Annotated in this window: 59 protein-coding genes (2 of these 59 running past the window's edge); 24 read left to right on the top strand and 35 right to left on the bottom strand. The window is 48.6% G+C overall.

Annotated features, from left to right (window positions below; translation table 11 throughout):
* Positions 1-652 carry the 3' portion of a T9SS type A sorting domain-containing protein gene (locus tag GJR95_RS24190; protein ID WP_162388309.1) on the top strand. It extends 1430 nt beyond the left edge of the window, so only the last 652 of its 2082 coding nucleotides appear in the window; the start codon falls outside the window, past its left edge; its stop codon occupies positions 650-652.
* A gap of 138 nt (positions 653-790) precedes the next feature.
* Here GJR95_RS24190 and GJR95_RS24185 read toward each other — a convergent pair whose 3' ends face one another.
* The 4 genes from GJR95_RS24185 to GJR95_RS24170 form a co-directional block, all read right to left on the bottom strand.
* On the bottom strand, positions 791-1027 hold the full coding sequence (locus GJR95_RS24185) for a hypothetical protein (protein ID WP_162388308.1): 237 nt from the start codon (positions 1025-1027) through the stop codon (positions 791-793).
* Positions 1028-1715: 688 nt separating this feature from the next.
* Complete coding sequence (locus GJR95_RS24180; protein WP_162388307.1) at positions 1716-2198, bottom strand: hypothetical protein; 483 nt, start codon at positions 2196-2198, stop codon at positions 1716-1718.
* Positions 2199-2269: 71 nt separating this feature from the next.
* Positions 2270-3646: a site-specific integrase gene (locus GJR95_RS24175; protein WP_162388306.1), complete on the bottom strand. Its 1377-nt coding sequence runs from the start codon at positions 3644-3646 to the stop codon at positions 2270-2272.
* Positions 3647-3675: 29 nt separating this feature from the next.
* On the bottom strand, positions 3676-3930 hold the full coding sequence (locus tag GJR95_RS24170) for a hypothetical protein (protein ID WP_162388305.1): 255 nt from the start codon (positions 3928-3930) through the stop codon (positions 3676-3678).
* 263 nt (positions 3931-4193) lie between these two features.
* Between GJR95_RS24170 and GJR95_RS24165 the strand changes: the two genes are divergently transcribed.
* The 4 genes from GJR95_RS24165 (at position 4194) to GJR95_RS24150 (ending at position 10507) form a co-directional block, all read left to right on the top strand.
* On the top strand, positions 4194-4952 hold the full coding sequence (locus GJR95_RS24165; RefSeq protein WP_162388304.1) for a helix-turn-helix domain-containing protein: 759 nt from the start codon (positions 4194-4196) through the stop codon (positions 4950-4952).
* A 3-nt stretch (positions 4953-4955) separates the two neighbouring features.
* Positions 4956-5180 (top strand): hypothetical protein, encoded by a 225-nt coding sequence (locus GJR95_RS24160; RefSeq protein ID WP_162388303.1) that lies wholly within the window; start codon positions 4956-4958, stop codon positions 5178-5180.
* 1123 nt (positions 5181-6303) lie between these two features.
* Positions 6304-7593, top strand: a complete 1290-nt coding sequence (locus GJR95_RS24155) for a hypothetical protein (protein WP_162388302.1) — start codon at positions 6304-6306, stop codon at positions 7591-7593.
* A 373-nt stretch (positions 7594-7966) separates the two neighbouring features.
* Positions 7967-10507 (top strand): patatin-like phospholipase family protein, encoded by a 2541-nt coding sequence (locus GJR95_RS24150; protein WP_162388301.1) that lies wholly within the window; start codon positions 7967-7969, stop codon positions 10505-10507.
* Between the two features lie 5 nt (positions 10508-10512).
* Here GJR95_RS24150 and GJR95_RS24145 read toward each other — a convergent pair whose 3' ends face one another.
* Both GJR95_RS24145 and GJR95_RS24140 read right to left on the bottom strand, forming a co-directional pair.
* Positions 10513-11775: a Y-family DNA polymerase gene (locus GJR95_RS24145; RefSeq protein WP_232540850.1), complete on the bottom strand. Its 1263-nt coding sequence runs from the start codon at positions 11773-11775 to the stop codon at positions 10513-10515.
* Between the two features lies 1 nt (position 11776).
* Positions 11777-12289, bottom strand: a complete 513-nt coding sequence (locus GJR95_RS24140) for a LexA family protein (RefSeq protein WP_162388300.1) — start codon at positions 12287-12289, stop codon at positions 11777-11779.
* A gap of 106 nt (positions 12290-12395) precedes the next feature.
* On the opposite strand from GJR95_RS24140, the gene GJR95_RS24135 reads away from it, so the two are divergent.
* Complete coding sequence (locus GJR95_RS24135; RefSeq protein ID WP_162388299.1) at positions 12396-12728, top strand: hypothetical protein; 333 nt, start codon at positions 12396-12398, stop codon at positions 12726-12728.
* A 337-nt stretch (positions 12729-13065) separates the two neighbouring features.
* A complete protein-coding gene (locus tag GJR95_RS24130; protein WP_162388298.1) occupies positions 13066-16146 on the top strand; it encodes a P-loop NTPase in 3081 nt (1026 codons plus the stop codon).
* A 172-nt stretch (positions 16147-16318) separates the two neighbouring features.
* Here the strand turns inward: GJR95_RS24130 and GJR95_RS24125 are convergent, their stop codons facing one another.
* The 20 genes from GJR95_RS24125 to GJR95_RS24030 all read right to left on the bottom strand — a co-directional run bounded on the left by GJR95_RS24125 (position 16319) and on the right by GJR95_RS24030 (position 26041).
* Positions 16319-16768, bottom strand: coding sequence for a hypothetical protein (locus GJR95_RS24125; RefSeq protein ID WP_162388297.1), 450 nt, complete (start codon positions 16766-16768; stop codon positions 16319-16321).
* A 6-nt stretch (positions 16769-16774) separates the two neighbouring features.
* On the bottom strand, positions 16775-17146 hold the full coding sequence (locus GJR95_RS24120; protein WP_162388296.1) for a hypothetical protein: 372 nt from the start codon (positions 17144-17146) through the stop codon (positions 16775-16777).
* Positions 17130-17621, bottom strand: coding sequence for a hypothetical protein (locus GJR95_RS24115; protein WP_162388295.1), 492 nt, complete (start codon positions 17619-17621; stop codon positions 17130-17132). Before GJR95_RS24115 ends, GJR95_RS24120 begins: the two co-directional genes overlap by 17 nt.
* A complete protein-coding gene (locus tag GJR95_RS24110) occupies positions 17618-17827 on the bottom strand; it encodes a hypothetical protein (protein ID WP_162388294.1) in 210 nt (69 codons plus the stop codon). Before GJR95_RS24110 ends, GJR95_RS24115 begins: the two co-directional genes overlap by 4 nt.
* Positions 17828-17898: 71 nt before the next feature.
* The gene (locus GJR95_RS24105; RefSeq protein ID WP_198424738.1) at positions 17899-18186 is read right to left on the bottom strand and encodes a hypothetical protein; all 288 of its coding nucleotides are present in this window, start codon (positions 18184-18186) and stop codon (positions 17899-17901) included.
* 2 nt (positions 18187-18188) lie between these two features.
* The gene (locus GJR95_RS24100) at positions 18189-18641 is read right to left on the bottom strand and encodes a DUF3127 domain-containing protein (RefSeq protein ID WP_162388293.1); all 453 of its coding nucleotides are present in this window, start codon (positions 18639-18641) and stop codon (positions 18189-18191) included.
* 25 nt (positions 18642-18666) lie between these two features.
* Positions 18667-18951, bottom strand: a complete 285-nt coding sequence (locus GJR95_RS24095) for a hypothetical protein (protein ID WP_162388292.1) — start codon at positions 18949-18951, stop codon at positions 18667-18669.
* The gene (locus GJR95_RS24090; RefSeq protein WP_162388291.1) at positions 18948-19166 is read right to left on the bottom strand and encodes a hypothetical protein; all 219 of its coding nucleotides are present in this window, start codon (positions 19164-19166) and stop codon (positions 18948-18950) included. Before GJR95_RS24090 ends, GJR95_RS24095 begins: the two co-directional genes overlap by 4 nt.
* A complete protein-coding gene (locus tag GJR95_RS24085; protein WP_162388290.1) occupies positions 19159-19410 on the bottom strand; it encodes a hypothetical protein in 252 nt (83 codons plus the stop codon). The genes GJR95_RS24090 and GJR95_RS24085 overlap by 8 nt, the downstream gene beginning before the upstream one ends.
* Positions 19400-20026: a hypothetical protein gene (locus tag GJR95_RS24080; RefSeq protein WP_162388289.1), complete on the bottom strand. Its 627-nt coding sequence runs from the start codon at positions 20024-20026 to the stop codon at positions 19400-19402. The genes GJR95_RS24085 and GJR95_RS24080 overlap by 11 nt, the downstream gene beginning before the upstream one ends.
* Before the next feature lie 23 nt (positions 20027-20049).
* On the bottom strand, positions 20050-20295 hold the full coding sequence (locus GJR95_RS24075; RefSeq protein WP_162388288.1) for a hypothetical protein: 246 nt from the start codon (positions 20293-20295) through the stop codon (positions 20050-20052).
* A gap of 267 nt (positions 20296-20562) precedes the next feature.
* On the bottom strand, positions 20563-23340 hold the full coding sequence (locus tag GJR95_RS24070) for a toprim domain-containing protein (RefSeq protein WP_162388287.1): 2778 nt from the start codon (positions 23338-23340) through the stop codon (positions 20563-20565).
* Between the two features lie 64 nt (positions 23341-23404).
* Entirely contained in the window at positions 23405-23872 is a 468-nt protein-coding gene (locus tag GJR95_RS24065; protein WP_162388286.1) for a CHC2 zinc finger domain-containing protein, read from the bottom strand.
* Positions 23857-24336, bottom strand: coding sequence for a hypothetical protein (locus GJR95_RS24060; protein WP_162388285.1), 480 nt, complete (start codon positions 24334-24336; stop codon positions 23857-23859). Before GJR95_RS24060 ends, GJR95_RS24065 begins: the two co-directional genes overlap by 16 nt.
* On the bottom strand, positions 24333-24575 hold the full coding sequence (locus GJR95_RS24055; protein WP_162388284.1) for a hypothetical protein: 243 nt from the start codon (positions 24573-24575) through the stop codon (positions 24333-24335). The genes GJR95_RS24060 and GJR95_RS24055 overlap by 4 nt, the downstream gene beginning before the upstream one ends.
* On the bottom strand, positions 24572-24718 hold the full coding sequence (locus tag GJR95_RS24050) for a hypothetical protein (RefSeq protein ID WP_162388283.1): 147 nt from the start codon (positions 24716-24718) through the stop codon (positions 24572-24574). The genes GJR95_RS24055 and GJR95_RS24050 overlap by 4 nt, the downstream gene beginning before the upstream one ends.
* On the bottom strand, positions 24703-25155 hold the full coding sequence (locus tag GJR95_RS24045) for a hypothetical protein (RefSeq protein ID WP_162388282.1): 453 nt from the start codon (positions 25153-25155) through the stop codon (positions 24703-24705). Before GJR95_RS24045 ends, GJR95_RS24050 begins: the two co-directional genes overlap by 16 nt.
* Before the next feature lie 30 nt (positions 25156-25185).
* Positions 25186-25407, bottom strand: a complete 222-nt coding sequence (locus tag GJR95_RS24040; protein ID WP_162388281.1) for a hypothetical protein — start codon at positions 25405-25407, stop codon at positions 25186-25188.
* Positions 25385-25702, bottom strand: coding sequence for a hypothetical protein (locus tag GJR95_RS24035; RefSeq protein ID WP_162388280.1), 318 nt, complete (start codon positions 25700-25702; stop codon positions 25385-25387). Before GJR95_RS24035 ends, GJR95_RS24040 begins: the two co-directional genes overlap by 23 nt.
* Before the next feature lie 45 nt (positions 25703-25747).
* Positions 25748-26041 (bottom strand): hypothetical protein, encoded by a 294-nt coding sequence (locus GJR95_RS24030; RefSeq protein WP_162388279.1) that lies wholly within the window; start codon positions 26039-26041, stop codon positions 25748-25750.
* A gap of 187 nt (positions 26042-26228) precedes the next feature.
* On the opposite strand from GJR95_RS24030, the gene GJR95_RS24025 reads away from it, so the two are divergent.
* From GJR95_RS24025 to GJR95_RS23985, 9 genes are all read left to right on the top strand, one after another.
* The gene (locus GJR95_RS24025; RefSeq protein ID WP_162388278.1) at positions 26229-26915 is read left to right on the top strand and encodes a LexA family transcriptional regulator; all 687 of its coding nucleotides are present in this window, start codon (positions 26229-26231) and stop codon (positions 26913-26915) included.
* 61 nt (positions 26916-26976) lie between these two features.
* Positions 26977-27153: a hypothetical protein gene (locus GJR95_RS24020; protein ID WP_162388277.1), complete on the top strand. Its 177-nt coding sequence runs from the start codon at positions 26977-26979 to the stop codon at positions 27151-27153.
* Positions 27154-27160: 7 nt separating this feature from the next.
* Positions 27161-27457: a hypothetical protein gene (locus GJR95_RS24015; RefSeq protein WP_162388276.1), complete on the top strand. Its 297-nt coding sequence runs from the start codon at positions 27161-27163 to the stop codon at positions 27455-27457.
* Positions 27458-27470: 13 nt separating this feature from the next.
* Entirely contained in the window at positions 27471-28133 is a 663-nt protein-coding gene (locus GJR95_RS24010; RefSeq protein ID WP_162388275.1) for a HEPN domain-containing protein, read from the top strand.
* A 744-nt stretch (positions 28134-28877) separates the two neighbouring features.
* Complete coding sequence (locus GJR95_RS24005; RefSeq protein ID WP_162388274.1) at positions 28878-33281, top strand: GEVED domain-containing protein; 4404 nt, start codon at positions 28878-28880, stop codon at positions 33279-33281.
* A gap of 275 nt (positions 33282-33556) precedes the next feature.
* On the top strand, positions 33557-33991 hold the full coding sequence (locus GJR95_RS24000; protein ID WP_162388273.1) for a hypothetical protein: 435 nt from the start codon (positions 33557-33559) through the stop codon (positions 33989-33991).
* A 4-nt stretch (positions 33992-33995) separates the two neighbouring features.
* Positions 33996-35366 carry a hypothetical protein gene (locus tag GJR95_RS23995; RefSeq protein ID WP_162388272.1) on the top strand — a complete coding sequence of 457 codons (1371 nt, stop codon included), beginning with the start codon at positions 33996-33998 and terminating at the stop codon, positions 35364-35366.
* 51 nt (positions 35367-35417) lie between these two features.
* Positions 35418-35888, top strand: coding sequence for a hypothetical protein (locus tag GJR95_RS42875; RefSeq protein ID WP_394369963.1), 471 nt, complete (start codon positions 35418-35420; stop codon positions 35886-35888).
* Positions 35889-36471: 583 nt separating this feature from the next.
* Positions 36472-36822 carry a hypothetical protein gene (locus GJR95_RS23985; RefSeq protein WP_198424736.1) on the top strand — a complete coding sequence of 117 codons (351 nt, stop codon included), beginning with the start codon at positions 36472-36474 and terminating at the stop codon, positions 36820-36822.
* Positions 36823-37074: 252 nt separating this feature from the next.
* Here GJR95_RS23985 and GJR95_RS23980 read toward each other — a convergent pair whose 3' ends face one another.
* From GJR95_RS23980 to GJR95_RS23945, 8 genes are all read right to left on the bottom strand, one after another.
* Entirely contained in the window at positions 37075-38076 is a 1002-nt protein-coding gene (locus GJR95_RS23980) for a substrate-binding domain-containing protein (RefSeq protein WP_162388270.1), read from the bottom strand.
* Entirely contained in the window at positions 38073-39017 is a 945-nt protein-coding gene (locus tag GJR95_RS23975; RefSeq protein ID WP_162388269.1) for an ABC transporter permease, read from the bottom strand. Before GJR95_RS23975 ends, GJR95_RS23980 begins: the two co-directional genes overlap by 4 nt.
* Positions 39018-39019: 2 nt before the next feature.
* Complete coding sequence (locus tag GJR95_RS23970) at positions 39020-40408, bottom strand: glycoside hydrolase family 140 protein (RefSeq protein ID WP_162388268.1); 1389 nt, start codon at positions 40406-40408, stop codon at positions 39020-39022.
* A gap of 23 nt (positions 40409-40431) precedes the next feature.
* On the bottom strand, positions 40432-41265 hold the full coding sequence (locus GJR95_RS23965; RefSeq protein WP_162388267.1) for a phosphogluconate dehydrogenase C-terminal domain-containing protein: 834 nt from the start codon (positions 41263-41265) through the stop codon (positions 40432-40434).
* The gene (locus tag GJR95_RS23960) at positions 41258-42109 is read right to left on the bottom strand and encodes a sugar phosphate isomerase/epimerase family protein (protein WP_162388266.1); all 852 of its coding nucleotides are present in this window, start codon (positions 42107-42109) and stop codon (positions 41258-41260) included. Before GJR95_RS23960 ends, GJR95_RS23965 begins: the two co-directional genes overlap by 8 nt.
* A gap of 3 nt (positions 42110-42112) precedes the next feature.
* Positions 42113-43123 carry a GntR family transcriptional regulator gene (locus GJR95_RS23955; protein WP_162388265.1) on the bottom strand — a complete coding sequence of 337 codons (1011 nt, stop codon included), beginning with the start codon at positions 43121-43123 and terminating at the stop codon, positions 42113-42115.
* Between the two features lie 155 nt (positions 43124-43278).
* Positions 43279-44259 carry a nucleoside hydrolase gene (locus GJR95_RS23950; protein ID WP_162388264.1) on the bottom strand — a complete coding sequence of 327 codons (981 nt, stop codon included), beginning with the start codon at positions 44257-44259 and terminating at the stop codon, positions 43279-43281.
* A gap of 52 nt (positions 44260-44311) precedes the next feature.
* Entirely contained in the window at positions 44312-45676 is a 1365-nt protein-coding gene (locus GJR95_RS23945) for an apiosidase-like domain-containing protein (protein WP_162388263.1), read from the bottom strand.
* Positions 45677-46341: 665 nt separating this feature from the next.
* On the opposite strand from GJR95_RS23945, the gene GJR95_RS23940 reads away from it, so the two are divergent.
* From GJR95_RS23940 to GJR95_RS23930, 3 genes are all read left to right on the top strand, one after another.
* Positions 46342-47799, top strand: coding sequence for a glycoside hydrolase family 140 protein (locus GJR95_RS23940; RefSeq protein WP_162388262.1), 1458 nt, complete (start codon positions 46342-46344; stop codon positions 47797-47799).
* 169 nt (positions 47800-47968) lie between these two features.
* A complete protein-coding gene (locus GJR95_RS23935; RefSeq protein ID WP_162388261.1) occupies positions 47969-48988 on the top strand; it encodes a Gfo/Idh/MocA family protein in 1020 nt (339 codons plus the stop codon).
* The gene (locus GJR95_RS23930) at positions 48985-50460 is read left to right on the top strand and encodes a sugar ABC transporter ATP-binding protein (RefSeq protein WP_162388260.1); all 1476 of its coding nucleotides are present in this window, start codon (positions 48985-48987) and stop codon (positions 50458-50460) included. Before GJR95_RS23935 ends, GJR95_RS23930 begins: the two co-directional genes overlap by 4 nt.
* 158 nt (positions 50461-50618) lie before the next feature.
* On the opposite strand, the gene GJR95_RS23925 is transcribed toward GJR95_RS23930, so the two are convergent.
* The gene (locus GJR95_RS23925; RefSeq protein ID WP_232540849.1) at positions 50619-51374 is read right to left on the bottom strand and encodes a DeoR/GlpR family DNA-binding transcription regulator; all 756 of its coding nucleotides are present in this window, start codon (positions 51372-51374) and stop codon (positions 50619-50621) included.
* Between the two features lie 518 nt (positions 51375-51892).
* On the opposite strand from GJR95_RS23925, the gene GJR95_RS23920 reads away from it, so the two are divergent.
* The 5 genes in view from GJR95_RS23920 to GJR95_RS23900 are tightly spaced (at most 47 nt apart) and all read left to right on the top strand, a layout consistent with a single transcriptional unit that may run on beyond the window.
* Positions 51893-53155: an MFS transporter gene (locus tag GJR95_RS23920; protein WP_162388258.1), complete on the top strand. Its 1263-nt coding sequence runs from the start codon at positions 51893-51895 to the stop codon at positions 53153-53155.
* 47 nt (positions 53156-53202) lie between these two features.
* Positions 53203-54207, top strand: a complete 1005-nt coding sequence (locus GJR95_RS23915; RefSeq protein ID WP_162388257.1) for a 2-hydroxyacid dehydrogenase — start codon at positions 53203-53205, stop codon at positions 54205-54207.
* A gap of 12 nt (positions 54208-54219) precedes the next feature.
* Positions 54220-55665, top strand: coding sequence for an FGGY-family carbohydrate kinase (locus GJR95_RS23910; protein ID WP_162388256.1), 1446 nt, complete (start codon positions 54220-54222; stop codon positions 55663-55665).
* A complete protein-coding gene (locus GJR95_RS23905) occupies positions 55665-57104 on the top strand; it encodes an FGGY-family carbohydrate kinase (RefSeq protein WP_162388255.1) in 1440 nt (479 codons plus the stop codon). The genes GJR95_RS23910 and GJR95_RS23905 overlap by 1 nt, the downstream gene beginning before the upstream one ends.
* Before the next feature lie 10 nt (positions 57105-57114).
* Positions 57115-57671, top strand: the 5' portion of a protein-coding gene (locus GJR95_RS23900; RefSeq protein ID WP_162388254.1) for a histidine phosphatase family protein. Its footprint extends 46 nt past the window's final position; only the first 557 of its 603 coding nucleotides appear in the window; its start codon is at positions 57115-57117; the stop codon falls past the right edge of the window.

Genomic DNA, 57671 nt, shown 5'->3' with positions numbered 1-57671 from the left:
AAACTCCGTAAATGTTGGCACAACCAGCAATACGTTAAGTGTAACGGCAGCAGGGACATACACCGTTGAGGTGACCGATAGCAAAAGCTGCAAAATTACCTCCGCTGGTATTGCTGTCACAAAAATTGATGCTCCCCCGACGCCTACCATTGCGGCCAGTAATTCTGCCCTTAATGCGGGCAGTTCTGTCGTCTTACAAACATCGGTTTCCGCTGATTTTTCCCTGCAATGGTTAGTGAATAATAACCCAATTGCCGGTGCTACACAAGCAACCTATACAGCTTCACAGGGCGGTAGTTATACCGTTCGGGCCATGAATCGTGATAGTTGTTCGGCAACGTCCTTACCCTTTACATTAAATTTGATTACTGCCCTGGAAGAGCAGGATTTTGGAAACGATATCGCGATAACGGTTTCTCCTAATCCAAGCTCCGGCTCATTTGTCATCCGATTAACCAATCAGCGCATCCAGCCCATACCGGTTCAAGTTTTGATTCGTGATATGAGGGGAAGAACGATCGTCCAAAAGCAGCTTAAACTAAATAAATTACAAGAAGAACCGCTTGATTTAAGTCAACAGGCTACCGGATTGTATCTGCTGAGTATCCTAACAGAAACTGGGCTAACTCAATTAAAGCTTGTCAAGCAGTAACCCTGTAGTCAAAATGGATGTTGTTTTCGTCCGCTACTACCCAGACGGGAAGGCATTTGATCGTTACTTATTTGACAAAGCACCCCAAAAATGATTTGAATAAAAGAGAAAAGCCCGGATCAGTTGGTCTGGGCTTTTTTAATTTTGACTGACTACCGACAATGGCGCTAAATAGAACTGTTGTCGGTAGTCGACCATTCGAAGCAGATAAGAAAGCTCCGCCAACGAACCTCGTTTGGGATCAAAGCCACGAAAGTAGAACAGACCAGACTCTTCCATCAGATGGCCTACTACGCTTTTATAGCGATAGCGGTTATTCTCTCCAGGCGATTTAACGAAGCCCAGGTTTAGTAACAGGTCATGCGTTAGTTCCATAGAGTAAAAGTAGTGGAAGTTAGCGTCTTTTCAGGCTGCCAAATTTTGATTAGAGCCTCAAAAAGACTTTCTTTATCTGAATCATATTCTATATGGTGTGGATAGAAGCGGAAAGCCCGGATCAGTAGGTCCGGGCTTTTTTGTCGATCGATTGCAGAGCGGGTAGGATAAATCTGTAGTCTCCATACCCTTACTTTTTACGTGGAATAAAGCCGGCTAGTGCCGCCTGTTAACGGAGGGTAGTGAATAACATCTGTGATCGTACAGGCCATACTTGGTTTACGTGTGGCCTGTACGATATTCATCCAGTCTGTTTAATAGGGCACCATATTCATTTTTTTGAAGACCTGACCAAACAAGATTAACGTCTGGTTCATGCCTATTCGGTATTCGACCTAGCTATCCGAATCGGCCATCTAAAGTCCTAATTACTGCGCGAAAGCAATTCTTATCCCAAATTTATTTGATATAAAATCACTATATAGTTGGTGTATAGTAAATAAATATGACATAAATGGTAAAAATAGTTGCCATAGATCCACTGCTGGCCCTAAGCAAAAGCGATACAAGAACCAGGTGTATCTGTGTTTTACAGCAGTTGGCGAGGCTACTTATTAATTCCCTGCTGGGTAGGGCTTGCAAGCGAATCCATAGAAACCGTTCCAATTCGCCCAATCCAGCCTTCGCGTTATAGAGTGGAAGCAGACGATTCGCAAGTAGCCTTTAGGACTGTCTTACTTAATCGGTAGGCACGAATCCTAAAGAGGAAGGCCAGATGACGCAGGGGGACGAGCTGTTTGGCAAACCGGGGATTCTCGGGCCACAGCGTCAGGGAGTCCAGACCCGGTTTCTCCTTTAAGCGGCCGTAAATAAACCCGTCGATTCGCTGATGACCCTCTTGTTCCAGCAGCGCTACGTAGAGGCCCGTAGGTAAGGTGTCCAGGCTATGGAGGTTCACCACCTCCCCTTCAACGATGGTGTCAGCAGGAATCGTCGGCATCATTTGAGTACCGGAAAAACGAAGCAGGATACAGTCCGTTTGCAGGACTTGATAATTGGCGGTTAGCGGCAGGTCCTTGGCGATTAGCTGACCTGCACCGGCCATCAGATAGCGGTGGTAACCGGTAAAGTCCAGCAACTGGACTTTGGCCGAGGGAGAATTTTCGATCATGGGCTACGGTAGGTAAAAAAAACAAAAGCGGACTTGGGGCGATGGATCGGATCTTGGCTGGCAGCGGCTGATCAGCTGGCCAGGCGCTTCAGCTCGCCGGATGGATAGATCGCCTTAAAGACTTTCAGGACCGGCTCCCGCCGGCGCTTGTAATAGTGCTGCTCGGTCATGGTCGTTCGCGTGTGGCCTAGCATGGTCGCCATTTGATCCAGACCAAAGCCCCGCTCTTCGGCAAACATGGTAAAGGTCTTGCGGGCCAGGTGGGTGTGCAACGTCTCCTGGATGCCGACGATGTTACCAATGATCTTGAGCGCACTATTCATTTTAGTGTTGGAGATGACCGGTAAGAGGACCCCTTTTAACCGGCAAACCCGGTGGTCTTTGTAGCGGTTTAACAGGGCAATCGCTTCGGGAAACAGGGGCACAAAGGACTGAACCCCCGATTTATTCCGATCTTTCAAAATGCAGTCAATCTCATCAATGCGAACAATATGCTCAGCGGCCAGACTTTCCACATCCGTATAGGCCAGGCCCGTGTAACAGCAAAACAAAAACACGTCCCGGACCTGGTTTAAGGTCACTTCCACAAAATCACGACTGGCCAGCTTTTCCAGATCGGCCATGGTGAGCGTTTTGACTTCTTTATGATGGCGGCTAAGCCGAAGGGCGGCCAGTACATTGCGATCCACCCAGCGGTGGGCGTGGGCATAGGTCAGCATCGATTTGAAAAACTGAATAATCTTTACCGCGTAGTTGTGAACATACTTTTTGGTGCCCTTCAGGTAAGCGAACAAATCATACTCGACGGCTGGCGTCAACGCCTCCAGTAGGGCATTCTTACCATAGGTTTCGGTCACGAATTGGGTCAATATGCGGCCGTACTGCTCGTAGCGTTTGCGACTTAGCACGCCCAGCCCGTTGCCTTCCAGCTTGGCTTTGATCCGGTTGTAGTCGGTAATGGCCCCCAGGATGGTCGGGATTTTGGGTTTGGGTTTGTGGAGGCTCAGAACAGGCAGCCCGCTACTGGTTCGACCCATGAGGTAGTATTCTTCGTCCTGGTGAGTGGCCAGACCCAGCGCAATATCCAGAATGAATCGTGGATTCAGGGATTTGCCCATCAGCAACCGCTCGTTAAACACCTTTACGATTTCGTTTTTGAGGGCGGCCAGTCGAGCGGTGTTCACCGGATCCCCGGCAATGACCAGGCTTTGAGTATCGAAATCGGCTTTATTGGCCACCACGATACCGGTCGAGCGGGCCTCGGATCGCATGCCATTGAAGCCAACTCGGATGTAAATGGTTACGGGCCGGGCCGGGTCTCCCGACCGCTGTTTTTCCCCGTACTTTCCTTTTCGGCCATAGCCGGTAATGTGGCAGGTGACTTGGCGAAAGCCAGTGCCCTGTTTGATGAGCCATTCTTTTCGCTGGGCTCGGGTGTGTCTGTCCATAGCTTGCATCCGGTGTAGAAGGTTTATGACTACAATAAATCCTCGGCTTTGACGGGGAAGAACTGATTAAAAAAATGAATGAGGGTTTTGATCTCCCGGGAATCGGGATGTTTCTGACCGCGCAAAAACTGGGCGAAGCGAAGCCGGTTGATGCCCGTTCGCTGATAGAAGCGTCGGCTGGGTTTAAAGCAAAGGGTGGTCTGGGTTTCAAACCGGTCGATCAGCCGTTGCAAAGGAGGAGACAGGGCGGCTTCCAAGGGAGTAGCGGGAGCAGAGCTAAGCATAGTAGGATGGCTAATACGTTGGTTGAGGAACACTACGATTGAATCATTCTGGGGCTAAAAGTACAGAATAAAACACAAATGTGCTTAATTTGCCACAGGTGTAGTGAAATCACCACTGCTCCTATTGATCGTATTCAGTCATCGTAGCGCCTTTACTTTTGACAAGAAACCGAGTTACTTCTGACTAGTAAGCTACCTAGTAGCGTCTCTATCTAAATTTATTAAACGTACTACTGTCTTTGTAATCAGCTTTTTATTCCGCCATGGCTACCCAAACCGACCCCATTTCCCTGCGAATCAAATCGATTCGTCAGCAAAAAGGCATCAGCCAGACCGATCTGGCTCAGCAACTGGGCATCGACCGCTCGCAGTACCACCGGCTGGAGAACCGGGGGGAACAGTTACCCCTGGCCATGCTGGGGCGAATTGCCCAGGCACTGGGTGTTTCCCGGCTGACATTGCTGGACGAATCCACGCCGGGCGAATCCACCGATCAGGACGAGTCGATCAGCCAGCTGACGGCGCGCGCTGAGCAACTCGAAGCCCATCTGGCCGACCAGCAACGGCTCCTGGCTCACCTGGATGCTGCCAACCAGGCACTGGTCCAGCAGGTGGAGCTCTGTCTGGCCCGACTGGCTCGTCGCTATCGGCTGGACCAGCTGGATGTGCCCGGCGTGGATTCGCCCGGCGGTAGTCTGATTGCCGTCCAGCTGGCAGGTCCATCCCTGGAGCAGTTTCCGCATCGAACCCAGCAGCATGTGCTCTTCGATAAGACTTATAGCGGCCGTCAATTGGTGTATCTGGCCTTGCAGGCGAGCATTAGCGAAGCGAGTCTGTTTGAGTTGATTCTTCGGCTCATCGATCTGCAGCTGATTGAACCCACCAAACTCTACGCGCGCGCTTTTCTCTACCTGAACCAAATGACCCAGGTGTATGTCGACTACCTGGATGTGATAATTCAGGCCCGGCGGCAGGAAGAAAACCGGCAATGGGAGACTTTGCGCACCCCTTTTATCTCCTAAGCCATGGCTAAGCTCAGCACGTCTAAAGCGATCGACCGGATTCTCCATGAGGAAGGCTTTTTGCTGATCTGGTTAAAGGCCGGTTACAGCAAAGCATACCGGCGACAGTGTCGCCACCGGCTCCGCCAGGGCCGATTATCGAAGGGGATTCAGGAGAAAATTCTGAGTCAACTAGGCTTTACGCCCCTGGTTGTCGAAACCCGCTGGGATATTCCACGCTACCCCTAAAGGAGATAATTGCACTTACTTTCGGGCACTTCGGTGAAGGGCCGTAAAAAAAGGATATCGACTCCAAAATAGGGTTGTTTGGACAACGAACCAGGCATAAACAGCGGTGCAATTTTATAAAAAAGCCAAAAACGCGATCAGTTGCGTTTTTGGCTTTTTTATTGACTAATCGTTGTATTATCAGCTGAATAGCAGTCAAAGCCGTTCCAAATCTGGAACGAAAATTTTGCCCTTTTTGTCAAACTTTTCAGGCTAATTGATTGACTATCAGTGGCCATTTTCGGGAATTTTGAAAAGCAATATTTTTTCTCGGTTTGCCGACCCCGCCACGCACTACCGGGATAGTGCAATTGCACGATTTAAAAGGCCATGCATATATGATTGCATTTGGTTTCGGACATCGATCTGAATCCCATTTGTCGAGAGCGGATCATCTCCTGTTAATGAGAGAAGAACGTACTCAATCGGTAGGCCAGGACAAACTATCCCCCTTACAGTCAAGCATGCTGTAAGTGCAATTGCCGTTGACGATCAACTTTAAGGCTGAGTTAGCCTAAGTGAGTCCGTTGCTACCGGCTGGTGATTGACAGGCAATACCAGCAATAAATACCGAATAAGTGATGAGTTGTAAATGGCCCCTACGATAGGGCGAGCAGACAAGAAGCGTCTGCGAATATCCCGTTGACTGACGTAAAATTTGCAGTAAATACAGTGCGATCTACTTATAGCTATGTATTTGGTAAGCAGCACCTAAGGCTTAGAAAGCTAGGCTGAAGCAGGGTTTATCGGCGGATGAAAAGTGGTAGAAATACGGGTATTCTTTTTAAAAATGATGAAAAACGCTTAAAAATCTCTAGGCCTAACTAGATATTTACTCATTAGCTAAGATAGTTTAACTGAAGGTGTAGTAAAGGCTCAGTCTATAATTTATGGTGACAAATTAGTGGGGTGTACAACTAACTAAGTAATATCCTGATTTATTGTTAATGGATATTTATTATGTCATTAATACACACTAATATTTTAATTAATATTTAATATCATCGAAAGTTATAATTAGAAATAAATTAATTTATATCGCATCGTTAACATTTAATCTTCAAATAGTTAAATCGGTAACAACATGAAAAACTTAAACATCCGCACGGCGCTCATCCTTTGCATAGGATTGGTCGCTGCACTTTCCTGTAAAGAAGAATTAAAAGTCAATCAGCTGGATACTGCCAGCTCGCTGCCGCCCCCAGGGGCTGATTCTGTAAACTACACGGCGCCTGCTGCGTTTTTGTACAATCAGTTGCGCCTTCACCTGGCTGATTTGGATCCGTACACGCTTTTACCGGAAGCCCAGCGAGCAGCCTGTAAAAGTCTTATGGATAGTATGAAAGCTGCCCCCCAAAAAAGCGTGATAGCCGTCTGGGATAAAGCGCTAACTAACAAGCGTATATCGGCCTCGTTGCATGGAGCCCTAAAGCAATTCTCCCAGGACAGGGCGGAATTTATGGCTAAAGGGGCCGATCAGGCGAGTCTGGATAGCTGGTATCAACAGCGAATTGCGCAGACCTACGCCAATCAATCCCTGACACCGCATGATCGGGAGTTTCTCTTAAAGCACCAGGCGGTTCTGCGGTATGCGGCTAAAGCCTTTTATGAAGCGCGGCTACAGCCGGTGGCAACGGATTCGAAAGCCCGGACTAGTTCGAACTGTACTGAAAGTCAGACTAGTTGCTACAACGAATTTATTGAATTATTCGCGGGAATCGGGGCTTTATTCTCCGAAGGAGCCGGTGGTATCGTTGGCGCCGTTGTGGGAACAGTGGTGGCGATAGCTACCTGTTCCTGCGATTCGCATCCATGTACCTATTCGACCTACATTTCAACGCCGGATGTTTGTTATGATCAATATCATGGCCTCGACTTTACCATTGCCGGCTACGGGAACGGAGCCATCGGTTTCCAGTGGGAGGTATATAGTAGCGATAACATGATACCTGCCAATTTACTGGTTAGCCGAAGCGGAACAACTACCTTTAACATTAGCAATGCCGAGTTGCAGGGTAATACGGCCATCTACGTGCGGGCGCTGACCAATTGCGGAGGAACGCTGTTAACGCCGCCTAAACTGCTGATGATCAATATTCCCTATCTGGGCCAGCCGTCGTTTTATATGACTGGCAATACAAGCCCCTACTGTACGGCCTGGGAAGGGTATAACCTGGTAGGCACTAATATTCAGAATACGGTCTGGCACATTTATACGTACGGACCAAGTTCGGGTACCTTTATCAATCAATATTCCACCAGTGCTATCGTTCAGTGGAATTCAACGCCCGGCTACATCCATCTGGTAGCCGATGCGAGTACGAGCTGTGGTTCCTATAACAATGGACTTTACATTACAACCCACACGTATTAAGTGAGATTAATCGACCAACGGCGATTCAGCAATCCGTTTCATTGATTAAATCTGAGGCCATACGGAATCGATACCGGTTGCCCAAACCTGTAGTCGGTAACCAAAAAGAGTCGGGGCTGGAACGGCTATTTACGCTCTAAACCAGCCAGGTCCCAACCGGGAAGCTCATTCGAAAGAGATGCCTGTTTCCACAGTTGAGGAAAACTATCGCATCAGAATCCATTTTGTCAGCCATCAGACGTGCCCGTTTGATGGCTGATTCATTTATAAAAAGGGTGTTTTCCCCCTACTAATTCACGGATTTAGCCCCGAACTTTTTACTCTCAATGGCAATAGCTTTGGCGATCCCTTACCTTCCTACCTCCCTTGAACAATGGCCCAGTCCGATCCAATTCTGATTCGTCTTTATAAGGCCGGCAGACAACTGGTCAATTACTTGAACCAAAAGCCCTTCTGGCATACCCTGTTTGAGTTTATACAGCTAAGCGTCCGTAAGGTCTGGACTATAATCCGGGTTTTATTTCTCAATCATTACTTCCGGGGCGTGGTTGTTATTCTACGCACTGTTTGGCTCATTGTGCTCATTCTTTTTATCGGCATTGCCTTTCTGACCCTGATGGACCAGGCTCGGGATGTGCTCGAAGCCATGGTCGAGCCCAGCGCCATCTCAACCTGGCGGACGTTCATTGCGTTTCTGGTGACGTTTCTATGCAGCTTGTCCACCTGGTATTTTACCCGGATCGTCTTTGTGCTGAAAAACCAGCAGCGTTACGTTGAAGTCGAACTCGTCGAGCACCTACAATCTGAGCAAACAGGGGTAGGGATTGCAGGCGAGCAGGCGGGCACAGGTAAAGTGCCGGATGGGCGGGGAGGTGGCGAACTTACCGCTGAGCCCATGCCCACCGAGGAAGTAGTCCCGCTGACCCAGAAGACCCATATCATTACGACCACGGAGCGAGGTCGGGCGCAGCAGACGGGTGATGAAGGCCTGGCGATCGACGATACACTCTTTAAGTTAGACGATAACTTACTCAAAGTCTTTACGCGCTGGACTCCCCTAGCGTTGGGTGCCATTCCTATGCTCACGCTGATGCTGGCCCTAAGCGACATAAAAAATAGTGGCATACATATCGCCATCCTGATCGCCTTATTTTTCCCCTACGTGCTCATTGCTTATTTCAGTCAACACTACGTCAGAAAAAGCCCAAATGCGGTCGTCAAGCCAATGGATGAGACGGAGGTTCAAAGCGACGATCGGGACATTCAGGGGCATAGTTTAACCGAGCTACTGCCCATCCACCTGAGCCTGATCGCTGTGGCCTTTCTGTTCTCGCTGACCTGGTTTATTCTGTCGACCTGGTGGGAAAGCAATATGCTGATCAGCCGTTCCATTGGGCCTGTAGCCATTGTCTTTCTGGGCTTAACGGTGCAAGTGTTCGTGGCCAGCGTGTTAATCTACCTGGATTACCTGTTTAATACGCCCCTGACGCTCATGATTATTATTCTAGCCGCTTTTTTGCATAATAATAATCACCAGATTCGAACCCTGGATCACCGGAATTACTACTCCAAGGATCGCTATGATAGCCTGAAAATAGCCGAGCATTTTAGACGCTGGCTTGACTATCGAATCGATACCACCACCGTTAAAGACTCTGTTGCCGGGCCAGATACCCTTTATCCGGTCTATCTGATTGCGGCGGAAGGGGGAGGGGTCCGGGCTGCGCACTGGACCGCATCGGTGCTGGCTAAACTGCAAGCCATGGATCCCCGATTTTTTCGGCATGTGTTTGCCATCAGTGGCGCATCTGGGGGCAGTGTCGGAGCCAGTATGTTTACCGCTCTTTACCGGGATAGTTTAGTTTTCTCCCAGGATCCCTACTATGCGACCCATCAAACTTCGTCGCTTCTAACGCAAACTCAATCCATTCTAAAGAATGACTTTCTATCTCCACTCGTGGCCGCCTTCTTTGCGCCTGACCTGGTGCAAAAATTTTTACCCCTATCGATCAATAGTTTTGACCGGGCGCAGTACCTGGAAGATTCGTTCAGTAGTGCCTACTACCAGAATGTAAACCCAGGCGGGGATGGCCCCATTCATTTTAACTCGCTCGACAGCGCCTTTACGGACTTATGGCGGATTAAAAATACGTATGAATTGCCGGCCTTGTTTCTCAACACAACGCGGGTAGAAACGGGCCAAAAGGGTATTCTGACGCACTTACAGATTGCCAACAATCCCTATTTTACCAACATTATTGACGTGCAGGATACAATTCACCAGCACATTCCCTATAACACGGCGGCTTTCATCAGTGCTCGCTTTCCCCTCGTTACGCCGCCGGCAACCGTTCGGCAGCCCAACGATCCGAGTGAGGACTGGTCGAGCTTTGTCGATGGCGGCTATATCGATAATTCCGCCCTGGAAACCACGATGGCCGTCCTGAGTAGCATCCTAAATGATGGCAACCCGGACGATAAGTCGTGTCCCCCACCCGATGCCGCGTATCGAAAGCTACTGTCTAAAGTAAAATTCCGGGTGATCTTTATTAAAAATTCGGCCCAGAGCGACGAGCGTAACGAGCCCCAAACCCTGAAAGGATTTTATGAGGTGACGGCTCCTGCCAAAGCGTTCTTCAATTCCTGGGATAACAACCTAAGTTCCAAATACTTTATTACCCGGGAGTACTTGAAGGGTAAATCATCCGTCAGTAACCAGGTTCAAGTCGACCCTCAACTGTACATCCTGGAGCTGGACCGAAAGAATGGAACCATTCCCCTAGGGTGGGCTTTATCGCCAGGTGCCAATGCCCGTATTAATGACCAGATTAAGAACCTAGATCAAATTATTGGTCGAAACCGACAAAACAAAGCGTTGCTCAAAGGCTTAGCGATTAAATTCCGAGCGAATTAGGTACGTCAGGATGCTTTTAGGATCTGCTTCCAGTCGGTCGTATAGGCCTGGCTGAGACTGCCCTGCACCTGCGACCAGTCGGGCTGGTAGAGCTGGGAGGCCAGGCGCACTTTATCGCGGCCGTAGCGGTGATTCAGCCGATCGATCGTTTTGCCGATTTGCAGGGCTTTCTCGTCGGGCCAATCGGAGAACACCCCCTGCTGGCGGAAACTCTCGGGCACGATGTCGTTAAGGATAATACCCACCTTCTGGTAGTTGTAGCCCAACTGTAACAAATTCTCCACCACCGGGATGGCGTAGCGCAGAAAATCAGGCAAATGATTGGTGTGGTGGGGGAGCCGGATCGAGCGGGAGGCCGAGTACTGTTTGGCGGGCAGGCCGTTGCCGGGCGTTTTCCGGTTGGGGTTGGTGTGCAGAAATACCGTGACGTGCCGGGCCAGGGATTCCTGGCGACGCAGTTTTTCGCAGCACCGGGCTAGGTAGGTGGTTAGCGCATCGGTGATGTTCTTAAGATCCGGAATGAGCTGACCAAAGCTCATGGCCGTGCAGATCGTCTTTTTGGGCGGAGCGTTGATCTCCAGCAACCGGCAGGGGTAGCCCCGCAGCTCGTAGACCATCCGCACACCATTGACCGTCATGCGATCCCGAACCCAGTCGATATCGCCGACGTCGCGCAGCTGGAGGGCGGTTTCGATGCCGTTTTTTTTGAGCATGGCTGCGTAGCGGCTTCCGACGCCCCAGAGATCTTTTATTTTGAAATCCGAGAGCGCTTCATTAGCTGACTCCAGCGAGTTGATCACGCAGACACCCTCCAGCTCAGGGCGGGTTTTGGCACATTTGTTGGCCACTTTGGCCAGCGTTTTAGTCAGGCCAAAACCCACGCAAATGGGCAGTCGTAGCCACTGGGCGACGGTGTCCCGCATAGCCGAGCCTAGCCCCTGATAAGACGGGTAAATACCCTCGAAGCTGGTATCAATCTGCACAAAAGCCTCATCAATGCTGTAGGGCTCGACGTGATCGGCAAAGTTGGTCAAGAGGCTCATCAACCTCGACGATAAATCGCCGTAGAGCTCGAAATTTGAGGAGCAGATCTGCACCTGGTGCTGCTCAATGAGCTCCCGGATTTGAAAGAGGGGCTGGCCCATTTTGATTCCTACATTCTTAGCCTCCTGGCTCCGGGCAATCACGCAATGATCGTTGTTGCCCAGGGCAATGACGGGTTTTCCGTTCAGGGACGGATTGAAGCTGCGCTCACAGCTTACGTACATATTATTCACGTCGATGAGTCCGTACATAGTCCTGAGCGGTTTTGAGTTGATCACTGTCCCAGCGGGGTGGTTTGGAAACAATGCGTACCACTACACCCAGCACCAGAAACTGATCGGTTTCAGGGTGAATGTAGAGTGGAGTGTAGTGGGCGTTGCTGGGAAAGAGCACCACCAGCTTACCGTAGCGGACAAAGCGTTTGACGGTACAGGCCCCGTTGACCCAGCAGACAATGATCTTGCCCGATTCGACGAGCAGGGCTGCATCCACCACCAGAATGGAGCCCGGATAGATGTAGTCCTCGATCATGCTTTCACCGGCTGCTTCCACAAAATAGGTAGCATCGGGATGCTGCACGCAGAGATCCTGCAAATTGAGCCGCTGGCGCAAAAAATTCTCTGCTGGATTGGGAAAGCCTGCCTGTACGGTCGATAAATAAAACGGGATCGGTACCCGTTCACTGGGGTCAATGGCCCAGATATTACCGGGCGGAATCGGATCAAGGGTGTCTATCATAACGGTTTGGAAAAGCATTTAACCGCTATAATATAGTTTTATTGTATATCGTACAACTATTGAATATAAACCTTTATTTTAGAGACTTCAAACAACAATAAATCTGATGCAATACTACCTCCGTTTTCTATGCTATGATGAGCCTAGCAGGGAAACATACCAGCAAATTCATGAAGATATTCCGATTGAAGAACCGCCTAAATTTAGCTATGGAAAGGCTTTAATGATCGGACCCGATGAGGATGATCCGAAAACGTGGCCCGTTTATGTAGTTGCTCATATTTCCTTTATGGAGGAGATTGTTGATCCGCTTAATGAGAATAAAAAAGCTCTTCTATTTAAATACTTTGTGGCCAGACTGGAGGAATTTTCAAATTTTAGTACTCCTGAAATCATTCTGGAAATTATGGAGGAATCCGAAAAAGAAGAATTGCTATGATTTAATGAAAGCCCGGATCTGCTAAGGCCGGGCTTTTAAGTGTAAGATCGAATTGTAAAATTAGGATACAACTTGAATTCCTAGCCGCCATAATTTTAAAGACCAGGATCCGCCCGTTTATCGACGAGCGGATCCTGCATAGTCGTTGCTCGCAAAATTAGATTAAGGGTGTCGGCAAGCACAAGACTATAGTTAGGTTTATAACTCATCATACTTTATTGCGAGGTATTGTAGCTCCTTGCCAGTAATTTGGCTGGGATATACCAATTTGCTGTGGCCGTGCTTTGCCAGTCTATAGTATAATTATTTATCTTACGATTAATCACGTATTCACACCATGCCAATCGTAGAAACGGCCCTTGCATTTGTAGGCGTCTATTATGCGGATGCTATCATTGGTTTTACCCAGGATAAACTTAAGGGCGCTGCCCAAAAACGACTCGATAAACTTCAATCCGTACTGAGTCAGCGTAGTATTCCGATCAATCATGACATTCAAAAAGCAGTACGTCAGAGTCACCTTGAAGCCGGGTTGCAGGCGGCACGGTGGGGGAGAGCTCAGTGGAAATTCGAACCGGGTAATCAGGAAGAAGCTTATTGGGAAGCTGATGCAGCCTATCGGCTAATTATCGATTACCTGGATGCAGAATTGTATCGTTTCAACGACGATAGCTACATTCCAAATTCGATCGCAGTGAGCGAGGTAATTCATCTAAATTTTAGTCAATCAGCAACCGAAATTCATCGAAATGCCGCTGAATCCATTCGACAGCACGTACTGGATGAACTACTACGGGAGCTGGAGGCCCATTTGCAAAGTCGAAAATACGCGCGCGTTCTCCCGAAAGACTTTCGCCGAGCTGTGCTGGAAGGATGGGTAGATAATGGCAAAAATTTGACAGTTTTTGACGTAATGTGTGACTATTTTCATGAATATGTCAAAACCAATGAACGGCTGCGAACCATCATTCAAATAGAGTGGCTGGCGGATATAAAGACGGATGTTAACCAGCTGACCAATCTGGTGCAGGATCTTAATAATGATTTTATAGAAACCTATGGCAAAATTCCGGCCTATTTTGAAGAGTTTCAGAAAACGATCTTAACAGAAATAAAAACCCTGAAAAATGAGCAGTTAACTAGTCGTACTCAGGAAGGGGTTTGGCAACAACTGACGTCCGCAGATTTTCGACCTATTGAAATCGATTATGTTAAAAAATATTATGAAGGTCATGATCCAGTCTGGCCACTAATAAAAAAATTTACATTTAAACGTGATCGCCAGGACCATATAATTGACCATTTGGAAAGTGAAAGTGCCTGCATTATTACGAGTGCAGGAGGTGAAGGTAAATCGACATTACTCCATCAACTTGGCATTTATTATTTTGAGAAAAACGTTCAGGTTTTTTATAATTTCCACCCTGTCGGCGATGTCGACACTGCAATTGCCGAGAAAGCTAGTCGTCAGGACACCGTATTAATTATAGATCACGCCGAGCAGGTGCTGAACCTGCCTGCACTACTTATTAAGGCTGCCTATAACCGACGCCTTAAAGTGATTCTGGCATCCCGTGAGAATGAATGGTTTCACTATTTAAATCAGGAGAAAAACCGACCCCATAAACTGGATATAATCAAGTATACAGGTAATCAGAAGTTTACGCTTGGAGAACTATCACCAACTGAAATTAATGCCTTATCAAACACGCTTATTAAAAGCAAAATCGGCTTCGGCCTAAGTAAAGCAGACCTGGTACAACTTCTGAACGATAAGAGCAATAAGTTTTTGCTCTCAAAAATGCTGACCATTTCTAAGGGTAAAAATTTAGAGGCTATCTTAACAGATGTAGTGCAGAAGATTTATGGCTGGGACAAGGATCACGGAATTGAAGCTCTGAAAGCATTGGCAATAATCATTATGATTGAGTTACGAGCTCCCAAAAAAGGTGACATACTATACAGTTCAGAATCTTTTCTTAAGGCAAGCCTTAAAGAAATACCCGTCGAAAATTTAGATAAAGTTTACCCAAAAATTAAAGGGTATCTTTTGGAAGAGGCTCCTATCCAGAGTAGCAGTTTAAAAGTGGTAACCCGCAACCCAATTATATCTGAGTTTTTTTACAGAATTCTCTTCGACGCAGAAGATAGTCTGCTGGATGAGACTGACATCGTATTGTCAATCATGCATGCAGCACTAAAGGAAGGAACGAGTTTTGGGCCGCTAAGATCATTTGGGCAATATCTGCTGATTAACCTACCTCAAAACTTTGTAGCTTTTAACCCAGAATTAGCTAGAACACTTTACCGATTTGCTTTTCAAAACAATTTTATTTCCAGCAAATGCATTGATTGGCTGAAGGCAGAGATTAAAGCGGGCAATATTGGGGATTACCACATCGAAAACTCTGCCAAATGGATTTGTAAGGTCGCTGCTCAGAAAACGGCAGACCAACACATCTATTTAACGTGGATAGCCCTAGAACGAGGAGAAGGGAACATTGGGGATTACCATATCGAAAACTCCGTTAAATGGATTTGTAAACTCGCTGCTGAGAAAACTTCCACCGACCAAATCTATGCTGCCTGGATAGCCCTGGAGCGAGGAGCAGGGAACATTGGCGATTACCATATTGAAAACTCCGCCCGATGGATTTGTAAACTCGCTATTAATAAGGCTCTCAGCGACCAAATCTATGCTGCCTGGATAGCCCTAGAACGTGAAGCAGGGAACATTGGCGATTACCATATTGAAAACTCTGCCCGATGGATTTGTAAACTCGCTGCTGAGAAGACTTCCGATGGACAGATTTATCTAGCCTGGATAGCCCTGGAGCGAGGAGCAGGGAACATTGGCGATTACCATATTGAAAACTCCGCCCGATGGATTTGTAAACTCGCTATTAATAAGGCTCCCAGCGACCAAATCTATGCTGCCTGGATAGCCCTAGAACGTGAAGCAGGGAACATTGGCGATTACCATATTGAAAACTCCGCACGATGGATTAGCAAAGTCTATAATGAAAGGTATAAATCAACTAATATAGTGAATCAGTGGATATTAACAGAAGCAGGACAAAGAAATTATGGAGACTACGAAACGGAAAACTCTGTTCGGTGGATTTGTAAAGAAGGATTTGACAAAAAAATAGCCAAAGGTGGGCTAAGCCTTAAGTCACTATCGATTTGGACTCTTGTGGAATATCTGGCTGACAACATTGGTGATATAGATATCCAATACTCAGGCCAATGGCTGCTATTCTATTTTTACGAAAAGGGTAAAGAGGCAGAAGGTTATAAAGATATTTTAAAAAAATACGAGACTTTTGAGCATTTGGAAACTAATGTAAGGCAATATGCAAGAGCGAACGATACTATTGGTGATTTCACAACCTGGCTGAAGCACGTAGGCATCTAGGCTCTATGGATTCAGGCAAACCAGTAAAGCAATTCCATCAGAGCATTAGCATCGAGCAAGTTAAAGAATTCTTGTATCAGTCTGAAGACTCGATACTAGCTAATCTGATAGAGTGAGGGCGCTAGCTAGCCCTCACTCTATCAGATTAGCTAATGGCAGAAAAAAGCAAATTTCAATGCCATTTATCGTTTAGTAATCCGGAATCGAACCAAGGTAGGGTCAGTTGAGGTGGGCGATCATGATCCCGTCCGTATTTGCGGTTGCGCACATGCTGAGGCATATCGTAACCCAAGTGGCAGCGCTGACAGAGCGCTTTTAAATTGTCATCCGAATTGTTGGTAGGATCCCGATCGAGATGCGCCACTGTGAGAATAATCTTCGTTAGCCGCATGTAGCGCAGGGCTCGCCAGATTCGCCATCCGTGTGATTTGATGTGCGTCAGGACCGTGAGTTGCAGCAGCTCACAACCCGTGGCATAGCGATACTGGTCCTTTATCAATCGGTAGACATAGGCGTGGTTTTTGACGCCACACTGCTCGCAGCGGCCCTTTGCCCGAACTTCCCGGATCTGGATGCTGATGGCTTCCCAGTCAGGCGGGTAATCTTCACGTCGCATCGGCATGGCGAACTATAGAAAGCGGGGGGTATAGTAACCAGCACTGTGCGCTGCCTGGAGCTCGTAGCCCAGATCATTTTCGGTTTCTGCCAGCCGGATCGTCGCCGTGGCCCGGATGTTGCGGCCCGCCGGCTTTATGTAGAGCATGGTCTCGTCGTAACGGCCGATCTCAATGGAGGTTTCGCTTTTGCGATGCTCGTGGCAGAACCAGGCCGCTTCACTTTCCAGCTTTTTTTTGAACTCGTCGATCGAGCCAATCGAGTTGGTATCTGCACACCAGCGGGCGGCTACAGTTAGCAGGTGCTGCTCCAGCGCATTCAAGGCCGGACGTTGTCCGGTTTCCAGGGTGAATTGTGGCAGAGTTGGCTTATTCATCCGTTTCATCTTTTAAGCGGTTAAATTCTGTAGTGGTAATCTCGATCATGTCGGGCCGGGGCGTGTAGACGCATTTCTCGTTGATGTCAATCAGACAGTAGCCTTTACGCCAGTGGCAGCCGACACTGCGCACCCAGGCTGTTCCGACGGCCTGGCGTTCAAAGCCGACGATCTGGTTGATGTCGGTCTTCTGAACCACCGGCAGCCGACGGATCCGCTTCAATAGATCCTCAAACTTTCGGAGGGCCTTGGGAAAAAAGAAATGCCGGGCTCCGTGCGAATAGACCCGCTTGTAGTCATTGGGCTTGTCGGGGAATTCAAAGCCCCAGATGCCACCGGCGATCACTTCGCCCGAGGTGACTACGCTTGTACTGCCCACTTCCTGGCAGATCACCTGGGCGGCTTTACGGCACTCGTTCATTTTGTCGTAGAGGGCAAAGAGTTGTTGGCCCGTTGGACTCTGTCGGTCAATTTTGTATTTCACGATTTGTGGAGTTTTCGTTTGAGATAGCGAAGCGTGACCAGTAGAAACGCTCCGGCGTAATGGGCCAGGGAGAGCCGGCTAAAGCGCCGGTTTTTTAAATAATCGTCGAGCATCAACAGGCTCAGAAAGGCCAGTAGCCAGGGGAGCTGGTTGCCGATCAGACTTTGGTTCATGGATTGGAAGAGCAGTGAATGTTCGGGTTTCATGGCGTTTGGGCTATAGAATCCCCTACCCAGGCGGGCTGATGAAAAGCAGAGCCGTGGAGAGGAGAGTGAGATTAAGCGGAGAACTGGTTGAGGAGTCGGCCCAGAAGCCAGGTGAGTGCCAGCAAAAACAGGGTGAGCAGCAGGACGGCCGGCACCAGCCAGTAGGGTAGGGTGATCCACCACCAGGAGCAGTGGATCAGATCGGTGAGCTGGAGAATAACCAGCACCAGAAATAAACTCGACTGGAGCAGGGCTCCCTTTACCAGCGTGGGCCAGCGAAGTTCGACTCCATCGGATTCCACCTCAAAATCATAGCGGTGGATCTCCTCAAGTTGCGAATACAATAGGCGCTTATCCATGACTAGAAAGGTAAATCGTTACCATCATCCTCAGTGCCTGCATACGGAAAACCGGACTGAGCCACTTGGCCCGTCTGAGCATACTGACCCGGGCCAGTCATGGGAGCCGGTGCTGGAGCAGCCGTGGCGCGGGGAGCAACGGAAGCGGCCGACTGCATCTGGAGCACGTTGATCTGCCAGGCATCGAGATTGGTCATGATGGCCTCTTTACCCGTATCCTTGCGCTGGTACTTGCGGCCGTTGATGTTGAATTTGACCTCGATCGTCTGGCCTTTTTTGAGGTTATCGACCAGGTTCACTTTGTCGCCAAAGAGCTGGAATTCGGGCGTATTGGGATAGGCCGGATTGTCGGTGATGTCGAGCCAGAAGCTGCGCACGTTGCGGTTATTCTGACCGATCTGCTTGATGTTACCCGCGCCTAAAAACTTGCCGGTGATTGCTAATTGGTTTGCCATGGGAATATAGTAAGTAGTTAAAAGATTAGTCGATCAGATTGTCCATCTCCAGGGCTGCGATGACAATGAGCCCTTTCCAGAGTTCCCGTTCATCGTCGTCGAGCGCCGTGTCGGCATCGAGCTGATCAACCATCTGGTCGGCGAGCTCCACGGCCGTCATGCCTGGCATCTGATTCAGGATGGTTTGCAGGGTTTCTTTGTAGGAATTGAGCATGGTATCGAATTCCTCACCGTGCTGCTCTTTCATCGTCTGGCGAAACTGGAGCATTTGCTGTTTGTGCTCCTCAAGCGTTTGATCGTCGGGATTCATGGACTGGTTGGTTTTGAGCGTAAAATGATTTCCTTAAGCCGGTTCTGCTTATGCAGTCCAACTTGGATGTCTTCCTGCCAGATGGCTTCATGACGGGCACATTTACCGACTGAACTAATACCCGGCTGCTGGGCAACCTTGTCTCCGCAGTACATGCACTGGGTCAGGGCATCGCGGCTGTCATCGTAGCGATCGGAGTCGAGCATCTCAGCCATGTTGATCCGGTTTAACCGTTTCGACACCCAAAGCCAGTGCGTTGATGACCATCAGGCAGCTGTCAAAATTTTCGGTGCACTGACGAAAACCACCGGGTTTACTGTCACTGATGATGTAGTCCTGATCCACAGTAACCGTGTGGGGCTCGCCTGAAGCCGACTGGAAATACAGGTAATGCTCGGTGAGCGTCGAGGGAAAATCACCGTGGTAGCGGTGCAGCAAGGTCAGCAGTTTAGTTGTCATCGGAATTCGAATCGTTATGAGAAAAAATAGAAACCCCATCGACAGTGATCGAATGCTGCTGGGCAATGCTGGCTTTCACCTGTCCCAGAAATTCATTAAAGCCATTGATGGCCTTTTGCTGGCCGGGCGAATCGGGGGCGTACCGCATGATCGTTTCCCAGTGGTCAGCCAGACGACGGCGGATGTCGGGGTAATTGAGCCCTTTGGCATCGAGGACTTTATCCGTTTGCCGTTGGCAGGTGATCGTCATCTCCAGCCCCAGTAAGGTGATGGGAAAGGTTTCCTTCTCCAGATCAACCCCAGCCCGGTAGACGCAGCCATCATACAGCTGATAGCCAGACAGCAACTCCTGGACCTCCCAGACGCCCATATCATGCAGCACCAGTTTGGGCAGGCAGGCTGATTCTGCTGGAGTGCTGTTCGTGGCTGCGGGCGCTGCGGCCCAGGCTTTGTACTGTTGTTTTAGCTCAGATAGTCGATTGCGAAGACGATCCGCAAGCCGACTGGAAATTTCCCGCGCTCGTGAGTCTTCCACGCAGGCAACGCTGGTACCGAGCTTTTCGACATCGATGGTTAGCTCGTCGAGTTTGTCTTTAAAATCAGGGGATTGGTTCATGGTATAAATCGATTTGTTGGTTGCTAGAGTAAAATGGGGCCTTCAACGCGTTTGAGGGTGCCTTGCCGAATCCAGCTCATCACCTCGTTATAGGGAAAATCCTGGACGCATTCGGAATCGGCATCATAGAGCTCGACCACGGTTGCTTTGGGGGTGCTGGGCATTTTGAAATAGCCGCCCAGGGCCGTGACCACCCAGAGCTTTCCGTTCCCATCCATCCATTTGCTCCAGCGATACAGGAGCGGCTCGTCAGCGGGCTGATTTTCCATTTTTCGCGTTTTTTCACTGTTTTTTATCCTGAAAATGAGGGTCTGTAGTGTACTACATTACTACACTTTGGTAAAATATTGACTATCAGTGTGTTATGTTGATTTTGGTGTAGTATTGGTGTAGTGCGCCAAATACATTACTACAGGACTACACGATTACTACACACTTACTACAGCATTACTACATTTACTTTATTGATTATCAGTCTTTTATCCCTAGATGTAGTATTGTAGTACGTTTGGCGTAGTTTTTCGCGTCAAAACCGGTTAATTCTTCACTTTTCGATGTTCCAGGCTCAATCCATACTTATCAGCCAGTTTTGAGTAGTCCATTTCGCAGCAACCAGGCCTGGGCAGTGTGGCTGCATCAGAACGGCTCTCCCCATCGTTGCGCATGCGAAACTGCTTTTTCATGGCATCCCAGTCCGTCATGTCTTCAAAAGCCGCGATCTCACTTTGCAGCGTATCCTTATCGGCCGGGGCTTTCTGGTAAATGCGCCGGTAGGTCTGGGCGTAGAGCGTATAGAGCTGGGGAAACCAGAGCCGAATCATCATCGCCTGCCCCGTTGCCTTGAAGGCAAAATGGATCTCTTCGTGAATCTGGTACTGATCGTAGAGCTGCTGGACAATCTCGAAGAATTCCGACAGAGCCGTTTTTTCGGACATGATCCGGTATTGACGGCGGATGTTGGTCGCGCCCAGACTGACCAGTTCGCGCAGGATGTCCAGGGTACTCTCCGACTCGGTGATGGCAATCTTTTTGGCGCTGGCCAGCGTAAAGGCTACGGCCATGACCTGGGCCATGTTGGCGTAGAAACGCTCGGGCATCTTATCGGTTTTGAACTCTGCCTGCAAATGCTTGTGAAGCAGATCATACGAAGCTGCGTACTGACTTTCGATGAGCTGCCGGTATTGCAGAAGTTCGACCGTCAGGCAGCCCAGCCCGGCTTCCTGCAATTCCTCGAGTCGGTAAAAGGCCTGCCGCTGCGCATCGGTCTTGTCCTGGCTGGTGATGGGCACAAACACGCAGCGCGAGAAAAAGATGGGGTTTTCCGGCAAGTAATTACTCGTTAGGGCCAGCGCCGAATGAATCTCGATGGCATCGGTCTCCGAGCTGGTATTGTCCCTGGAGCGGTGATAGCCATCGTTGTCATAGGCGGCCTGAAACAACCCCTCACAGGTCAGATCGTTGTGGAACTCATCAAACCAGATCGGTACGTTCGAACCCTGCGACATGAGCTTGACCAGGGCGGCTTCCGTATTTTTGGATTTGAGGTTAACCCCTTCCTGCTTTTTACCGTAAGCCGATGTCAGTACGCGGATCATGCTCGACTTACCGGTGCCGGCACCGCCTTTGAGAAACAGAATCGGCGAGAAGTTTTTGTGGTGCAGCGCTACATCGCGAAACAGGGCCATCAAATTCCAGCAAAACGGAATCAGCGCGTTTTCGTAGCCATGGGCCTGGGCATACAGATCAAAAAACGCATTGACACTGATGGTCGTATCGGTCAGGGTAAACCGGTGCGCCTTGTGCTTTTTCTGGACCGGCATCGAGAGCACCATGGGCTTGTCGTCCTTGACCGTCTCAACCATGCCGAATTCATCTGGAGTGAGCATTTTGCCGTTCACGGCCTGGTTGGCAAAGAAAAACACGCCACTGGGCACGTGATAGCCGTACCGGATGATCTTGATGGCCCGGGCAAACCGGGTCTGGCTGAAGAGAAAGCTTTGCAGCTCGGAGAGCTCACCATCGCTGATTTTAAGCGAATACTGCTTACCGGTGATGATCTTTTTGAGCCGGGAGGCCGAGCAGAAATCCTCGTGGGGCACTTCGATGTAAATCGGATCACCCTCGCGCGGCCGGATCTCCAGGATCCAGGTTAAATTCTCGTCCTCGTCTTCGGTGACGTACTTAATGAAGAGGTGAAAATTATCAGCAACGGTGGCCATGCCTCCTTTACCCGATCGTACCAGCATCGACTGGTCCCTTTTTTTATACCAGACGGCTCCCGCAACAAACTCATCGTCATCTTCACTCTCAGCGGGCGCTGCGGCCGTGGTTTGTTTGCGGATCCGTTCAGCCTGCTGAAGGAGTCCTTTCGCTTCACAGTCAAAGACCGTGGCCAGCTTTTTAGCGTACTTTTTGCGCCAGACCTCGTCGGAAACGCAGGCCAGTAGCCCCACGCTTTTGGTTTCGCCTTCGACCTGAGCCGACAGATCGTCGTGCTGAGTCCACTGCGTAGCCAGCCACAAGAGGCCTTCCTGTGCTTCTTTGGCGATGTGTTTGGTCAGGTTAAATTTGGGCGGCAGATCGGCCTGGCTCATCAGCCAGCGCGACCAGTTGTCGGCATCGGACTTGCTGGTTTTGCCCTCAGACTCAATCGTATCGGGCAGCAAAAATACCTGAACCCGAAGACCCGCTTTTAACAGGGCCTCGCAGTCGCGCAGCAGCGCCTGCTGACCAGCCCCGTTCTCGTCGACATCATAAATCAGGGTCACTACGTCCCCGAGCCGTTTGAGCAGCACGATCTGGGCGTCCGAAAGGGCCGTACCCCCTTTGCCCAGGGCATTGTCGACACCAAACCGGTGCAGGCTGATCACGTCGAAATTACCTTCGGTCAACACGATCGATTTGCTGCGAACAATGGCCCGCAGGGCGTGATCGAGCCCGAAGAGCTGCTCGGATTTCTTGAAAATGGGCGTCTCGCGGGTATTGAGGTATTTGGGATCGCGGCCGTCGAGGCTTCGGCCGGTAAAGCCCGTTACCCGGCGGTACTGATCAACCAGGGGAATCATGAGCCGCTGGTGAAAAAAGTCCCGTTTCTTGGCGCCATCCTCGACGCAGACGCCGGCGGCAACAGCTGGCACAAAGGCTGCTTTATCAATCAGGGGGCTGGTCAGAAAACGCCAGTTGTCGGGCGCATAGCCCAACTGCCACTGCTGGATGATCTCCGTGGTGAGCTCACGGGCATGCAAATACAAACTGACGGGATGGTCGGCCTGGGCCAGGACGGATAGCAAATGCTCATGATACTTTCGGCCCACGGCCTTGTTGATATCATAGAGCTCCAGCAGCTCCTCTTCGCCACCAGGGGGCCGCTGGCTCGGATCAGAGATCGAGGTCATGGAAGCGGGAACGGGTTCGGTTGATGGGTCGTTCATAAATGACGGTTTCGTTGTATCGGTCGGCGACGTAGTGGACGGCTTCCGAAAAGGTAAGACGCTTGAAATCCTGCACGAATCGGAAGAGATCCCCTCCCTTTCCGCAGCCGTAGCACTTGAAGATCTGCTTGCTGGGGCTGACGGAAAAGGAGGGCGATTTCTCGGTATGAAAGGGACAGCACCCCTTGTAATTGCTTCCCGCTTTTTTGATCTCCCAGAGCTCCCCAATAATGAAGACGATATCAGCCTGGGCGCGGAGTTTGTCCAGAAAATACGAATCGATCATGGGGTTGCTTAGGGGTTTTTTGTAGCTTGCAGGTGTGTTCGGATTGGCGTCTGAACCGCTATAGGAAATTTTAATGACTGCCTGGCGTCGCTCGATACCAGGCAGTTTTGTGTTTAGGGCGGTGTCCATGGCACGATGGGCGAGGACAGCTTCTTTTTGATGCGGGTCAGCAGGGTATAGTTGCGGGTGGTCTGCGCCGTTACCTGCTGGCCAACCCAGTGCTCGGGTTGTTTGTCCAGCCGCTCTAGGGTTTCGGCATAGTCGTTTTCCACCCAGAACCGGTACTGGTTGAACTGGTAGAGCTGAAGCTCGGGCAGGCGTACCAGTAGGTCTGTGCAGCAGGGTTTGGGCTCCAGCGCCGGGAGCTGCCCGCTTAGCGTCTCAATCAGGGCCAGACACTCCAGACTGGTGAGCGGAAACTGGTTCTGGGGCTTGAGCTTCCCGCTGATCAGATCCTGCAGCGAGACCGAGAGCAAACCGATGATAAATTCAATCTCGCAGAAGGTTAGCTGCACCCAGCGGCATTCCAGGGGCGAGGCAATGCTGGGCGTTGGCCGCAGCAGTGGGTGAGCAATGCTCGTGCAGGTTTTCATGGCTCAGTGGGGGTCATGCCATCCAGCCCAAAACGGGTGTTTAGCGTGGTTTCCAGTAACTCGTGAATGGGCTGTAAATCGTCTGCCGTCGGCACGACCGGATGCGAGAAGTCGGGATTCTGCTGGTGCCAGCCCAGATACGTAGTCACCTTGCGCTGGGCTTCGAGGAGCTCCTTTCTGGGCAGCCCGGCGAGTGTACCAGCTTGGTAGCGAGCAATGATATCGTCGAGGAGGATCATAACCGGTTGCGTTTGAAGGGAGGTTGACTGGGTTTGCGAAAAGCCATCCGGACCAGGTGAATGGCGGTAAAGCAGAGCAGGCTGGCCAGTGGCCCGTAGACCAGGTAAGCATGGAGTCTAAGAAAAGTCAGTAGCGTTTCCATAGGTGAAAGCGGATATCGGTGGTGTTGCTGCTCAGTACGTGGCGGATGGCCCGGAGCTTGCCGGTGATCTGAGAAAGCGGTATGTCAGCCAGAATGGACTGCTCATGCTCGCCCATCCAGGTGATCTGGGCCAGTAGATACTCCAGCAGCAGGGCGTGCTCGAGCCGGCTCATGACTACATTAGTGGGTTCGCTGGGCAGCAGGTGGCTCAGGGTCACAATGTCAAGTTTGGTAAACCCTTCGGGTCCGGGATGGCTGGCCGAGTCAGGCCCCATCAAGAGCTTAATGAAGCTATGATCGAGCAGGCGCAGTAGCAGCGTAACGTGGTGGAACATGACGCCCTCGAAGGCAATGCTGACCTGCTGAAAGCTGTTTTTGCGCGGAGGCAGGCAGACCACCGCCCGCATGGGGCCGGGAATTAACTGGATGAGATTCATGGAATTGGCGTTTTATAGGCTATAGAAAAATTAAGACGGGGTGGGCGCCGAGCTGTTATCGAGGGTACGTTCGGCCAGCACCAGCTCACGAACCCGCTGCTCCTGGTATTCGATGACGATCGCCCGAAGCAGCTCATCGTCATCGAGTCGTTGCACCAGATGGCCCTGCTGATCGAGCAGGCAGATGCCGACAAGCTGGCTCGCACAGATCTGATCGAGCCAGATTTGCTCAGTGGTGATTGTTGTCGTCATGGCTGGGCGTAAGCGATTGAATGATTAATGGGTACGTACCGTTCGCATCGGGCGCAAATTGAATATTGCCCAGCTGATCTGGACTGGAGTCCAGGGGGCTGGCCGTTAGCCGTTGGTTGATGTAGTAATCATCCAGCTTATCGGCCGGTAGTTTCAGAAAAGCCGCCAGCTCAGCGGGACTGTCGGCGTGGCGGGCCCGAACCAGCACGCTGTCTGGCTTTACTGAACGGGACTGTGTAAACGTTTGGCAGCTGGCGAGCGTGGCCAGCAGAGCGAATAGGGGTAAAGCCTTCATAAAAGATAACGATAGTTATAGTATTACACCGATAGTTATCGGTAGTCAACTCACGAGTTTTTGCCGGGCCAGCCGTTGACGGATCGTCTGCGCCTTACTCTTGAAGTGCAGCACAGCAGCCTCCACGGCTTCGGTAATTTCGGGATCAGCCGATTTGACCAGCCAGGCATTTCGCCAGCGATTGGCCAGTGTCAGCCGGTCGAGGCTGGGATTGATTTCAACTACTTTGACGATAATGGCCTGCTGACCAATGCCCGCCGGCCGATCGTCTTTGGCCTTCTGCATCCGCTCTTTCCAGCTCTGGGAAGCAGAGACCGCCTGTCTACGTTTTCTTTCCATCTGTCACCGATTTGTTAATTCTTGAGTAAGTGGACTTGTAAACAATCTCGATAAGGCATACTTTCGAGTATTGTAAGTGGTACTTATGTAAGAATTTCTTTCTTATGTGGTACGAAGTAAAGTGATACTTTCAAATAAAACAAGTAATACTTTCAAAAAATATTCTACCGTGTCAGAATTGTCGTCTATGATTCAAGCATTGATTGACCGTAAGGGCCTAAATCCTACTGACTTAGCTGCAGAAATGGGTATAAAGCCACAAGCTATATATCAATGGTTGAGCGGAAAAACAGAGCCAGGTAAGAAAAACTTACATCGACTATCAGAAATATTCGGCGTACCAATAGGGGAGCTTATGAAAGGCCAGCTTTCAGGGACGACTAAATCGACAGAACCCTTATACCAGAGTGAGAATGTAAAATCGGTAAAGTCAAAGGAGGATGAGATCTATACGTATGTCCCTTACCTGACGGCCAAAGCGCAAGCGGGTATACCAAACATTGTTTATGAGGATTGCCGGCTAAACTGGATCGAGGAAGAATATGCAGTCATACTGCCTGAAAATCTCAAGAAAAAGCAATCACTTGTCATTGATGTGATGGGCGATAGCATGGAGCCAGAAATTAAAAATGGGGCCAAAGTGATTGCTGTCCATGTGCCCTCTAATGACATTAAATATGAAAGCGGGGCTGTATATGCTGTACTCTATGCGAATCGCTTTGTAGTCAAGCGAATCAAAACTAATACCCTGACTACCTCAGATATTCTGACCCTGCACTCGGATAATGAGCGATTTGGTGAGATTGTTGTCAAGGCTGATGAGATTCAGTGCATGTGGAAGGTAGTCGCTAAGGTTTGGGAGCCAGTTCAGTAGTTTATGTAGAAATCAGACAAATGTCTAGCTTTATAGATCAAATGTCTAAAATCTAATAGCTATGTCAGAAGAAGAAATTCGGATAGTGGTTGCCATTGATTTTGCCGAACAGGAAATGCTCTGGGAAGAACTAGGCAACATGGCTTGGGAGCTGGTTTGGGGCAAGGAAAGGACTGAATTTATAAAAGACGCAAAAGAGGAGTTCATTCTCGTAAAAAAACCTCCGAACCTAGAATAATCTGATTATGAATGATTGGGTGTTTATAATATTAAGAAATTTTACGGTTGATTGTGAGGCACCATTTTCAATAGATGAGCTTCAGTTTAGGCAGAATAATACAGAAGAGCAAATAGACAAAATCACAAAAAATAAGGAAATCTGGTCTGCCTTGGGCTATGTTTTCAAAACAGGACTGATTGATAGACCATATTTTGTTAGGAATGAAAGTTTTACAGATATAGAAGATTTAGTAGAAAAAACAAATAAATATCTTTCTTTCATTGACTATCTGTTTTTTTTGCCTTTGGTTAATAAAGGATAATAGCTCTAATATTATGTATGGTGGGATATACAGTTTTTCTCTACGCCGTGCTACTATTCAAAATTTCTTTCATTCATATAGCAATGCATTAGGCCGCTTTGAAGATACAAGTTATACGCTTAATGATATAAATTATGCAATGCAATTAGGACAGAAAATCAAGGCTTTATCGCCTGAGCCTGTTACTGAAAATTATAAGCTAGAACTTGATTTAAATGAAATTTCTTTTAGCAAAGCACACTACATTAATTATAATCAACTAAGTAGGATAAGACGAGCTCTACAGTTTTTAAATCAAGCTCGAAGTAGCCCTCAGTTATTAGTAAAAATTTCATTTTATGTCCTAGTATTGGAATGCCTCTTTTCTGCGAATGATGCAACCGAAATTAATCATAAAATAAGCGAGCGCGTTGCTATTTATGTAGGCGTTAACGGCGAGGAAAAATATAAACTATTCAAATTTGTTAAAAAGGTATATGGCATACGATCTAAATACGTCCATGGTCAAATGATGGATAAAAAGCTTAGCGAAAATGCAATTTTATCTGAGATATCTAAAGAGTTAGATGAATTAGTTCGTATTGTTTTACTTAAAGTAATATTAGTAGATAGCGCCAATTTTTTATTGAAAGATGAAGCACTAACCGAGTGGTTTAATTCATCGCTTTTTAAATGAGTTCGAGACAGAAAGATAACAATCAAACGGATTATTAACCAATTGTCAAAAAATGGCAGAAAAATGGCAAACTAGATACGCATTCAATGTGAGGTTTTAGCGTACAAAATGGCTCCTATTCATCAGAAACAGGCTTTTTCTGAATAGCGTAAGCCAGTTCGAATCTCTCCGTCTCTATACAATTAAAGTCCTGATAGCCAACGCTATCGGGACTTTTTTTTGTTGCTTTTTTTGATAATGGCAGTGGCAGTTTTGGGTCAATTTGGTGGCAGTAACTTGTTTGAAAAAAGCGAAAGAAAAAGCCGCATCCCGATTAGCTCGCTTATCGGATGCCCATGCCGTGATACAGGAGCTTAAGCCCCTGCTCGACGGTAAACACTTTGTCGGCAGGAAACCCTTTCAAGCCCCATGTGATCGCTAAACTCAAGGTTGATGACGAGCCTGTTATCTCGCCGAGTCTGCCCATTCACCATGCCGTCGATATCTACATTTGCTTTACAGCTAAAGCGCCCGACATAAAATACCCCTATCTAGGTATTGTTTTCGGCTTACCATGGGAGTAAGTTTGCTGGATGTAAATGTACTGATTTTCAGTGATTAGTCGCGCTTTCAAGGAAACGAGGATGTCAGTTCGATTCGCTTGTTCGAAAGACTGACAGAGACGACTTTTGGTCGTCGAAAGTTCGGTTAATACCACGCAAAATCGAGTGCATTTTACTGTCCACACCCATAATTTATTCACCCATGAAAACACTTTTTCTGGCCCTATTTGCGTGTTGTTCCTTCTCCGCATTTTCTCAGCAAACTCGCCTGCCCCAACCCTGTGGCACCTCTATTTCCAGTCAGGAAGTGGAGCGGATCGAAAAACAGTATAAGGCTTTAGCTAACCAATTGCGCGCTGCGCGCGTAACGGCAGGACTGACCTATTTCCCCGTCCGTTTTACCTTTATTGTCAAAAGTGCGCTGGACAAAAATGATAATTTACTGCGCGTTCCCCACCAAAGTCTTGAGATGCTCAATCGCGACTTTATGCCACTGGGTATTCAATTTTACCTGACCTCTGATGCCAGTGTTTCCCAGATTATCAATCCCACCCTGGTCACGTTTAAAGATACGCCGGATAATATGGCGGCCATTCTCGATAAGGTACCTCAGGATGCGATTAATATTTATGTGGCTAATGAAGTCTATGATTCAAAAGGGAAGCATATGGGCGGCTTTGCTTATTTGCCTGTGCCTGGTTCGAAAGCTAATCTCAATGCAATCGTGCTGGGCAGTGATAATCTAAGGTTAGATAGCAATGGAGATTTGGTTCGAAAGGATTTGGTCTCTCACGAAATGGGTCATTACTTCGGCCTCTACCATACGTTCCAGGATAGTGACGACTCAGACAGCAAAAAACACGAATTAGTCAACGGCGCCAATTGTTTGACAACGGGTGATCAGGTCTGCGACACGCCGGCGGATCCCTACGACCGGCTCGACGATAAAAACCTGGAGTATACCAAGAGCTGTAAATATTACGGGACAATCAGGGATGCCAATGGTGATGCCTATAAGCCAATGACCGATAACCTGATGTCATACTTTTTGAGCTGTTCCAGTTACCGCTTTACCCCTGGTCAAAATAGCCGAATGAAAGAAAACGGCTTGCCCGCCCGCTTAATGACAGGGATTTATACGCATTTGCCCGTGGATGACACCCCTGTACTATTGTCATCGGTCGCTTTTGAGGATCCCACGTTTCAGGGGGGAATGCCCGGTTCCGCCAAACTGGTCTGGACCAATGGATCAGCCAAACAGAACGGCTATATTTTTGAACGCTCCGAGCAGCCCGACAGTGGCTTTTTACCCGTTGGCAGTACGGGCGATTTTTACAGCTATAAGCCGGGGCTGAATACAGGGGTGAATACATGGTACGATGTCACCGCTGATAGCCGTAATTCCGGCAAAAAATATTATTATCGAATCAGGGCTGCCAACTCCACCAAATACAGCAATGTGGTGGCCACCCCCAGTCCTTTGCTGATTAAGGTCCGGGAGGGAGGCATAACCAGTAACGTTAATTTTCCGGTTGGGGTATCGCTTTCGATTGAAAACCCCAACCAGGTACAGGTGAAGCCAGTCTATACCAATCGGATTTTTACGACTGATAACACGTTTAACTTGGCGGGTGAGTACAATTCATCAACGACAAAAACCATCTGGAATGATGTGCCTAGAGAGAATACCTCTAGTCTGAAATATACGCAACAAAACGGCCAGTTTACGTATAACTTTTCTGAGACAACCACCCGCGTAGGCGGCTCAATAACCGTTGAAAAAGGAGTATGCTTTCCCTATCATAATACAGTCTCTTACTTCGGTTGCGGCAGTTCCACCAATACCCGAGGCATCAAAAGCATCAAAGTATGGTCGTCGGATAATAAAAAAACGATCCTTGAATCCCAGAACGTTTGCAGTACGGCCGGGACGAATACGAATTATTCGGACATGGCTTTTATTGAAAATACATATGCCCTGGGAAACCGGCTCGTCCGTGGTAAAACGCACACGATCCTCACCGAAGCCATGAGTGTGGGGAGCGGATCGAATAAAGGAACAATCCTTACCTATAAGCTACTGATCTGGATCGATTTCAACCAGGATCGACTATTTACCAGTGATGAACTGGTCGTTAGTTCAGCCAGCACATCAGGGGCCAGTCTAAGCAGCCAACTGAAAATTCCCGTAGGGGCTACCAAAGGCCTGACCCGAATGCGTATTCGCTTAAATTCAGGGACTAACGGTCAGGATCCCTGTATCGATTACGGGGGGGAAACCGAGGATTATCTGGTGAATATCGCCGACTCGGATACACCCGAATCAGCCACTCTGCTGGTGTCGCCGGAAACAAAAAGCGTGAAAGGGGAGGGCGAGACCGGCGTGATCAGCCTGACGGCGAATAATGACTGGACAGCGACCAGCAGCTCGAACTGGATTATACTGGCGCCCCTTAAAGGAAGCGCTGCAGCTAACCAGCCAGTCAGTTATACCATTGATGCCAACACGTTTGGTATTCAACGGATCGGTACGATAACTTTCAGCGCTGGGGGGCTCGTTAAAACGGTCTTAGTCACTCAGGAAAAAAAATTACAGCTCACCCTTTCTTTGTCCGCTGATAGCCGAACAGTGGCTGCCGTGGGCACGACGGGTAGTTTTAATTTAACTACAACCAGTAACTGGGTGATTACCTCCAACGCCAGCTGGCTGCGGGCCTCGCCCGCATCGGGTAGCGCCGGCTCAGATATACCCATCAGTTTCAGTGTCGATGCCAATACGGCATCCACCAGCCGAACGGGTGTGCTCAGCGTCAATGCCGGAGGGCTCATTAAAACATTTACAGTCACTCAGGGCGCTGCTGGTACGACTAAACTTTCCTATTGCACGCCAGATCAGAGTGAGCTCTACAACTGTTCCTCGGATGAGGAAACCATGGGGCTAGCCTCCTTTAAAATCTGGTCGACCGGCAAAGCCAGCGTGCTGCTCGACTCGAAAGGGGTCTGCGGTCAGACCAGCCGGAGCTATTCTGATCTGAGCAGTCAGGCGGCCATCAAGCTTACCCGGGGCAAGAGCTTTCCCTTCCAGGTGGAAGCTATGCTGATTCGGATAGGCGACTATAAGGACTACTATTACAAGAGCCGCATCAATATCTGGGTCGATCTCAACCAGGATGGTGAATTTACAAACGCTGAGCGGCTATATATCTCGAATCTAAAATGGAACGCCACGTTTGAAGACCTGGTAGGCGAGTACCCCGATCCGTACTTTGAGAGTCAGTTCAGCATTCCGGCCACGGCAAAAACGGGTCAGACCCGGCTGCGGATCCGGTTCGGTACTCCGGTTTACAGTGGTGATCAGGAGACGGCTTGTGAGGAACTCAATGGCGAAACCGAAGATTATCTGGTCGACTTGGTCGATGATGGATCGACCGCTACGCTTGTTCTGTCAGCCGATTCCCGGGCTGTATCGGCTCCATCTACGACGGGTAGCTTTAGTTTGACCTCCACCACCAGCTGGTCTATTGCCTCCAGCGCGAGCTGGCTGCGGGTTTCCCCCTCATCGGGTAGTGCCGGCTCGAATCTCGCCATCACTTTCACCATCGATGCCAATACGGCATCCACCAGCCGGACAGGTGTGCTGAGCGTTAATGCCGGGGGACTAATTAAAACATTTACAGTCACTCAGTCCGCGGCTACGACCAAGCTGTCGTATTGCACACCAGCCCAGAGTGAGCTCTACAACTGTTCCTCGGATGAGGAAACCATGGGGCTGGCCTCCTTTAAAATCTGGTCGGCCGGCAAAGCCAGCGTGCTGCTCGACTCGAAAGGGGTCTGCGGTCAGACCAGCCGGAGCTATTCTGATCTGAGCAGTCAGGCGGCCATCAAGCTTACCCGGGGCAAGAGCTTTCCCTTCCAGGTGGAAGCCATGCTGATTCGGATAGGCGACTATAAGGACTACTATTACAAGAGCCGCATCAATATCTGGGTCGATCTCAACCAGGATGGTGAATTTACAAACGCTGAGCGGCTATATATCTCGAATCTAAAATGGAACGCCACGTTTGAAGACCTGGTAGGCGAGTACCCCGATCCGTACTTTGAGAGTCAGTTCAGCATTCCGGCCACGGCAAAAACGGGTCAGACCCGGCTGCGGATCCGGTTCGGTACTCCGGTTTACAGTGGTGATCAGGAGACGGCTTGTGAGGAGCTCAATGGTGAAACCGAAGATTATCTGGTCGATATTTCCGATGCCGGTCAGTCCCGTCTGGCTGCCAATGCCCAAAGCGCCGAATTGATGGGAAGGCTAAAGGCTCGGCAAAGCAATAGCGCAAAAGAGTTGGGTGAATCAACAGCTGCCCTGGCGGTTACGGTGTATCCCAATCCGGCGCTGGATAAAGTAACCGTGCACCTTTCGGGCAACCCGTCAGGGGCGGTCAGGCTGGTCTTGATCGATGCAAGTGGCAGTAGACTCCGAAACTGGTCTTTGCCAGCAGCCGAAGCTACTCAACGTCTGGAGGTGGACCTGGGCCCATTACCCGCTGGGGTGTACCTGCTGGAAGCGCATATAAATGGTCAACAGGTAACCACGCGGATTGTAAAGCAATGATCAGGCGTCTCGATTAGCTTCAGCATTACCAAGTACTATACTTTACCTCAATAATTTGGCAAGCCGATGATGATAAAACTCATTGGTTTTCATCGCTCTGAGTTGCAGGAAATGCTCTTTAATGGAGATGACTGTCAATAACGAATTGACTATAGGGGGATAGGTGGGCGCTTACGTATGACTGAAATAATACCTTTTAATAAAGCCACGTACTAAGTAGTGGTGCTGTAGCTATATTGATAGCGCCAGACTTAACTTTTATCAAAAATCATTATATGGCTTCAGTAAATGAAACGGTGAAAAAGCTATCGGCAACCATACGAAACAAACCGAGTAGCAATAAAAAAAATGTACTCTTTTACGTACTCTCCACGCCATTATCCATCTTCGATTTTCCTGATTTAGGATTAGGGTTTCAATTTATTGATACGGCTAATCATTTAATTGCTCAGGAACCGGACGGATTTGTCTATAGCAACAGTCAGCCAATCGAAGTATCCATTAATGATGATGACACGCTCGATTTTTCAATTAGTATGAAGTGTAATGCAGCCGGTAGCCCTACTTTAAAATGTGGTGCTGACCTGATGGTATTTATGCCAAATGCTTCCAATAAATTCGAACTGCTTAAAAGTATAAATGGATGTGCCGCAACAGTATGTATCTTAGGTACAGACATGAATAATGTAGATATCCCTATCGCCTTTTAAAATTATGCGTAACCTTTTCTTGTTGTTAGTCTTATTATCGCCGAGTGTATTTGGTCAATTTGTTCAGGATGCCAAAGGAACGAGTACAATAAAACTAAACGGTAGTGTATTAAATGTTGATGTGACGGATACCCGGCTGAATTACTGGTATCAGCAAACGAGCTCTGATCAGGGCCGAATTGCAAATAAAAGGCAACTGGCTCAGAATGAGCTGGATAGCTTGCAGAAGTTCCCTCATCCTACGATGCCACAACAGGGCGCTATTATTTTACTACAGGAAGAGGTCGATGCGTTACAAAGCAGAGCAGATAAAAAGAGTAGCAAATCCATTAGAGGTAACTTGATTGGATTCAGAATCTTTGCGGAGAATGGTACGGGAATTACAACCCTATTCAGCTCCGGGCAAGTGGTTCCCAAAAGTGGCCTTGACTTTACGATAGGAAGATTTTACAGCGTAGAGTTTGGCCGTGGGAAAGTCTACAGGAAGCGTCTTAAAAAGCTAGGCGAACAGCTATTAACTGTTGATGCGAGTCAAAAAGATCTTGAATCCAGGGGAACAAGGGATCCCGACTATTTTGAAAAATTGGATCGGCTTAATCTGGAGGAGTCTCAGATCAAACGGGAGATTTATATAAACCGCTACAAGGTATCCAGGTTAAATAAAACGGCTTTTCAGGTAACACCTTATCTGAATTTTGAATCGAGTGTATCCAGTGTATTGACTACCCCTTCGGTCGATTCGGTTAAAAAGGTATCAGAGCTAAAAAAGACCATTCCGATTTCATTTATTGGAACGATTGGTGCCCAAACCACCATTGGCAAATCAATGCTGGCCGGACTATCCTTAGGCTACTCAAGATCCGACAATATAGACGATCTGAGTGAAAAAGAATTTAAACAGACGAACACGACTACAATTCCTGGTGGCCAGATTGCTTATTCCGATACGAAAAAAGCCTACGTGGGAGACTACCGGGAAAATTTCTCTAGAATTATTAACGGGGATTTGTTATGGCGTTTGAATGGCACAGTCAAGAATGATTCACTGATTTTTTTCCTGAATCCGTATGTGCGCTACAAAGAGCCTTATGGTACCCGTGTTTATCCACTGGCGGAGACTACTGTCTCCACAACAAACATAGGGGTTAGCTTATACGTTTTTAAGAGTAAAGGCATATTTGTCGGTGGATTTTATACTGAGCTGCAGGATGTGAATAACAATAAATATAGTCGGGCTCTGTCAATCGCAGAGCGTACAACGCCACAAAAGGAAGCCCCGCCCTTCGTTAAAGTGACAGATCGCTTGCAAATCGGAATTTTTGCAAAGATCAGTTTTCGACGACTCGGTACTTTTAGCAATGGATTCAGTCAATAGAAATGCGTAAACAGCCGCAAACGCCAACTCATTGTCGATACCCAGGGCCGGTTGTGGGTAGCCTGTGTTCATGCTGCCAATCAAGCTGATGGTGCAGCGGCTATCAATCTGATTGGAGGCTTGCAGTGGCGGGCCGGTGAGCGTTTGGAAAAAGTATTTGGCGATCAGGCCGCTCGCCGGTCCGATTACAACGGTAATTTTGCCCGATCACTGGCCAATTGGAGTATCGTTTTTGAGAAGGTTTCCCGGCCTGAGTCAGGCCGAGGTTTTGTGCCGATTGCAAAGCGTTGGGTCGTTGAACGAAGCATTGCGTGGACGAATTTTTTCCGTCGAATCGTCAAAGATTACGAATATACCACGGTCCGCCGTTGCGGTATCTTCTTCGGTAAGCTGGCTTTAATTAGCCAATATTCAGGTCATGCTACAGCGAATCGAACTAGCCAACCAAACCTAATTCCCCAACATGTTCTAAGGATTAGCGAAAATAGGGTTTTACTATTTACTGTTCATGATAAGAACTAAACCGATAATTATGCTAGATGGTGATGCCTCTGGAGGTAAGATATTTATAAACAGTTGTTCTTGATTTATTTAACCAGCGATTACTTTTACTCTATATCCTTCGTTATGCAGCGTTTCTACCACTCGTGCTGACTTTTGAGCTTCCTCACTTAGAGCCTGTATAAAAGTGCTTGAGCATGCGGTTAATATTTGACAAATACACAAACGATTCGTGGGAGTTGACCCCACATTCATAGTCCTTGCTCAGTCGTCGCGACCATCGGAGCGCCGAAGCGATTCATCCAAGCAAACGTTCGTACGACCTTCCTACCATGCAACTCTACATAAAAAGGAAAGGTCGATTTATCCGAAGTGAAGCCTTCTGGCAGAAATAACCAGTAAAAACTGCTTTTTGCGTCAGCCCTGGATTTGAAAGCCATAATCAGAGGACGAGTTCCCCGAAGATAAGTTTCCCACCTGGCCCCTTCACCCTGAAAAAAGGCCATAGTACCCACGGCTGCCTTAACCTGGTTGTCGTCAGGACGTAGGCCATGCGTCGAATCCAGGCTCATCACTATAACTGATTCGAAGTGCCGTTTCAGAAGTGGATTTTTCTCCTTCTCAGCTAACGTCCGTAAGTAAGCGACTAACCCCTCGCTGGTTGGCTGCCGATAAAAATGAAGCCGATATAACGATTGCTTACAGTCCATCAGGGAAATATGTACACTATGACTATCAACACAATCCGCAACGAAAAACGATTACGCTACTTATCGATGGCGTGTCAAAACAATACACGCTTCGCCAACTTCTACCAGTAGGTAAACGCTTAAATCGCCTAACGATTGATGGTAAAACGAGTCCTTTGACGCAGGAAACCGTACGAAATAATCAATACGTTGTGGTGAAGAACATCCCCGGCGGGAAGCATGCCATTGTGCTTAGCTATAAATAAATAACCTCGTATCCGTGGCTAATTGTAGCGCCAGTAATTTTCTCGCTTATAATCTGAATAGCTAGTAGACTCATAGGCAGTTGGCTTAGGTAGCCGTGTGCTACGGATTGAGTTTGACGCTGAATCAAGATTGACCCGTTATGAAATCACCCGATTGTACGGTCACCATTGAGTGCCAAGGGTAAGTCATCTTACTAAAAGTTCCGGTTCGGTAGCTATATCCGTATCGTTCATAGTAGCCTGAACTCGTTGTTATTTTGTAATGAACTCATTTACATTTTCTTTCGTGATTCGTAATAACCCTGTATTGATCGAATTAGGCACATTAATGATACCCGCCCGCCTATCGTTGCCTGAAAGTTTGTTTGTCTGATGAACCATGTCGTACAGAAACTGTGCGCCATACCATGTAAAGAGTTCGCGCTTCTGACCCGCCAGCATGTGAATGACGCCTTCGCGAACAAGTTGCAGATGTTCAGGCTCCCAATCGACCGTCGTGATTTTTACTTTGCCTGCCCTGCCCGATTCTTTCACGGCCAGCCCGATTCCAGGGCCAGAATTGGAATCGAAACCGCACAAACCTGCTAGGTCGGGGTGGGCTGATAGTAGGTCAGACGTAATCCGGGCTGCTTCCTCTACGTTCGCTTTGTCGTCGAATTTGCCAACGACTTCGATGCCTGGATACGCCTTAAATACGTCAAGAAGCCCTCGAAAACCAGCTTCCATATTGGTTAAACCTAAAATGCCCATGTAGGCAATTTTACCTTTACCACCTAATAGACGGACCATTTCTTTCCCCTGCATCTGGCCAATTTCATACCAATCGGTGCCCAGAAATGCGTGTCGTTTTGAGCTGGGTATGTCGGAATCGTAGACAACTGTCGGAATACCAGCCGCTACGGCTTTATTAATTACTGGTCCGATGGCGGGATCAGTACCGTTGATAAGTAATCCGGTTGGGCGCGTTCCGATAACTTCTTCGATGATATTAATCTGCGATGGAACGTCCCATTCGGCAGGGCCGAGTATGGATGTTTTAACACCTTTTTCGCGCCCCCAACGTAAAAAAGCTGCCTGATCGTGATGCACGTACATGGGCATGGATACGGCAGTGGTCACCATCACATATTCTTCTTCAGTTTCAGATGTAGCCGAATCTGTAATCGAATTAAGCGTTGTACTAGTTGTGCTTTGACGAGGGGGAAGCTCGCAGGATGAAAGGGCTAGCAGGCTAAGGATCAGTAGTTTTTTCATGCGAAGGAGCTCCGTTTTTGAAGAGCTTTGTCGGACCAGACGGCTGCAATCAGGATAAGCCCCAAAATAATTTCCTGCCAGTAACCCGATACGCGCGCCAACACCATTACGTTACTGATCAAGCCCATAAATACAGTTCCAAGTAGGGCACCGATAATTTTACCATGCCCTCCTGACAAACTTGCTCCGCCCAGGATTACGGCCGTGATAACCCGTAACTCTAGTCCCCGACCTGCAGTAGGTAATGCCGTTCCTAGTCGGGAGGCAAGTAAAATACCCGCAACACCAGCTAGTAACGCGGTTAGTACATAACCCCACAATTTCATGTTCCGAACGCGAATACCTGATAAATCGGCGGCCCGTTCGTTGCCGCCAATGTAATAATACCGTCGAAAAAAAATGGTTCGATTCATCAGAAAAGCGAACGTAGCTACAATCAACAGCATGTACCAAACCGGCATCTGAATCCCCAGTAACCGCGACTGACTGATGGCATTAAACCAGTAAGGTAAATTCTGAATTCCTGCCCCACTAACCAGCAAGGCTACTCCGCGCACAATGCCCATGGTAGCTAATGTCTGAATCATCGGATTAATGCCTTGATAAGCAATTAGATAGCCATTTGCCAGGCCAACTAAACAAGCGGATGCAAGTGCTGCAATTATGGCCAGTGGCATGGGCATTCCGAGCGTAATCATGGTATAAGCAGCCACCCCACCCGAAAATGCGACCACCGAGCCAACGGATAAGTCAAATACGCCTGAAACCAACAACAGCATCATGCCAACCGCCACAATTGTGTCGATACTTAGGTTCAGGAGTAGTTGGCTCCAGTTACCAAAGGTGGGAAAGGTTTGGGGAAACGTAATAGTAGCCCCAATACCAACCAGTAAAATGGTCAGTGTCAGAGAATACGTTCGTTCCTGCAAGAGTAATCGCATAACTACAGGGCAGCGTAATTTTTTGAGGCATCATCCAGTACCAGTACCCAGTCGTGGCCGTACCCTTTCGAGGGGGGCGTAAATTGTTGCGGTTGCTGGTTAGCATAAGTACCCGCCGATTGTGTTTTGCCCGTACGCGGGTCGAACCAGGTAGCCGTGACCGTTTTTCCCGTGATCTTACCCGGATTGACCGTAAACGGTTTTCCTGTAGCCGAGTAAATAAAGGCGAAATCGTTCCCTCGTGTAGCCTGTACTCGTTCGGCAGCCGCCAGATTGGTTTCAACAACCAGCGATTGGTCGGGAACGCGGTCGAGCAGGGGACGGGCAGTTAGCAATTTCCGAACGTGGCGCATCTGATTGGCTCCAGGCAAGTCAAGAGCTTCGGACCAGTAGATATGAGGACCATTTACGGCAGGCCGTTTTGAGCTATACATTTGCCAGATGTCGTGACAACCATAGGTGTGTCCGTGAGCTCCGGCAAACAAATCCAGATAAGCAAATACTCGCACGTCATATGCATTCGAAGTGCCTAAATCTTTGACGTTGAAACAGACCGGATGGTCTTCATAAATCGGCTCTGCATCCATGGTCGGCCTGATCGGCGTGGTATTGTAGGATACCGTAATGTGGTCATAGGCAGGTGTAAAGCGGCAATGCCCATTCTGGTGCATAGTAAAGTCGAACCAGGGTTCGTTGTTAAACCACTTTGACGAACCACCATCCATGCCATTCGGTTGCGGATGGTACGAAATCAAGGCTTTATCGGCCCCGCCAACAGCTTCCTGAATCCCTTCGGCCATCGCCCGCCAGACGGCTACGTCCTGTGAACCTTCGCGAGGATTTCGGTCGCCACCCAGCACCCAGACAATGTTCTCGCGGTTTTTGTAGCGGTCGCCGACGTAGCGGCCATAAACGCGGGCATTCGTCGGATTGAATATTTCAGGACCCTGACCCCAGGTACTTTTAAAAAGCTTATCACCCCAGGTGGGTAGAAACGCTATTACAATACCGTATTGAGCCGCCTTGTCGACAATGTAATCGACGTGTTTAAAATAGGCTTCATTGGGTTTGGTCGGGTCGTTGCCTACTAATGGCGTTTCACCGTAAGAATTAGGCTCTTTTAATCCATCGAACTCCGCCAGTGCCACCGCCTGAACAACCGTAAAGCCCTGCTCTGCCCGTTTTTTGAGGTACTGATCAGCCTCTTCACGATTCAGTCGATGAAATAATTCCCAGGCTGTATCACCCAGCCAAAAGAACGGAGTTCCGTTCTGGTGAACCAGATACCGTTTATTTTCAGATACTTTCAGACGACCATGCGTAAACGGTTGTTGAGCCATCGCTAAGCTCTGCCAGAGAAGGAACAACCCAAGAATTTGATTTTTTTTCATAAAGGTTCAGGAAAGGCAGTGTTCTATCTTGCTGTAATATCTTTCACCTGTTCCCGGATGTCATCCATCTCAAAAATACGTTGCCATCCTTCCTGAAAGAGAATGGGTTTAGCCCGTTTTGAGATCTTGTAAGCGGCATCGGAGAACGTACCGTTGACTTCCTTAAACAGAACTGCTATCTGAATACGAAGATGACCCAGCACAAAATCGCGGGCTGCTGCTTCGGGTACTCCCAAGGTTACAATTCGGTCGAAACCTTCTTTCACCACTTCCATGCAGGTCTGAGCCAGCGTTTCGACCATGGCCGGTTCCAGAATGGCCATTTGCTCCAAGGTAATACGGTGCGTTTTAGCGATGGGTTGATACATATCCTGCGCCACTTTGGCGCCCAACTGATAATGACCTTCGGTACCTGACATCAGGGCTACTACAATGGATTGCTTGGCCGAAATGCCGCCGTAAAAATCCCGAAAAGCCGCTTCGGTTGGTTCCCAGTTGAAGACAGACGGATGGCAAGGGTGCGCAATGACGTAGCCAAGATCGTCGCGGTGGGCGATAACGCCGTCTAATGGAGCCGCCGGATCGAGTGTGAGCACCAGTGCTCCTGATTTCATCTGCGGAATGATCTGATCAGAGAGTTTGCCAATCGCAACATCGGGCAGGGCCAGAATCACAACGTCGGCGTCAGAAACGGCGACCGCTTCTTCACTGATCGACACGCCCCGCTGCCGCAGATTTTCGATGCCTTGTGGCGCTATTTCCAGGTAAGAAACCTCGTAATCAGGTAGTTTTAGGAAGTTGTCGGTCAGGCGGCACCCCATTTTACCACCGGCGCCTACTAAAGCAATTTTAGTCATAAAAATTGGAGTTAATAACCTCGTTGATTGGCTTGAATAAGTGTGTGCTTTTTAAATAGTTGATGCTTTCTAATGCCCAGTTTTCTTCTTTACAGATGCTCTTGTCCAGCGTTGATTCAGGTACAACCCATTGTTCCAGAATGGCAGTCTGACAGCGCTTGTAAGGAACCACTTGCTCAACCAGCCAGGGAATGTTCAGCATACCCTGACCAGCAATCCGACCGTCTATCTGAAAGCCCATTAGATGCGGAAGCCGTTGAATACCAAAATCTTTCAGATGAAGATTTACTGTATAAGGTGCCAGCGTACGAACAACTTCGGCAAGTCCTTCGCCCGCACCCATCGAATTGACTGAGTCAAGACAAATCCCTACCTGCGGATGGTCAACCTGCTCCATGATCGTCGCAAATTCGCTGACCAGCAACCGGTCGTGATTTTCGAGTCCCAACGTAATACCAGTTTTGATCAGGTCGGGTAATGCGTTTTTCAACAGGCTTACGACTGCTTCGATGGCTGGTTTATAAACCGACGTATCGATGACGAAGCGTAACAGCCGACTATTGAGTTGGCTGGAAAGGTGAATGTAGTGGTCGAGGTGCTGTTCGGTGAGTCCACGAGCGCCAATCTCCAGTTGAATCTCCTGTTGGACAGCCTGTTGACGGAGAGCTTCCAGTCGGTCAGCCGGCAATTCGTGCAATGCCCAGTTATCGCCAAATTGTACCAGATTTAAGCCGAATTGGGTAGTTCGATTCAGCAACTCGATTTCGTCGAGTGGATGTGGAGGTCTATTATCTGATGACCCAATTGCCCAACCGTAGGTATATGTACTAATCCCTAACTGCATAGTTTACAGTGAATTCCTCAATGTTAGCCCGCCCTGATTTGCAATTTTTTCACGCCGACGCGTAGCCAGCAGCTGCCCCGCTGTTTGACCCATCAGCGCGAAGTCGGTAGAAATGACACTAATGCCACCCGCCAGAATTTCCTTCATGGGCGTATCATCGTAAGAAAGTAGACCTACCTGCTGACCGAGTGGTAAATCAAGGCGAGCGATTTCTTTCAGAAAATCGACCAGATCGCGATCCGCAAAGAGTAGAAATGCTTCCCCAGGCTCAATTAATTTACCAGAATAGGTATTGACTATACGCGTCGGAAAATTGAATTCCTCGCCGAATCGTTCAAACCCAGCCAGCAAACTGGCTGGCACATACTGAAATCGATCTTTCGACAGGACCAGCGTGATGCGTTGATAGTGTTTCAGCCGTTCGAATGCCGATGAAAGCGAGCTGTAAATGTCCTGCTCGAAATCCTGATAAACAGCCGAGAAGTCGCCCGATAGGTTTGGTAAATTCTGATCGAGAAGCAGTAATTTTTCGGGTGGAATGAGCGCAACAATATCCGATACGTCAGTATCGAAATGGGGCATTAGTACGTATGCACTAAAGCGGCCCAGGTTATTCCGGATCAGCGTTTCAAATACCGCTGGATTATAGTGATGAAAGAACACGCTTAACGTAGCATCGTCTGGCAGGGCTGCTTTTAGTGCATCATAAAGGGTTTCCTTATAGGCATTTAGCGTATCGAAAATCACCAGTATGTTCAGCGATGTGCGTACGCTGGTGCTGGCTACATAAAAACCTTTTCCGTGCTGCGAACGAACTACACCCCGTTGCCGAAGATCTTCATACGCTTTTGCAACGGTTACTTTCGCTACACCCTGCATACTGGCCCATTCACTAATGGATGGCAGTTGCTGGCCTAACTCCAGCGTACCCTGTTCAATGTTCAACAAGACCGTTTCAATTAGCTGTTGATACTTAGGCTGGTCGGCTGATTGATCGATTAGGTTGTTCTGCATTGGCTTTGAGTCGTCGTAGTCAACAGGAGATGCTTAGGCAGTAGAGTACAGTAGAGATTGTTCAAATGTACATTCTTTTTAGAATAATTAAATTAAATCTTTTAAAAGAGACATTCTATGGCGTTTTTTGGCTCAAAACATATGTCTTCATTTGTTTAAAAATTACCAAGCATCAACATTTCAATCCGCTTACGGATCGCATTAGGAGTTGATTTTATCGCCAGATACCCATGCATCGAATTGATGGGAGATTTCCACTCGTTACTTCCATCGGCGCTAACCACACAATGGCCGTCTTTTATGAGGGAGAAATAAGATGATACGCCTTCAACAGCTTCCAGAATGGCCACCTGATCCCAACTGGCTCTGCCTTTGAAGTTATTGTATAGTTCATAACCCCGGTAAATAGGGCTATTGGGTTGGCAACGTTCCTTGAAATCGACACCGCCCGTCACGAGCTGATTACCTACTTCCCAACCGGCGAACGTAACCGGCAACGTCCATTTCGCCAGGCAATTGACCGTTGATGCTGGGTCCGGCCGATAAAAATTGGCTTCCTTACCACTCGGAAACTGGCCGCCCATGCATGACCAGCGTTTTACTTTTTTAGCGACCAAAGCCTGTCCACTTAATGTACTGATGGCATCGGGTTGTGAGTTCAGTAACTTACTGAGGCTGGTCAGGTGGCCTATCGTTATAATTACTACGCTTCCATCTGGCTCCCCTGCCAGCAGACGCCGATACAGCGAGGTGCTATTTTCGGCGTCTTTGCTGGATAAAAGTTTGTGCGGAAATTCCTGTGAAACCGCCTGGGTGTATTTTGAAAAAGCTTTCAGAGAATCCCTCTGGCTGACTCCAATCGGTAAGTCGCCCCGCCCGAAATACGTATTGATGGCATCGGTGCAGATGGCACTATGCTGTTCATCGCTGGTCACGATAACGCCGAGAATCCGAACTTTACCCGCCTTTTCGTAGCAATGTAACATCGCCAGCGCGCCGACATCATCTATGTCTGAATCCATGTCGGTATCCAGAATCACAGCCATCGGTTTATGCGGAACAGGTATTGGCTGACCCGAGCACGCATTCGACAACCCGACAACGACCGAAAAAATGATAAGTAGCAATCGACGCATAGCTAATGGCAACGTAATGGTTAAACGATGTTTTCAATGAAATTTTACGGCTTCACTGTGTCAATACTAATACCCAATCGGCGTTTTCACCATGAGTGGGGGGCGAAAACGTTAATTCCTTTACTTTCTCTGGCGAACTACTACGTCCCGTGCGCGGGTCGAACCAGCAATACGCCCATTGGCCGGTTGGCAATGGCTTGATTGCTACAGGATGCCCATCCGTAACGTAATGAATAATGCATTTGCTGTCGGCAGTACGAACACTCTGAATCCGGTCGTCGATTCGTCCGATTGAACCGTTGATCAGCGTAGTGTCAGGTTGCCAGGTGAACCAGCGATACGTTTCGGCCAGTTTCCGGAGATGCTGCATCTGGCCTGCCCCTTCATAGTTGAGCGCATCGTTCCAATACTCTTTAAAATGCGTTTTCAGATTGGTACGATTAGGCTTTTCCATCTGCCAGACACCATTGCCCCCATACGTAAATCCGCAGGCACCAGCCAGCAGCGACCAATAACCACGTCGGCGAACATGCCAGGCATTGAATGCTCCGTTTTCATAGTTGTGTTTGATTGGATGCTGTTCGTAGCAAGGTTCTGCATCCAACGTCGGTTTGGTCGGCTTCCGGGCATAATCCTCGTTGATACGTTGATAGCTCGCATTATCAACCGCATGACCCGACTGAATCATGTTGAAATCGAGCCAGTTCTCGTTGTGGAAAAACTCGCCTGACGACGTAGCAGGTGGCCGCCAGGTGCCACCTGGCGGATGGTAGGTCATCAAAATACCTTCAGGTTTTCCATCGGCATACGTTTCCGTTAATCCTTTGGCGAGATGTCTATAAACAGGTATTTGCTTTGGTACCTGATCGCCACCCAGCACCCAGATCAGGTTTGTGAATCGATGGTACCGTTGCCCCACAAAGCGCGCATATCGATAAGCCTTTAGCGAATCCGTGTGCAGCGGGGCAACGGCTGGCTCGATGTAGGTACAGCACCAGACGGGCAACAGGGCAAAATAAAGCCCTCGTTTTGCACCTTCTTCCAGGATGAAATCAACATGCTGCCAGTACCGCTCGTTTGGTTGATCGAAGTCGGAATTCAGAAAGGCCTTTTCTCCAACTGCATTCTGATCGCTCATTTCCCACGGAAGCAGGTGGGCTTGCACAATAGTGAATTTCTTACGCGCCCGATCATCGAGATAGCGGATAGCTTCTGGTCGATCTAAACCTTCGAACAATTCCCAGGCCGTATCGCCCAGCCAGAAAAAAGGAGAAACTGACGCTTTTCCGTTGTTTTCCTGCGCAAGCGAATGAGCTCCCGGTGCTATAACCAATCGAGGTGGAATCGACTGGCTTAGCACCGGGGTCACCAGTAACCAACCTATCAATGCATTGACTATAAATTTGCTTGATTTCACAGGAACGAAATTAATAACCAGGGTTTTGGGCAAATGGAACAGTCAGACGGTCGATTTGCGTCTGCGGAATTGGACGCAGTACGTGCGTTAGTTTAATATTCTGGCCACGAGCCGAATATGCTTTATGCGTTATTGACGCCCGGAAGTGCTTCGCTGGTCACGCTCGCCGTAAGTTTACCCATGCTTCGAATGTTGCTCTACGCGTAAACTGTCGCCGGGAAAAGTATAGAAATCAGGAAAACAAACACTGATAGCCAGCGCGTTTGTGAGCGATTTAGAAAAATACCAAGTCCTTTAAGTAACAGTTGTTTCATGAATACATGGGGTCTAGTTAATTCGATTGACAGTAAATTCAGTGGCTACATAGAGACAGCAATACGGAAAAATTGATTTTTAATGAAGAGGTAACTATCATGGCCGTTGCTGTTGATTTCTATGACATTTCTTGTAAAATCTTGCAGATTAGTTAAAAGAAATTACATTTGCTACAGGAAACGATGGTACAGTAGAGTACAGTACAGTTGTTACAAATGTACTGCCTTTTTGAAATAGTCAAACAAAATCCCTTAAAATTTAAAAATAGTTGCGCCAGTACTGCTCTTTCCCAAGTCACCTTATAAGCAAAAGGGACTTCATCAGGTAGGGAAGTCCGATAATAGTAAGCTATGAGACAATTGTTTATTTTACTCATCTGCTCAGGATGGTTAAATGCCCTTGCGCAAATTCGGGTTCATCCGAATCATCACACGCTTCAGAATAAGGATGGAAAGCCTTTTTTCTGGCTGGGTGATACGGCCTGGGAGTTGTTTCATCGGCTTGACCGCCGGGATACAGAAACCTATCTGGACACGCGACGTCAACAGGGCTTCAATGTGATTCAGGTGGTGGCACTGGCATTTGCCAATGAATCAGATAATCACAAGCCGAATCGCTACGGGGATTTTCCATTTGTCGATAATAATTCTGATCAATTAGCCATTACACCGGGAAATAATCCGGATGATACAGCACAATATGATTATTGGGATCACGTCGATTTTGTGGTTCAGTCGGCGGCCCGGATGGGTTTGTACGTAGCGTTGAATCCGGTATGGGGTGATCACGTATCGCGTCACTGGAGTTCGAAAGGCGTTATTTTTAATGAGCAGAAAGCCCGCTCGTATGGTAAATTTCTGGGAAATCGGTACGCCAGTCAGTGGAATATCATCTGGATTTTGGGGGGTGATTGCCCACCAGTTTATGAAAAAGACCAGCATCACTACGATGATCGACCTGTATGGCGAGCCATGGCGGCTGGTATTAAAGAAGGGGAGGGGACAAAATGGCATCTGATGACGTATCACCCGAAAGGAGGGAAGTCTTCTTCGGAATACTTTCATCGTGAAAACTGGCTGGATTTTAACTCGTTTCAATCCAGTCATGGCTCACGCGATGTAGATACATGGAACTGGGTTGCGCGGGATTTAGCTCTGATTCCACCTAAACCAACCCTCGACATGGAACCGTGTTATGAAGATCATCCCATTAATCCCTGGGACGGAAAGTGGACACGCAAACGAGGGTATTTCAATGCGTATGATATTCGTTCTCGACTATACCGCAGCGTTTTTGCCGGCATGTGCGGCTTCACCTATGGTCATCATCAGGTCTGGCAGTTTCTGGATACAACACGCTATCAGCCGCTGAGTGTTGGCGATACCCTTATTGGCTGGAAACGCGCTCTCCACGCCGAAGCCGCCGGACAAATTCAGTATCTGAAACAATTGATGCTTTCGCGACCTTATTTTACCAGAATGGTCGATCAGAGGCTGATTCAATCTGCCAGGGGGACAGACTATCAGGATCTGGTTATGGCCTCGCGCGATTCGGCAGGTTCATACGTCATGGTGTATCTGCCGGAGAGCAAACCCGTAACAATAGACGTAACGAATTTGTCGGGTAACGAAAAGAGAGCGTGGTGGTTTGACCCTCGAACCGGCAAGGTTTTTAAGGACCGGGAAGGCCGTCTCAAAGGAGCGATTACATTCACACCGCCAGTCCAGCGTAATGCATCAGGCACGGCTACCGATTGGGTGTTGGTTATCGACGATACCGCTCAAAAATACCCATACCCAAAACCATGAAATGGACCAACTGTTTTGCTATGTGCGGCTTTCAAAACCAACCTGAACGCTTTATGCTATTGACTATTTTTGCGAGGACAGAAAAACCGTTCGCTTTCGTTGAAGTCCGATACTTGTTTCTGTATCCACTCATACTCTCCGGTCCAATGTCCCGGTTCTTTCTGAAACCATGCTAAAGTTTGCTGTTATTGGTACGGGCTTCTGGGCTAATTATCAGATTCCGGCCTGGCAGGAGCTGCCCGGTGTTGAATTAATTGCTGTTTATAATCGAACATTTGCCAGAGCGAATGAGATTGCCCAACGATTCAGGGTTCCAAACGTATATGATAATGTAGATCAACTCTTTGATAATCATGCTCATGAGCTGGATTTTGTGGACATTATTACCGACGTAGATACGCACCCTGTTTTCACGGCCAAAGCGGCCGAACGGAGCATTGACATCATATGCCAGAAACCGATGGGGCCAAGTCTGGAAGCGGCACGGCAAATGGTCGAAACGTGCCAGCAGGCGGGTGTTCGCTTGTATATCCATGAAAATTTTCGCTGGCAAACTCCACTACGTCGCTTAAAAGCCATACTCGATTCGGGAGAAATCGGTCAGCCATTTAAGGCGCGGGTAAGCTTTTGTTCGGCATTTCCAGTGTTTGATAATCAGCCGTTTCTGGCCGAACTAGACCAGTTTATCCTAACCGATATTGGCTCGCACATTCTTGATGTATGCCGGTTTTTATTTGGCGAAGTGGAGTGGCTATCGTGTCAGACTATACGCGTTAATCCAATTATCCGGGGAGAAGATGTAGCGAATGTGCTGATGAAAATGCGAAGCGGCCTGAGCTGCTTTGCCGAAATGTCGTATGCCTCACTGCTCGAAAAAGAATCCTTTCCGCAGACACTGGTGCGGGTAGAAGGCAGTACGGGTTCCGTGGTACTTACGCATGATTTTAAACTACGGATCACCAGGAAAGCCGGAACGCATGAGGTCGATGCTACGCCACCTTATTATTCCTGGGCCGACCCGGATTATTCGATTGTCCATGCCTCGATTGTTGCCTGCAACCAGAATATACTGGCTGATTTAGAAGGGAAAGGGGGAGCTGAAACCACCGGAGCCAATAACTTCGAAACCATCCGACTGGTCTATGCCGCTTATGATTCAGCGCAACGTAACGAAACGGTTTATCTATGACGCCATTTCTTCAACTTACGGCTATCAGCAAACAATTTCCGGGCGTAAAAGCACTGGATGACGTATCGTTTGCTGTGCATTCGGGTGAAATTCACGCTCTTTGTGGCGAAAATGGCGCGGGCAAAAGTACGCTCATGAATATCCTGACGGGCAATCTGTCGCCTGATTCGGGAGAATTAGTGCTACGTAATCAGCCGGTTCAGCTGAGCGGCCCCACTGAAGCATCCCGGCAAGGGATTGCGATTGTGTATCAGCAGCTTAGCTTGGTCGATAGCCTGTCGGTAGCCGAAAACATATTTGCAAACCGACAGCCCCGCAATCAGTGGGGGCTAATTCGATATAAGGAGTTGTATGCCGCAACGACCTCGCTGTTGGATCGCCTGAAACTACCGGATTTAAGGCCGCAGATGCTGGTCGGTAATTTATCGACCGGGCAAAAGCAGATGGTCGAAATTGCGAAGGCCTTATCGCAGTCGCCGGATTTGCTGCTGCTCGACGAGCCGACAGCTTCGCTCACCGAGCGAGAAACCCAGACGCTGTTTCGACTGATTACGCAACTTCGGGAATCAGGCAAGGCGATTGTTTACATTTCGCACCGGCTGAATGAAATTTTCGCCCTGGCCGACCGGGTATCTATCCTGAAAGACGGCCGCTATCAGGGGACACTAACGATAAGTGAGACTAACCCTACTGAACTGATCCGACGCATGGTTGGCCGCGATGTAGTGGTTTCGCGTCAGCCATCGACCGCTACCAACAACGCGGTGCTTGTTCTGGAGAACGTATCTGGGCCGGGTTTTAGCAACGTAAGTTTCCGGCTGAACAGGGGCGAAATTCTGGGATTGGCCGGACTGATTGGCGCTGGCCGAACCGAGGTTGCACGCGCTATTTTCGGAGCTTCCCAAACGAGTTCAGGAACTATTCTGCTTCGTGGAAAGACTATCCGTCCCGCCCATCCGGCCGATGCGGTGGAGTTGGGCATCGGTTATTTGCCCGAAGAACGGAAGTCGCTGGGCTTGTTTGTTGAGCAGACCATTATACAGAATATCATTACCATTTGTTCGCCCAGAACAAAGGCTGGCCTGTTCGACGCATCCGCCAGTCAGGAATTAACCGAAACGTATCAGAAAAAACTGTCTATTCGTACGCCATCGGTACGAGAATATGTTGGAAAGCTGAGCGGAGGTAATCAACAGAAAGTAATGCTGGCACGTTGGCTTTTGACTAATCCCGACGTATTGCTGGTTGATGAGCCGACTCACGGCATGGACGTGGGCGCTAAAGCTGAAGTATATGCGATGCTGCGTCAGTTAGCTGCCGAAGGGAAAGCTATCTTATTGATTTCGAGCGAGCTTCCCGAACTCATGGCCTTATCTGACCGCATTCTGGTGATGCGTGAAGGGCAATTGACTGGTGAGGTAAGCGGAGACAAAGCAACTGAAGAACAACTCATGGCATTAGCAACTCACTAATCAACTTTTAAAGCTATAGTATTGTAAGACGGCCAGGTGATGGGTATCGTAGGGAGGAGCAGTTTTAATCCTTTACTCTTAAGCCCTAGCCATTCTGGAATGAAGTATATTAAATAAAAAGCGAATTAATAATTACCTCAAAAGGTCGCGTCATAGTACTAACCAATCAGGACCTTGATCCCCCGATCTTCTAAAAGCTGGACTGCTTCGGAAGAAATACCCGAGTCAGTAACAAAATAGTGTACCTGGTCCAGGTCACCAATTTTACCGATACCCCGCTTACCGATTTTCGACCAATCGGCCATGACCGCTACATGCTGAGCGGTTTCAATCATTTTTTGATTTAAACTCGTTTCAATCAGGTTACTGATTGATAGACCGAAGTCGAAATCAATCCCATCAACCCCGATGAATAACAGGCCACAGGATAAATTTTCCAGCATCCTTTCTGCCTGTGAGCCAACCACAGAGTACGAGTTGGGTCGAATAAGTCCACCCAACTGTAAGACTTCTACATGAGCCCGGTTGCTAAGCTCCTGGGCTACTTTTACCGCTGGCGTGATAACTGTTAGTGGCTTGCTGGGGTATAAGCATCGAGCCAATTCAAAAACGGTTGTACCCGACCCAATAATGATTGAATCATGCGGATTAATAAGCGTAAGAGCCGCTTTGGCGATCTTTTGCTTTTCCTCCGCTTTAATCAAGGCTTTCTCATCAACGGGCTTTTCGTAGGCATACGGATTGGCAAGGGAGCCGCCACCCCGCGTTCGGAAGATAAGACTTTTGTCTTCCAGAACTTTCAAATCCTTTCGAATCGTAACACCAGACACGTCCATCAAGTCGCTCAATTCCTGAATAGTTACCCGTCCATACTCCTTTAATTGTTGCAGAATCAGCTGATGTCGTTCAGCCATACTTCTTATTACCATAAAGTTACGCCTTTCAGTAAGTGCAGATTTATGTTGTGTTAAACACTAGCGATGGTTGAAATTACGTTAAATACGCTTTCTCATCAACAAGCCGATCTCGAAATCGGCTCAGGAGTTTCGAATCGCCAGGATATTGCTTTGATACAGGGCACTAACACGTTACTACTCTATAAACGGTCGGTTCATGACCAATAAGTACTTTAATAACAGTTATTAAATCTTTATTTTATTGCTTTCAAAAAATTTAATTAAGTTTTTATTTGTTTCAAAGATATCAAATTTGTTTGTTTGTGGATAGTTAATATTGTTAAAATACAAATAAATGGCTCCCTCTGAATTGACATCGAAGGTGTAGGGTATTTCGAACGGGATAGTTCAGCCTACCTCATCGACGGTACCCTCTATCGGATTCAGTTGGACGTTTGTTGCTCATTTTAAGCCGACCCTACAACTCCGTCAGGAAGTAACATAATAACAACCTTCTTGATCTTACTTACTATAACATGAATTCATCATCCGTATTTGAAAAAGTTGGCCTGCCAAAGCCATTAGCCTGGGGCTACATCGGCATCCTGATCTTTATGATGGGCGATGGTGTTGAGCAGGGCTGGCTAAGTCCGTACCTGATCGAACATGGTATGAGTATTCAACAGTCTGCTCTTATGTTTACGGTGTATGGCGTCACGATTGCTATCTCATCGTGGTTGTCGGGAGTACTCGCCGAAGGGTATGGTCCGCGTAAGGCTATGCTGGTCGGATTGAGCCTGTACATCATCGGTACGATTGGTTTTGTAGGTTATGGCATGGCCAGGCTTAGTTTTCCGGTTATGCTGTTTACGTACGCTATCCGTGGATTCGGTTATCCGTTATTTGCCTACTCCTTTTTGGTTTGGATTACGTATCGCACTCCACACGATCAACTGGGCCGGGCGGTGGGCTGGTTCTGGTTTGTGTTTACCGGCGGCCTGAACGTATTTGGCGCTTGGTATTCTAGTTGGGCCATCGAGTGGTTAGGATACCAAAACACACTCTGGACGTCCATTTTCTGGGTAGCCGTAGGTGCTTTCTTCGCTCTGATCCTGAACCGCGATCATTTTCAGCCATCGGCGGTTACTACCGAAGCGAAAACGAAGGAACTGCTGAGCGGCCTTACGATTATCAGGAAGGAACCCAAAGTGCTGATCGGTGGCATTGTACGGATTATTAACACCACTGCTCAGTTTGCCTTTCCGGTCTTCCTGCCCATCTACATGGCAACGCATGGATTCAGCACCGTTCAGTGGTTACAGATTTGGGGAACCATTTTTACCAGCAATATTATCTTCAACCTGATCTTCGGCTTTGTGGGTGACCGGTTAGGCTGGCGTAATACCATCCTGTGGTTTGGGGGCGTAGGGTGTGGCATTACGACGTTACTTTTTTATTATTCGCCGGTCTTGTTTGCGGGTAGTTATGGGATGGTGTTACTGTGTGGAGTACTCTGGGGGGCTTTGCTGGCGGGTTACGTACCGCTCACGGCGCTGGTTCCATCGCTGGTGAAGGAAGACAAAGGAGCTGCCATGGCTATTTTAAACCTGGGTGCCGGTTTACCTGTCTTTGTTGGCCCGGCTCTTGTTGGGCTTTTTATCGGTACCATTGGCAGCGAAGGCGTAGTTTGGGTGCTGGCTGGTTTATATTTTATTAGCGCCGTACTGACTCGCTTCATTACGTTGCCCAAAGAGTCAATGCCAGTTAGAGCTGCATCTCTTACCGCCCGATCGCTCTGAGCCTTTATCACTACGTACCGATTGTCATTACCTGACTAACAAGCAATATGAAGATACTAATCACAGCGCCTTATCACCAAAAGGCACAGGATGAATTAACGGACCTATTCGGCCAGGTTGTGTACCGACCCTGGAAATTACAGGAAAGAGCCTATACAGAACCGGAACTTATCCGTTTACTGGCTGATAACCAGGCCGATGCGCTGATTATCGAACATGATGAGGTAACGGCGGGGGTTATCAACGCTTATCCAAAACTCCGCTTTATCGGCGTCTGTCGCGGAACACCGTCCAATGTAGCGGTAAACGTAGCGACCGAAAAAGGTATTCCGGTTTTCAATACCCCGGCCCGGAACGCCCAGGCCGTAGCCGAACTGTTCATTGCCAATCTGGTTACACTGATGCGCAACACGCTCGCGGGAATACGCTGGCTGGAAGGTGAAAACTGGGAAGCTGGCGCTCACACGTCGTATCTTCAGTTCAAAGGGAATGAAATTGCGGGGAAAATCATCGGTATGGTGGGATTCGGTGCCGTCGGGCAAACCATTGCCGGACTGGTGCGGCACTTTCCGGCGCAGATTCAATACTACGACCCATTTTATACGTCAGACGATCCGTACTATAAAAAAGTAGAACTCGATGAGGTCTTCAAAACTAGTGACGTCGTATCGATTCATCTGCCGGTCAACGAGCAAACGAAAGGACTTATCGACGGCCGCCTGTTGTCGTTGATGAAACCCAACGCCATTTTTGTCAACACTGCGCGGGCTGTTGTCGTCAACCGGGAGGCCCTGCTGAATGTGCTGGAACGAAATCAGATTCGGGGCGCCATTCTGGACGTATTTGACCATGAACCACCTGATGCCCTGGACTATAAACTCATTCACCGTGACGACGTACTGGCCACTCCGCACATTGCCGGGGCAACGTTTGAGGTGGAAGATCACCATGCCGACATTCTAAATAAAGCATTGCGGAGCTATTTTGTCGAGGATAAAAAAGACATCCGGCAATTCGTAAATCCGTCGGTTTTAGTAACCAGTGAAGCCTAATTTCAGTCGGACATGATCAACAAAGATGCCTATCTGATTATCGACGTCGGTACGGGAAATGTCCGGGTGGCTGTCGCGCAACCAGACGGAGCTATTCTGAGTGTAGAGCGCGAAAATGTGCAGTATAAGCGCGATGAACAGTACCCGGAATCAATTTATTTTGAGCCTAACCAGCTCTGGCAGCAAATTTTGCGACTGGCCAAAACAGCGCTGGCTAACAGCGCCAACGTAGTAATCCAGGCCATTACTGCTACCAGTCAACGGGAAGGGATCGTAGCACTGGGCAAAGCTGGGGAATCCCTGATTGGCATGCCCAATATCGATCATCGGGGACGCGAATGGGAAAACATGATTTCCGATAAAAGCCGGGTTTATGAGCTAACCGGGCGGTACCCAACCTCGTTGTTCTCAGCCTTGAAACTGGTTGGCCTGCGCCACCGCCGGGCGAATCTCTGGGAGGAATTTGCTACGTTCCTGAGTATTAGCGACTGGGTGCAGTATCAACTGAGTGGCGTGACCCGCTACGAACATTCGCAGGCATCGGAAACGCTGCTTTATGACGTAGCGGCCGGCCAATGGTCAGCGGAGCTGTGTGCTTATTTTGATATAGAGAGCTCCATACTGCCTCCACTAGCATTGGCAGGAACAATCCTGGGAGCGGTCCTGCCAACGCTAGCTACCGAGTTGGCTATTTCACCAGAAGCCATTGTCATTGTGGGCGGCTCGGATACCCAACTCGCCATCAAAAGTATGCAACCCTCAATCGACGATCTGGTGATCGTCTCGGGCACGACAACGCCGATCATCAAGCTTGTTGACCGGTATATTACGGACGAACAACAACGTACCTGGACCAGTAGACACGTTGACGAAACGAGCTTCGTTCTCGAAGCCAATGCGGGCGTTACGGGCTTAAATTACCAACGGCTAAAGGAAATTTTTTACCCGAATGAACCGTATGAAGTCATTGAGCAGGAATTAGCCGAAGAAATACAATCGCCCTGCGTAGCGGCACTGGGGTCGTTGATTGCCGATGAAAAAGCGCCCCTTATTCGGGGTGGGTTTATTTTCAATACGCCTGTTTCGCACCAGCTCAACCGGAGCAGTTTTGTGCTGGCAACCCTCTGGGATATTGCCTGCAGCATCGTTGAGAATTACAAAAGTCTGTGTGCCGTTTCACCCCACCAGCCCGATTATATCTGGGCCTGCGGAGGGGGCGTCGAAAGCCGGACACTACGTCAGTTTATCGCCAACCTGACCCAGAAGACAATTATCGTTCGGGATACATACCGGCAGGCTTCCGTGGTAGGGGGCGTATATGTGTGCAACGACGCGCTGGGTTTACCCGGTGTTGAGCAGACGATTCTCGAAGAGGTCATCCCACAATCGGAAGAAAGCATGAAGGCTCGGTATGATGAATGGAAAAGCGCACGACTCGCCTTCAAATTCCTGAACTGATGCCAGCAGCATACTTTATAGGCATAGATGTAGGAACGCAAGGGGTACGGGTTGTGCTGATAGATGAGAACGGCACGGTTCGGGGAAGCCAGGAAGAGGTCTTTCCGCTAACCGACCGCTCCCGTGAAGAACAATCACCCCAGCATTGGTGGTCCGCTTGCCTGCGTTGCCTGCGGATGATGCTGTATCCACTTAGGGGAACTATTGATTTGCAGAAAGTCAAAGCCGCAGCCGTAACCTCGACTTCGGGAACTGTGATTCCGCTGGATGAACGGAATGAGCCGCTTCATGACGCCCTGATGTACAGCGATCTACGTCCAGCACCCGAAGGCAAGCACTGTAAGGCGGTAGCTGAACAGTATCATGCAGGAGGGTATACTGGCTTCAATGCGTCCAGTGGCTTATCCAAAATGGTTTGGTTTGTCAGGCATTTCCCCCAGAAGACCAGCCAGATACGTACCTGGGTTCACGCGGCCGATTATATCAGCGGGATGCTCTGCGGTAATTTCCGGGTAACGGATTATACAAATGCGTTGAAATCGGGTTATGATGTTCACCAAGCTGAGTGGCCCGATTACCTGTTTGAACAGCTCCCGCTAAAACGGGAGTGGATGCAAACCGTTGTTCCTTCGGGAAAGCCTATTGGAACCTTACGCCATAAATTAGCGAATGAATTAGGCATACCCGAACTGATGGTCGTGGCTGGCATGACCGATGGATGTGCCTCACAGATCGCGTCGGGCGCCGTTCGGCCGGGTGACTGGAACACGACCATCGGCACTACATTGGTGGTCAAAGGGGTTACGACGCAGGAACTGAACGACCCGGAAGGTCGACTGTATAGTCACCGGCATCCAGAAGGATACTGGATGCCAGGGGGAGCCAGCAATATCGGTGCGGACTGGATAACGACCAATTTTAAAGAGCATCTTGCCGAACTTAATCAGGCGGCTGCGAACCTCATTCCGACTGCCTTTATCGCTTACCCATTGCGACAACAAAGCGAACGGTTTCCGTTTATTTCGGCAACTGCACGTGGTTTCGCGCCGGATGGCCTTTCGGATGCTGAATTATTTACGGCGAATATGGAAGGTGTCGCCTACGTCGAACGCTATGCCTATGAACTGATCGAAAGCCTCTCAGGCGAACGGGTGAACGCTATTTATACAGCCGGAGGAGCCAGTAACAGCGATACCTGGCTTACCATACGTAGTAATGTCCTGAAGCGTCCCGTTTATAAATGTACTCAGGTTACGGGTTCTGTTGGCGCGGCTATTCTGGCTGCTTCGCAAACGCATTTTCGCTCGCTCACCCAGGCCGCTCAAACGCTCACGAAGATTGAAAAAGAGGTAAAGCCGTCCGAAGAGCTCATGCTGGCCTATGACCGAAACTACGAACGTTTTATCCAGACACTTCAGGAAAAAGGATTTTTGACCTAAGAACAGAACGATGCTAACTGTGTATTTACTCCGGCATGGAGAAACCCGCTGGAATGCAGACGGAAATCGCTACTGTGGCGCTACCGATATTGGCTTAACCGACAAAGGAGTTCAGCAGGCTCATCAGGCAGCTAACGTATTGAAATTCATTTCATTCGATGCTGTTTATTCGTCCCCGTTGCAGCGAGCTACCCGCACAGCTCAGATTGCATCGGGTAAGTTGAATGAAGAGGTCATTAAAGACCATCGGCTGATCGAAGCCAATTTTGGTGACTGGGAGGGAAAAACTAAGGAAGAGTTTATTGCTGAAAATGCAGGACTTTGGGAGGCATGGTGCCTGGCTCCAGACCACACACGAGCGGGAGGAAACGGCGAAACAGCTATGGAGGTTGTGGATCGGGTGGACGATTTCTTTCAGGAGATTGCCAAAAAGCATCCATCCGGAACGATTCTGGTCTTCGCGCACAATGCCGTCAACCGGTTTTATATGGCCTGGAAGCTGGGAATGCCGCTAAAAAATTACCGGAAACTAGTTCAGGAAAATTCATCCATTACGCTGTTCAGCCT

It is taken from the genome of Spirosoma endbachense, from assembly GCF_010233585.1.
In the GTDB taxonomy this organism is placed as follows: domain Bacteria; phylum Bacteroidota; class Bacteroidia; order Cytophagales; family Spirosomataceae; genus Spirosoma; species Spirosoma endbachense.
Note: the sequence above shows the minus strand (reverse complement) of the source record. Positions and strands in the feature narration are given on the sequence as shown.

Excerpts from the sequence above, each read along its gene's own strand:
- GJR95_RS24185 (WP_162388308.1), bottom strand. The coding sequence starts at position 1,027 with ATGGAACTAACGCATGACCTGTTACTAAACCTGGGCTTCGTTAAATCG.
- GJR95_RS24180 (WP_162388307.1), bottom strand. The coding sequence starts at position 2,198 with ATGATCGAAAATTCTCCCTCGGCCAAAGTCCAGTTGCTGGACTTTACC.
- GJR95_RS24175 (WP_162388306.1), bottom strand. The coding sequence starts at position 3,646 with ATGGACAGACACACCCGAGCCCAGCGAAAAGAATGGCTCATCAAACAG.
- GJR95_RS24170 (WP_162388305.1), bottom strand. The coding sequence starts at position 3,930 with ATGCTTAGCTCTGCTCCCGCTACTCCCTTGGAAGCCGCCCTGTCTCCT.
- GJR95_RS24165 (WP_162388304.1), top strand. The coding sequence starts at position 4,194 with ATGGCTACCCAAACCGACCCCATTTCCCTGCGAATCAAATCGATTCGT.
- GJR95_RS24160 (WP_162388303.1), top strand. The coding sequence starts at position 4,956 with ATGGCTAAGCTCAGCACGTCTAAAGCGATCGACCGGATTCTCCATGAG.
- GJR95_RS24155 (WP_162388302.1), top strand. The coding sequence starts at position 6,304 with ATGAAAAACTTAAACATCCGCACGGCGCTCATCCTTTGCATAGGATTG.
- GJR95_RS24150 (WP_162388301.1), top strand. The coding sequence starts at position 7,967 with ATGGCCCAGTCCGATCCAATTCTGATTCGTCTTTATAAGGCCGGCAGA.
- GJR95_RS24145 (WP_232540850.1), bottom strand. The coding sequence starts at position 11,775 with ATGTACGTAAGCTGTGAGCGCAGCTTCAATCCGTCCCTGAACGGAAAA.
- GJR95_RS24140 (WP_162388300.1), bottom strand. The coding sequence starts at position 12,289 with ATGATAGACACCCTTGATCCGATTCCGCCCGGTAATATCTGGGCCATT.
- GJR95_RS24135 (WP_162388299.1), top strand. The coding sequence starts at position 12,396 with ATGCAATACTACCTCCGTTTTCTATGCTATGATGAGCCTAGCAGGGAA.
- GJR95_RS24130 (WP_162388298.1), top strand. The coding sequence starts at position 13,066 with ATGCCAATCGTAGAAACGGCCCTTGCATTTGTAGGCGTCTATTATGCG.
- GJR95_RS24125 (WP_162388297.1), bottom strand. The coding sequence starts at position 16,768 with ATGCCGATGCGACGTGAAGATTACCCGCCTGACTGGGAAGCCATCAGC.
- GJR95_RS24120 (WP_162388296.1), bottom strand. The coding sequence starts at position 17,146 with ATGAAACGGATGAATAAGCCAACTCTGCCACAATTCACCCTGGAAACC.
- GJR95_RS24110 (WP_162388294.1), bottom strand. The coding sequence starts at position 17,827 with ATGAAACCCGAACATTCACTGCTCTTCCAATCCATGAACCAAAGTCTG.
- GJR95_RS24105 (WP_198424738.1), bottom strand. The coding sequence starts at position 18,186 with ATGGATAAGCGCCTATTGTATTCGCAACTTGAGGAGATCCACCGCTAT.
- GJR95_RS24100 (WP_162388293.1), bottom strand. The coding sequence starts at position 18,641 with ATGGCAAACCAATTAGCAATCACCGGCAAGTTTTTAGGCGCGGGTAAC.
- GJR95_RS24095 (WP_162388292.1), bottom strand. The coding sequence starts at position 18,951 with ATGAATCCCGACGATCAAACGCTTGAGGAGCACAAACAGCAAATGCTC.
- GJR95_RS24090 (WP_162388291.1), bottom strand. The coding sequence starts at position 19,166 with ATGGCTGAGATGCTCGACTCCGATCGCTACGATGACAGCCGCGATGCC.
- GJR95_RS24085 (WP_162388290.1), bottom strand. The coding sequence starts at position 19,410 with ATGACAACTAAACTGCTGACCTTGCTGCACCGCTACCACGGTGATTTT.
- GJR95_RS24080 (WP_162388289.1), bottom strand. The coding sequence starts at position 20,026 with ATGAACCAATCCCCTGATTTTAAAGACAAACTCGACGAGCTAACCATC.
- GJR95_RS24075 (WP_162388288.1), bottom strand. The coding sequence starts at position 20,295 with ATGGAAAATCAGCCCGCTGACGAGCCGCTCCTGTATCGCTGGAGCAAA.
- GJR95_RS24065 (WP_162388286.1), bottom strand. The coding sequence starts at position 23,872 with ATGGACACCGCCCTAAACACAAAACTGCCTGGTATCGAGCGACGCCAG.
- GJR95_RS24060 (WP_162388285.1), bottom strand. The coding sequence starts at position 24,336 with ATGAAAACCTGCACGAGCATTGCTCACCCACTGCTGCGGCCAACGCCC.
- GJR95_RS24055 (WP_162388284.1), bottom strand. The coding sequence starts at position 24,575 with ATGATCCTCCTCGACGATATCATTGCTCGCTACCAAGCTGGTACACTC.
- GJR95_RS24050 (WP_162388283.1), bottom strand. The coding sequence starts at position 24,718 with ATGGAAACGCTACTGACTTTTCTTAGACTCCATGCTTACCTGGTCTAC.
- GJR95_RS24045 (WP_162388282.1), bottom strand. The coding sequence starts at position 25,155 with ATGAATCTCATCCAGTTAATTCCCGGCCCCATGCGGGCGGTGGTCTGC.
- GJR95_RS24040 (WP_162388281.1), bottom strand. The coding sequence starts at position 25,407 with ATGACGACAACAATCACCACTGAGCAAATCTGGCTCGATCAGATCTGT.
- GJR95_RS24035 (WP_162388280.1), bottom strand. The coding sequence starts at position 25,702 with ATGAAGGCTTTACCCCTATTCGCTCTGCTGGCCACGCTCGCCAGCTGC.
- GJR95_RS24030 (WP_162388279.1), bottom strand. The coding sequence starts at position 26,041 with ATGGAAAGAAAACGTAGACAGGCGGTCTCTGCTTCCCAGAGCTGGAAA.
- GJR95_RS24025 (WP_162388278.1), top strand. The coding sequence starts at position 26,229 with ATGATTCAAGCATTGATTGACCGTAAGGGCCTAAATCCTACTGACTTA.
- GJR95_RS24020 (WP_162388277.1), top strand. The coding sequence starts at position 26,977 with ATGTCAGAAGAAGAAATTCGGATAGTGGTTGCCATTGATTTTGCCGAA.
- GJR95_RS24015 (WP_162388276.1), top strand. The coding sequence starts at position 27,161 with ATGAATGATTGGGTGTTTATAATATTAAGAAATTTTACGGTTGATTGT.
- GJR95_RS24010 (WP_162388275.1), top strand. The coding sequence starts at position 27,471 with ATGTATGGTGGGATATACAGTTTTTCTCTACGCCGTGCTACTATTCAA.
- GJR95_RS24005 (WP_162388274.1), top strand. The coding sequence starts at position 28,878 with ATGAAAACACTTTTTCTGGCCCTATTTGCGTGTTGTTCCTTCTCCGCA.
- GJR95_RS24000 (WP_162388273.1), top strand. The coding sequence starts at position 33,557 with ATGGCTTCAGTAAATGAAACGGTGAAAAAGCTATCGGCAACCATACGA.
- GJR95_RS23995 (WP_162388272.1), top strand. The coding sequence starts at position 33,996 with ATGCGTAACCTTTTCTTGTTGTTAGTCTTATTATCGCCGAGTGTATTT.
- GJR95_RS23980 (WP_162388270.1), bottom strand. The coding sequence starts at position 38,076 with ATGAAAAAACTACTGATCCTTAGCCTGCTAGCCCTTTCATCCTGCGAG.
- GJR95_RS23975 (WP_162388269.1), bottom strand. The coding sequence starts at position 39,017 with ATGCGATTACTCTTGCAGGAACGAACGTATTCTCTGACACTGACCATT.
- GJR95_RS23970 (WP_162388268.1), bottom strand. The coding sequence starts at position 40,408 with ATGAAAAAAAATCAAATTCTTGGGTTGTTCCTTCTCTGGCAGAGCTTA.
- GJR95_RS23965 (WP_162388267.1), bottom strand. The coding sequence starts at position 41,265 with ATGACTAAAATTGCTTTAGTAGGCGCCGGTGGTAAAATGGGGTGCCGC.
- GJR95_RS23960 (WP_162388266.1), bottom strand. The coding sequence starts at position 42,109 with ATGCAGTTAGGGATTAGTACATATACCTACGGTTGGGCAATTGGGTCA.
- GJR95_RS23955 (WP_162388265.1), bottom strand. The coding sequence starts at position 43,123 with ATGCAGAACAACCTAATCGATCAATCAGCCGACCAGCCTAAGTATCAA.
- GJR95_RS23950 (WP_162388264.1), bottom strand. The coding sequence starts at position 44,259 with ATGCGTCGATTGCTACTTATCATTTTTTCGGTCGTTGTCGGGTTGTCG.
- GJR95_RS23940 (WP_162388262.1), top strand. The coding sequence starts at position 46,342 with ATGAGACAATTGTTTATTTTACTCATCTGCTCAGGATGGTTAAATGCC.
- GJR95_RS23935 (WP_162388261.1), top strand. The coding sequence starts at position 47,969 with ATGCTAAAGTTTGCTGTTATTGGTACGGGCTTCTGGGCTAATTATCAG.
- GJR95_RS23930 (WP_162388260.1), top strand. The coding sequence starts at position 48,985 with ATGACGCCATTTCTTCAACTTACGGCTATCAGCAAACAATTTCCGGGC.
- GJR95_RS23925 (WP_232540849.1), bottom strand. The coding sequence starts at position 51,374 with ATGGCTGAACGACATCAGCTGATTCTGCAACAATTAAAGGAGTATGGA.
- GJR95_RS23920 (WP_162388258.1), top strand. The coding sequence starts at position 51,893 with ATGAATTCATCATCCGTATTTGAAAAAGTTGGCCTGCCAAAGCCATTA.
- GJR95_RS23915 (WP_162388257.1), top strand. The coding sequence starts at position 53,203 with ATGAAGATACTAATCACAGCGCCTTATCACCAAAAGGCACAGGATGAA.
- GJR95_RS23910 (WP_162388256.1), top strand. The coding sequence starts at position 54,220 with ATGATCAACAAAGATGCCTATCTGATTATCGACGTCGGTACGGGAAAT.
- GJR95_RS23905 (WP_162388255.1), top strand. The coding sequence starts at position 55,665 with ATGCCAGCAGCATACTTTATAGGCATAGATGTAGGAACGCAAGGGGTA.